This window comes from Xanthomonas sp. 3498 (genome assembly GCF_014199795.1).
GTDB lineage: Bacteria > Pseudomonadota > Gammaproteobacteria > Xanthomonadales > Xanthomonadaceae > Xanthomonas_A > Xanthomonas_A rydalmerensis.
On record NZ_JACHOH010000001.1, the window covers coordinates 1 to 57,671 of the forward strand.

Consider the following 57,671-nt stretch of genomic DNA (forward strand, 5'->3'; position numbering starts at 1 on the left):
CGATCTACGATGCAAGCTCTAAGCTTCAGGAGCGACTGGACTTCCCACACCTCCTCCGATGATCAGTCGGAAGACATGACGCCTGTTTAAGGGCGACAGGTCCAGATACAAGGAGCGGCTTCAGCCGCGACGAGGCGTTATCGGTAACGCCTCGTCGCGGCTGAAGCCGCTCCTACGAGGACAACGCCACGTCCCGGTGAGCCGCGGCAAGCGTGATGTTGGAGAGACTCCCTTCAGCCACCGACGCCGAGCTTGCGCAGCGCCTCGCCCCAGATCGCGTAGCCCGCTTCGCTGGGATGGGTGCCGTCAGGCATCAGCGCCGCCGGCAGCGTGCCGTCCGGCTGCAGGAAGCGCGCGCCGATGTCGAGCCAGCGCACCTGCGGGTCGTGACCGAAGCGCGCGGCCAGCAGGCGGTTGGTCTCCAGGATCGGCGCACGCTGCGGCGCATCGGCGGCGAAGCCGCGCGGGAAGATCGCCATCAGCACGATCCGGCTGCGCGGCAGGCGCCGCCGGATGTCGGCGACCACCGCCGCCACGCCGTCGGCGGTCTCCTGCGGCGTATTGGTGCGCGCACGTCCGGTGCCGGCGAGATTGTTGGTGCCGAGGTTGATCACCACCCAGCGCGGCGCCAGACCGTCGACCTCACCCTGGCGCAGCCGCCACAGCACGTTCTGGGTGCGGTCCCAGCCGAAGCCCAGATTCAGCACCCGCGCATCGCCGAAGGTGCGCTGCCAGGCCTGCGGCCCGCTCACCCGGATCGCCTGCGGCGCGCCAGCCCAGAAATGGGTGATCGAATCGCCGAGCATCACCACCTGCGGCCGCAGCTGTCGCGCCGCGTCCAGCGCGGCACGGTGGCGGCCGTACCAGTCGTAGGAATCCTGCTCCAGCCAGGGCACCGGGATGCGTGCGGTATCGACGTCGGTCATCGCGTCCAGCGGCACCCGCGGCGCTTCGTCGAGCAGCCGTGCCAGGGTCGGCTCGATGGCTTCGGCCATGCGCCGCTGCCCGCGCGTGTCCGGATGCAGCGCGCCGCTGCCGGGACGCTGCCGCGGATCGTAGAACAGGCCCTTGTCCAGCGTGCTGTCGGCGCGCTGGAACACCGTGCCGATGTCCAGATAGGCCACGCGCGGATGGTCGCCGTAGCGCACCGCCAGCGCGCGGTTGACCTCGGCATCGCGCGCGCTCTTCTGCGCCGACAGCGCGCTGGGCAGCAGGCCCAGCAACAGGATACGCGTGCGTGGCAGGCGCTGCTCCAGCGTGGCCACCAACGCATCGATGCCGCGCACCGTGTCCGCGGCGCTGTGCCCGTCGCGGCCGGTGTTGTTGGTGCCGATCAGCAGAACCGCGACCTTGGGCCGCAGGCCGTCGACTTCGCCGTGCTGCAGGCGCCACAGCACGTGTTCGGTGGCGTCGCCACTGAAGCCGAGGTTGAGTGCGCCACGGCTGCCGTAGAAGGTCTGCCAGGTCGACTGGAAGTCCTGGTCCGGCGCCTGCGCCTTCTCGTAGTTCTGGGTGATCGAATCGCCGATCAGCAGCAGCGGCGCATCCGGATGCGCGCGCACCTGCGCCAGCACTTGCTGGTGGCGCTCGGCCCACCAGGCTTCCCGCAGGCGATCGGCCGGGGTCACCGGAACCGACGAGGGCACGGGCGGCAGCGCGGCCTGGACGCTGCCCGGATGCACAGCGAGACAGAGCAGCGAGAGGACGGCCGCACGCGGGAGCGATGCGGCGAAGCGGGCGCCGAGGGCGCGGAGAAAGCGCTGCATGTGCGGGGCTGCCGAAGCCTGCGAAGAGCCGCATTCTGGTGTGCGGGCCGCAGCAGCGGCAAGTGCCCCGCGCCGGAGCGCGACGCCGGGCACGCATGCCGTGCCGGCAGCGTTGGCACGGCATGCCGGGCGCTACGCCCGCGTGCAATGGGACGCACGCGACGCGATCGCATCACCGGCGCGGACTGTCTGCAGCCCGCGCCGGCCGAACCCCGGACTCAGTGGCCGCCGGCCGCCGCCGCGCCACCACCGCCGCCGAACGGCGGCTTGGCCAGCCACAGGAAGAAGATGATCCCGAGGAAGGTCCAGCCCAGCAGGTAGAAGATGTCGTTGAAGCCCATCTGCGAGGCCTGGTGGTTGATGGTGTTGTTGAGAAAGGCCGCGCCGCTCTGCAGGCTGCCGTTGCCCATCATCTGCACCTGTTCCTGCATGCCCGGCGTGTAGGTGGAGATGTGCTCGGTCAGGTGCGCATGGTGCAGCTGCGTGCGCTTGGCCCACAGGTAGGTGGTCAGCGAGGCGGCGAAGCTGCCGCCCAACGTACGCAGGAACGTGGCCAGGCCGGAACCGGCGGCGATCTCGCGCCCGTCCAGGTCCGACAGCAGGATCTGCAGCACCGGCATGAAGAACAGCGCCACGCCCACGCCCATCAGCAACTGCACCCCGGCCACGTGCGGGAAATCCACCTGCAGGTTGAAGTCCGAGCGCATGAAGCTGGTGGCGGCCATGAAGATGAAGGCGATACTGGCCAGCATCCGCAGGTCGAAGCGCGAGGCGTACTTGCCGACGAACGGGGTCATGATCACCGGCAGGATGCCGATCGGCGCGGTGGCCAGGCCGGCCCAGATCGCGGTATAGCCCATGTCGCGCTGCAGCCACTGCGGGATCAGCAGCGACACGCTGAAGAACGCGGCGTAGGCCACGATCAGCGCCATGGTGCCGGCGCGGAAGTTGCGGTGGCGGAACAGGCGCAGGTCGACGATCGGATCCTTGTCGGTCAGTTCCCAGATCAGGAACACCGCCAGCGCCACCGCCGAGATCGCGGCCAGCACGATGATCTTGGTCGAATTGAACCAGTCTTCGTCGTTACCCAGGTCCAGCACCACCTGCAGGCAGCCGACGCCGATGATCAGGGTGATCAGGCCGACGTAGTCCATGCGCGGGCGTTCGGTCGGCTCGGGGCGATCGCGCAACTGCGAGCCGACCACGGTCGCGGCGATGATGCCCAGCGGCACGTTGATCAGGAAGATCCATTCCCAGCTGTAGTTGTCGGTGATCCAGCCGCCGAGGATCGGCCCGGCGATGGGCGCGACCACGGTGATCATCGCCAGCAGGGCCAGCGCCTGGCCGCGTTTCTCGCGCGGGTAGATCGACACCAGCAGGCTCTGGGTGATCGGGTACATCGGTCCGCAGACGAAGCCCTGCAGCGCGCGCGACACCACCAGCATGCCCATGCTCTGGGCCAGGCCGCACAGCAGCGAGGCCGCGGTGAAGGCCAGCGTGGCCCACACGAACAGCTTGGTCTCGCCGAAGCGGCGGCTGAGGAAGCCGGTCAGCGGCAGCGCGATGGCGTTGCTGACCGCGAACGAGGTGATGACCCAGGTCGCCTGCTGCGAACTGGCGCCGAGGTTGCCGGCGATGGTGGGCAGCGAGACGTTGGCGATGGTGGTGTCGAGCACCTGCATGAACGAGGCCATCGCCAGGCCCACCGTGCACAACGCCACACTGGGCGGACGAAACGCGGCGGCCGGTGCGCCCGGAACCCCGGGCGCGGCGGGAGCGGCTGCTTGGTTGGACATGGCCGGGCTCAGTTCGCCTTGGCGGCGTCGGGCAGGTTGGCGTGGATGATCTGCTTCACGGCCGCATCGGCCTGCTGCAGTTGCTGGGCATAGACGTCGGTATCCAGCAGCACGCCGCTGGCCGGCTTGCTCGGCAGCACCGAGCCGTTCTGGTCATGCAGGTTGACGTTGACCTTCATCGACAGGCCGATGCGCAGCGGGTGCTGCTCCAACTGCTTGGCGTCGATGGCGATGCGCACCGGCACGCGCTGCACGATCTTGATCCAGTTGCCGCTGGCGTTCTGCGCCGGCAGCAGCGAGAACGCGCTGCCGGTGCCGATGCCCAGGCTCTGCACGGTGCCGCGGTAGCTCACCGCGCCGCCGTACAGATCCGACTCCAGCTCCACCGGCTGGCCCAGGCGCATGTGCTTGAGCTGGGTTTCCTTGAAGTTGGCGTCCACCCACACCTGGTTCAGCGGCACCACCGCCATCAGCGCGGTGCCGGGCTGCACGCGCTGGCCGACCTGCACCGAGCGCCGCGCCACATAGCCGGACACCGGCGCGACGATGGCGCTGCGGGCGTTGTTGAGGAAGGCCTGGCGCACCTGCGCGGCGGCACCCTGCACGTCGGGCTGGTCGGCCACGCCGTTTTCGTCGATCAGCGCGCGGTTGCGCGCCAGGCTCTCGCGCGACCCGCTGACCGCGGCCTCGGCAGCGGCCAACTGATCGCGGGCATGCGCCAGCTCTTCGGCGGAGATCGCACCGGTGGCGACCAGGCTGGCGCGGCGAGCCACGTCGGCGCGGGCGCGCTGCAGGGTCACCTGCTGCGCGGACAGTTCGGCCTGGGCGCCCTCGACCGAGCGGTACAGACCGCGCACCTGGCGCACGGTGCGCGCCAGATTGGCCTCGGCCTGCTGCAGCGCGACCTCGGTGTCGGCCGGGTCGAGCTTGACCAGCGGCTGGCCGCGCTCCACGCGCATGCCGTCGTCGGCGTCGATGCGCACCACGGTGCCGGCCACCATCGGGGTGATCTGCACCAGGTTGCCCTGCACGTAGGCGTCGTCGGTGTCCTCGTGCCAGCGGCCGACCAGGAAGTACCAGATCGCCAGCGCGATCAGCACCAGCACCACTACCACGGCCAGGCCGCGCAGCAGCTTGCCGCGCCGGCTGGTGGCGGGAGCGGGGGAAGCGGGGGTCGTTGTCTGATTCATTGCAGCGATCTCAGGAATGCGAAGGTGCGGAAGAAGAAGAGCTCGGCGCGTCGGCGGCGGAGGTGGCGTCGTAGCCGCCGCCCAGCGCCTGATTCAGGCGCACCGAGACCAGGATCTGATTGGATTGCAGCGAGGCCAGGCGCTGCTGCGCGTCCAGCAACTGCTGCTGCGCGCTGAGCACGTCCAGGTAGTTGCCGATGCCGGCGCGATAGCGCTGCTGCGACAGGTCGAAGGCGGCCTGCGCGGTCTCCAGCGCCTGCGTCTGCTGCTGCACCTGTTCGGCCAGCGAACGCGCTGCGTTGACCTGATCGGCCACCTCGCGCAACGCCGCCACCAACGTCTGGTTGTAGTTGGCCACCGCCAGGTCGTACTGCGCATCGCGCTCGGCCAACTGGCTGCGCAGCCGCCCGCTGTCGAACAGCGGCAGGCTCACGCCCGGGCTGAGCAGGCCCAGCACCGAAGAACTCTTGAACAGGTCGCCCGGATTGGTGGCGGCAACGCCGCCCAGCAGGGTCAGATTGATGCTGGGATAGAACTGCGCCTTGGCTGCATGGATGCCCTGCGAGGCGGCTTCCACCCGCCAGCGCGCGGCGACCACGTCGGGCCGGCGGCCGAGCAGGTCGCTGGGCAGCACCGAGGGCACCCGCGCGGCCTGCGGATCGAGCAGGCGCGGCCGCTCGATCTGCAGCCCGCGGTCCGGGCCGCGGCCGAGCAAGGCGGCCAGCGCGGTGCGCGCTTCGTCGATCTGCTGCTGCGCCGCCGCCTGCTGCTGCCGCGCCGCCGGCACCCGCGCTTCGGCCTGGCGCAGTTGCAGGTTGTTGTCGATGCCGGCATCGCGGCGCTGCCGCACCAGCTTCAGGCTGTTCTCCGAGCGCGCCAGTTCGGCGCCGGCCAGGTCGTACAGATGCCAGGCATACCCCAGCTGTGCGTAGGCGCGGGCGACGCCGGCCGACAGGTCCAGGCGCGCGGCCTGCGCGTCGACCTCGGCCGCATGCGCCTGGTCCACCGCCACTTCCCAGGCCGCGCGCTTGCCGCCCCACAGGTCGAAGCCATAGCTGAAATCCAGCAGCGCCTGTTCGTTATGGAGGTACTTGCCGCCGATCTCGTCGCCGGCCAGGCCCTTGGGCAGTTGCAGGCCGGTGTAGCCGGCCGACAGCGACAGCTTGGCACCGCGGTCGGCATCGGCGGCGCCGGCCTGCGCCTGCGCCAGGCGCAGCCGCGCATCGGCCGCGTCCAGGTTGGGCGTGCCCTGCAGGGCCTCGGCGATCAGGGCGTCGAGCTGCGGGTCGCCCAGCGCCTTCCACCAGTCCTGCTGCGGCCACGGCGCCGGCGCCAGGGCGTCGGCGGCCAGGGTCTTGCCGATGTGCAGTTGGCGATCGGCATCGAGCCGGCGCCCCTGCGGTTCCAGGCCGCGGCTGCTGGCGCAGGCGGCTAGTGCCAGGGTGAGAGCCGCGACCGCGAACGGGCGCAGGCGGGAGAGAGAAGGAGACAGAGTCATGTGGGCGGGTTCAGGGCGAATTGAGGGAATCGCGGACGCGGGCCAACAACGAAAACAGGTGCTCGCGCTCTTCGGCGGACAGATCGCGCAAAGCGTCGGCGATGGCGTCGTCGCCGCGGCGCTTGAGCTGCTGCCACAACGCCTGGCCTTCGTCGGTGAGTACCAGGCGCAGCGCGCGGCGGTCCTGCGCGTGCGCCTCGCGGCGTACCCAGCCCAGGTCTTCCAGCTTGTCCAGCAGGCGCGTCACCGCGCTGGGATTCTGGTCGATGGCCTGGGCCAGTTCGTTGGCGGTGCACGGCGCCATGTGGGCCAGGGCTTTCATGCCGATGTAGTGGCTGAAGCCCAGGTCCGGCTCCAGCCCGGCCATGGCCTGGTCGAGACGACGCATCAGGCCGTCACGCACCTGGCGCAGCAGCAGGCCGAACGACGGCGGGCCAGGCAGGGAGGGAGCGCAGTTCATGGGCGCCTATTATTTTCATTTAGAAATATATGTCAAGAAAATATCCCTAAGGAAAGTAGATGCTGCGTTGCAACAGGAGAACGCTGGCGGCGAACGCACTGTAGCGGCGCACGGCCATGGCTCGGTATTACAATCCGGACAATGGATATCGAAATCGAGCCATCCCACTCCACCCCCACCCCCGTTACTGCCGGCTCCGAAAGCGCCCTGGACCCGCGCGCCATGCAGTGGTTCGAACGCGCCGATGGCCCGCCCGCGCTGGCGTTCATGGCGCATTCGCCGGTGTCGCTGCGGCGCGAGGTGGACTGGCATCGTCACGTGCGCGGGCAGCTGATCTACGTGGAAGACGGCGTGCTGGGCACCCGCACCGCGCACGGCCAGTGGTCGTTGCCGCCGGGCTGCGCCGGCTGGATGCCGCCGCAGGAACTGCACACCGTGCAGGTGTCCGGGCGGGTGCGCAGCTACCTGGTGCTGATCCGCCCCGACGTCTGCGCCGACCTGCCGCCGCGGACCTGCGTGATCGGCATGAACGGCCTGTTCCGGGAGCTGCTGCGGCGGATGACCCAGTGGGGCGTGCCGCTGGAACTGGAAGCCGAGCAGCAGCGCCTGTGCGCGGTGCTGCTGGACGAGGTCCGCAATGCCCCGGTCGAGCACCTGCACCTGCCGATGCCGCGCGACCGGCGCCTGCTGCGCATCGCCACCCAGTTGCTGGAAACCCCCGCCGACGACCGCTCGCTGGCGCAATGGGCGCACTGGGCCGGGCTGTCGCCGCGCAGCCTGAGCCGGCACTTCCGCGACGAGACCGGCTTCGGCTTCGCCGGCTGGCGCCAGCAGGCGCGGCTGGCCGAGGCGCTGCGCCGGCTCAGCGACGGCGCCAGCGTCGCCGACACCGCCTTCCGCCTGGGCTACAGCAGCCCCAGCGCCTTCGTCACCGCCTTCCGCGGCCGTTTCGGCCATCCTCCGGCCCGTTACCTGGCCAGCGCCGGCGGCACGCGCGGCTTGGCATCGCCGGCCGCATCCGGATAATCGACCGGCTGACCTGCGGCGCCTGGCGCCGCGTCCCCCTATAGGTACTTCCTGCGCATGACCGATCTCGCCCGCCCCGCCTTCCATGGCTTCGAACAGCTGCCGCTGCGCGAATACGCCGAACGCGCCTACCTCGACTACTCCATGTACGTGGTGCTGGACCGCGCCCTGCCCTTCCTCGGCGACGGGCTCAAGCCGGTGCAGCGGCGCATCATCTATGCGATGAGCGAGCTGGGCCTGAACGCGACGGCCAAGCCGAAGAAGTCCGCGCGCACCGTCGGCGACGTGATCGGCAAGTACCACCCGCACGGCGACAGCGCCTGCTACGAAGCGCTGGTGCTGATGGCGCAGCCGTTCTCCTACCGTTACCCGCTGATCGAAGGCCAGGGCAACTTCGGCTCCACCGACGACCCGAAGTCGTTCGCGGCGATGCGCTACACCGAATCCAAGCTGACCCCGATCGCCGAAGTGCTGCTGGGCGAACTGGGCCAGGGCACGGTGGACTGGTCGCCGAACTTCGACGGCACCATGGACGAGCCGACCTGGATGCCGGCGCGGCTGCCGCACCTGCTGCTCAACGGCACCACCGGCATCGCCGTGGGTATGGCCACCGACGTGCCGCCGCACAACCTCAACGAGATCGTCAGCGCGCTGATCCGCCTGCTCGACGACCCCGACGCCAGCGTCGCCGACCTGTGCGAACACGTGCGCGGCCCGGACTACCCGACCACCGCCGAGATCATCACCCCGGCCGCCGACCTGCGCACCCTCTACGAGACCGGCCATGGCAGCGTGCGCGCCCGCGCCACCTACCAGAAGGAAAACGCCAACATCGTGGTCACGGCGCTGCCCTACCAGGTGTCGCCGTCCAAGGTGATCGAGCAGATCGCCCAGCAGATGCGCGCCAAGAAGCTGCCGTGGCTGGAAGACATCCGCGACGAGTCCGACCACGCCAACCCGGTGCGGGTGGTGCTGGTGCCGCGCTCCAACCGGGTCGATGCCGACCAGTTGATGGGCCACCTGTTCGCCACCACCGACCTGGAGCGCAGCTACCGGGTCAACCTCAACGTGATCGGCCTGGACGGCCGTCCGCAGGTCAAGAACCTCAAGACCCTGCTGGAGGAATGGCTGCGCTTCCGCAGCGACACGGTGGTGCGCCGCCTCAACCATCGGCTGGAGAAGGTCGAGCGCCGCCTGCACCTGTTGGAAGGCCTGCTGGTCGCGTTCCTCAACCTGGACGAAGTGATCCGCATCATCCGCAGCGAGGACGAGCCCAAGCCGGCGCTGATCGCGCGCTTCGCGCTCAGCGAGGAACAGGCCGACTACATCCTGGAGACGCGCCTGCGCCAGCTGGCGCGGCTGGAAGAGATGAAGATCCGCGGCGAGCAGGACGCGCTGGCCAAGGAACGCGAGCAGTTGCAGGCGGTGCTGGCCAGCAAGACCAAGCTGAAGAAGCTGATCAAGGACGAACTGATGGCCGACGCCAAGAAGTTCGGCGATGCGCGGCGTTCGCCGCTGGTGCAGCGCGGCGCGGCCCAGGCCATCGACGAGACCGAGCTGGTGCCGAGCGAGCCGATGACGGTGGTGATGTCGGAGAAGGGCTGGATCCGCGCGGCCAAGGGCCACGACGTGGACCCGGCGGCGCTGTCCTACCGCGACGGCGACGGTCTGCTGGCCGCGGTGCGCGGACGCAGCACGCAACAGGTCGCATTCCTGGATTCGGAAGGCCGCGCCTATTCGACCCTGGTGCATACCCTGCCCTCGGCGCGTGGCAATGGCGAACCGCTGACCGGACGCTTCTCGCCCGCGGCCGGCGCGTCGTTCCAGGCGCTGGCGAGCGGCGAGAGCGATTCCCGCCTGGTGCTGGCGTCCTCGCACGGCTACGGCTTCGTCACCCGCTTCGAGAACCTGACCAGCCGCAACAAGGCCGGCAAGGCCATGCTCAACCTGACCCCGAACGCCAAGGTGCTGCCGCCGGCACCGGTGAGCGGCGCCGGCACCGACCGCATCGTCGCGGTCACCAGCGCCGGCCACCTGCTGGCCTTTCCGGTCGCCGACCTGCCCGAGCTGGACAAGGGCAAGGGCAACAAGATCATCGACATCCCCAAGGCCAAGCTCAGCACCGAACGGGTGGTGGCGATCGCCGCGGTGGCGCCGGGCAACACGCTGCTGGTGAAGAGCGGCCAGCGCACCATGTCGCTGTCGTTCAAGGACCTGGACGCCTACCTCGGCGCCCGCGCCAGCCGCGGCGGGCTGCTGCCGCGCGGCTGGCAGAAGGTCGACGATCTGGCGGTGGAGTAAGCGCGGCTTCGCTGGACGAACGTCCAGAGCCGGCATGGCAATCATCTCAACGAAGGACCGCAACGATGAACGAGAACGTGATCAATGCCGACAATGACGCTTCCTTGATGGCCAGGGTGGAGCGGCTGGAGCAACAACTCCAGGCCAAGGATCAACGCCTGCGCCGTGCCGTGACCGTCAACCGGGTGCTGCTGTTCGGCGTCGCCGCCCTGGTAGTCGCCAGTGCCGGTGCCATCACCAGCGTCGGCGAACAACTGAGCCAGTACATGGATTTCTCCAGCACGCCGGTGTCCACGCCGGCGCTGGACACCTCGGTGCGCTGGGGCCGGCGCGATGCGTCCAATGTCGGCCCGGGCTACACCAACGAGATCCTGTCGCTGATCTCCGAGTCCGACCAACAGAACTCCTATAGTTGGCCGCTCTACATCCAGCTCAATGCGACCACCCATCCCAGCGCGACCCAGGACAGTTCGCAGAGCGTGGGCGCCACGGTCCGCGCGTTCCAGCGCAGCACCGGTTCGCCGTGGCTGGCGGGTTTCCACAGCGAACTGTTCCACGGCTACGACGGGATCGCGGGACAAAACGTCGCAACGCACGGCACCAGCATCCTGTTCAACGGCGAACTGACCTCCTACACCAACGGCGGTTCCACGATCGGCCTCAATCTGTTGAACACGCCTGGCTCGAGCGTTGCCGGCACGCATGCGATCCAGATCCAGCCAGGCACGCACGGCTGGCAGAACGGCATTCACTTCGACAGCGGCGCGCTAGGCAATGTCGGCATCAACTTCGACCAGTCCACCTACAACATGGGCATCGACCTTGGCGACAACAGTCTGAGAATGAATGCCAATCAGCGCATCATCCTCGAGAAGTACGGCAGCGTGTATCTGCGCTACAACAGTGCGAACGAAAAGGTGGAACTGGTCAAGAAGGGCAGCGTCGTCGCTTCCTGGTGAGGCATTGAGCGGGTCGACACTGTCCGCGTCGGCCAGCAGGTCCGTTTTTATCGTAGGAGCAACTTCAGCCGCGATGGCTCAGCGTGTCGCGGCTGAAGCCGCGTTTCACTGATTCACACCGATGTAAGCGCCGCGTCCGTCCGCGTCGCCTGGGCTGCACCATACGCGGTCGCCAGTGCGCGAATGCGCACGGCCACATCGGCATCGACCGGCGTGTAGACGATCATGCCCAGGTCCGGCCGGCCCTCCACGGCGAAGGCCGAGTACTCCAGCGCGATCTCGCCGAGCAGCGGATGCCTGAGACGCTTTTCGCCATCGCCCTCGCCGTGGCTCAGCACCTCGTGGTCGTGCCACAAGGCCGCGAACTCGGCGCTGAGCGCGCACAGTTCGGTCACCAGGGCTGCCGCGTCCGACGCGACGCCAGCACGCACCACGTCGGCACGAAACGCACCCACCACGAAGCGTGCCACCCTGCCCCAATCGTGCTGCTTGGCACGGGTGGCGGGATGACAGAACAGGAAGCGCAGGATGTTGCGCTCGCCGACCGGTAGTTGGCCGTAGTCGGTTAGCACCACGGCCGCCGCGCGATTCCAGGCCACCACGTCCCAGGTCGGCGTCTTGACGATGGCCGGACTCGTTTCCAGCGCATCGAGCACGCGCTGCAGCCGCGGGGCGACGCCCGTCACCGCGCGGTAGCGCACCTCAGGCTGGCGCCCCAGCGCGACCATGAACAGGTGGTCGCGTTCGGCCTCGGTCAGCAGCAGCGCGCCGGCGATGCGCTCCAGCACCTGCGCCGACGGCGCGCCCCCGCGCCCCTGTTCGAGCCAGGTGTACCAGGTCGGGCTGATGTTGGCGCGCTGCGCGACTTCCTCGCGGCGCAGGCCCGGCGTGCGCCGACGACCGGAGAAGCCGAAGCTCGCGGGGTCGAGCCGGGTCCGCCGGCTGCGCAGGAAGTCGCCCAGGGAATTGGCTGGATCGGAATGCATGGAAAGCCTGTTAATCGTTTTACTACGATGATGTCCCTACTTTAACGGGATAAGCGAATACCGGAGAGTCGCTCGCACTGACCCAATGGAGTTCACGATGCGTATCTTTCTGACAGGCGCGACTGGTTTCATCGGCTCGGCCCTGGTTCCCGAACTGCTCCAGGCCGGCCATCGCGTGCTCGGCATGACCCGATCGGAGGCCGGCGCGCAGGCGCTGCGCGCGGCCGGCGCCGAGGTCCACCACGGCACGCTCGAGGATCCGGACAGCCTGGAGCGTGGTGCCGCCCAGGTCGATGCCGTGATCCATGCGGCGTTCGACCATGATTTCAGCAACTTCGCCGCCAACTGCGAGAAGGACAAACGCGCGATCGCGGCGCTCGGCGCGGCGCTGAAGGGCTCCGATCGCCCGCTGTTGATCACCTCGGGAACGGGCGTGGGCAGCGGCGAACACGGTGCGCCGGCCAGCGAGGACGTGTTCAACGCCACGCACCCGAATCCGCGCATCGCCTCCGAGCAGGCCGGCAACGCCTTGCTCGAGGCCGGCGTCAATGTCTCGGTGATGCGGCTGCCGCAGGTCCATACCCCGTACCGGCAAGGGCTGATCACGCCGCTGGTGGCGATCGCGCGCGACAAGGGCGTGGTCGCCTATGTCGGCGACGGCAGCAACCGCTGGCCAGCCGGCCATCTGTCCGACGCGGTGCAGCTGTATCGTCTTGCGATCGAGAAGGCGCAGCCCGGCGCGCGCTATCACGCGGTCGGCGAGGAAGGCGTGCGCATGCGCGAGATCGCCGAGGCGCTCGGGCGCGGCCTGAAGCTGCCGGTGGTGTCGATCGCGCCGGGCGAGGCGGCCGCGCATTTCGGCTGGATGGCGATGTTCGTGCAACTCGACATGCCGGCCTCGAGCGCGCTGACGCAGGCCAGGCTCGGCTGGACGCCGACCGGCCCCACGCTGATCGCGGATCTCGACGAAGGCACGTTCGCCGCCGCGCCCTGATCGCGGCCGCAGCGGCATGCGTACCAAGTTGCAGGCGCCGCGCCTTGTGCGCTGACGCCTCGCCTGCTGGCGGCCGTGTGGCGACGCGTGGTTCGCGACGTCGGCTGCCGCGCCTTGCGGTTCGGTTCCCTGGCCGCGTGCGCCAAGCAGGAGCCCACATCAGGAACCGCAGCCGAGGCTCACCCAGCCGATGCTCCATCGCGCAGCTGCTCGATATGGCTGGCGATCATCGCCGCCACGGTGTCGGCCACCGCGCGGGCGCTCAGGCGGGTGTCGAACAACAGTTCCACGGTGGCGTAGATCAGGTCGACCACGATGCGGCTGACCAGTCGCAACTGGCGCGGATCGGCGTCGGGAAAGGCCTCGCTGAGGAAGCGCACCTGGCCCTTGGTCACCTGCGCATGCGAATCCAGGCGCACCTGCTGCAACGCCGGCACCGCGCGCAGGGCGCGCAGCACCCACACTCCGCCCTCGGTCGCCTTGGTGACGCGGTAGGTATCCAGCACCAATCCGGCCAGCGCACGCTGCAGGTCCTCGCGCGTGCCGCTCATCGCCGACAGGGTGATCCACTTGGGGATGAGCTGGTTCTGCCGCTCCATCAGCCGCCGGCCCAGTTCCGACAGCAGCGCGTACTTGTTGGGGAAATAGCGGTACAACGCCGGCGGCGTCAGCCCGGCACGCGCGCACACCAGGTTGGTGGACAGCCGCTCCACGCCAACGTCGCCGAGCAGTTGCGCGGTGACCGAAAGGATCTGTTCGTAGGTCTCGGTGGCGCGATGCTGGGCCGGCACCTTGTTCCCGGTCAGGCGCGGGCGGTGCGGTGCGGGAGGACGCGGCGTGTCGGCGGGCATGGGATCTCGATGGTGGTGAAGCGGCAGGCGCCGCGGTGGCGGCACTACGCCAGCCTCACGGCACGCATCGCCGCGGCAAGGGGTGCGCGGACTGCGCCGCGAGGTCGCTGCACGCGCCGACATCGCATCTTACCGCGCCCGCACCTGGCACACCGGTAACGCCGCTCAGCGCCGCGCCAGCCAAGCGCTGAGGCCGGCCGCCAGCCGCTGCTGCAACGCGCTGTACGGAGGAAAGAATGCCTTGACGATGGGCAGGCGGCCGCCCTGCAGCAGTGCGCGCTCGTGCGAGAAGGTGCGGAAACCGTGCACGCCGTGCGCGCTGCCGAACCCCGAAGCGCCAACGCCGCCAAACGGCAAACCGCTGTGCACGAACTGCTGCAGGCAATGGTTCACGACCGCGCTGCCGGAACTGGTACGCGACAGCACCCGGGCGATGCCGGCGCGGTCGCGGCTCCACAGATACAGCGCCAGCGGCTTGGGCGCGGCGTCGAGGCGGTCGAGCACGTCGTCGAGACGTTCGAACTCGATCACCGGCAACACCGGACCGAAGATCTCTTCCTGCGCGATCCGTGCCTGCGCTGGCACCTGCGCCAGCAGCGTCGGCGCCACGTAGCGCCGCCCCGCGTCGTGCTCGCCACCGGCCAGCAGCTGCGCGCCGCCGGCGCGCGCCTCGTCGATCAGCGCGGCCACGCGCGCCGCATGCGCCGGGTGGATCATGCGCGCCAGGTGCGGACTGGCGGCGACCGCCTGCGCATCGGCGCCGTAGCGCTGCGCCAGCAGGGCGCGACAGTGGTCGAGCAGACGCGCGCTGACGTCGCGATGCACGAACAAGGTATCCGGCGCGATGCAGGTCTGCCCGGCGTTGACCAGCTTGGCCCAGACGATCACCTCGGCGGCACGGCGCAGGTCGGCGCTGCGGTCGACGATCACCGGCGACTTGCCGCCCAGCTCCAGCGTCACCGGCGTCAACTGCCGCGCTGCCGCGGCCATCACCTGCCGGCCGACCGATGCCGAGCCGGTGAAGAACACATGGTCGAACGGACACGCCAGCAAGGCCTGCGCGGTCGCCGCGCCGCCCTGCACCAGGGCCACCTCCTCCGGCGCGAACGCTTCCTCCAGCACCGCCTGCAGCACCGCATTGACCTGCGGGGTGAACTCGGAGGGCTTGATCAACGCCGTGTTGCCGGCGGCCAGCGCCGACACCAGCGGCCCCAGCACGGTGGCCACCGGGTAGTTCCAGGGCCCGATGATCAGGCAGCGGCCCTTGGGCTGGAACGCGATGCGCGCACGCGTGCCCAGGGCCAGCAGGGTCGGCGCGACCTTGCGCGGACGCATCCAGCGCGGCAAGTGCGCGATGGCGGTGGCGATCTCGTCGACCACCGGCAATACCTCGGTCAGTTCCACTTCCAACGCGGGCTTGGCGAAATCGGCGGCGAAGGCCGCGATCAGCGCCTGCCGCCGCGCCAGCAGCGCATCGCGCAGCGCACGCAGATGTGCGCGCCGTGCGTTCGCCGAAGAGTCGCGCCAGGCCAGCGCGGTGGCCTGCTGCGCGGCGAACAGCGCCACGATCGTCTCCGGCGCGGTGTCCTGCACGGGCTCAGGCGACATCGCCACGCTCCTGCTTGTCGGACATCGGCCATCGCCCTGTGCGTGGCAGCACCCTGCCCTGCACCACGCGCGGCCTGCCGGCGCGCGTCGCGATGGCGACCAGCGCGCTCACAGGGCCACCATCACCGCGCATGCGATCCAGCCTCCACGACCGCCAGGCGATGTTGGCGCCGGCCGATCCACAGCGCCAGCAGCGCCGCGGCCAGCGCAAATCCCAGGCCGACCAGCGGCACCGGCGCCGGATCGTCGGCGTGCAGCAGCAGCGAGGCCAGCAACGGCCCGCAGGCCGATCCGATCAACTGCGCGGCCGGCACCAGCACCGCCACCCGCCCCTGCGCATCGGCGCGCAGCGCCAGTCCGACATGGAACGGCATCAGGAACATCCAGGCGAAGCCGAACGCCACGCACACCGCGGCAAAGCCCAGCGCCGCATTGCCGGGAACCCGGTACATCGCCGCGGCGACCAGGCACAGCGCCACGCTGCCCAGGGTCAGGGTCGCCGTCACCGACAACCGGCGCACCCAGTAGATCGCCGCCAGCCCGCCGACGATCTGCATGCCCAGCACCCACGAGGTCTGCAGCTGCGCCGCGTGCGCATCCAGCCCCGCGCGCAGCGCCAGCGGCTCCAGATAGGCCCACAGCGCGCCGATCGCCGACATCTGCAGGAAGGCGACCAACAACGGCGCCAGCGTCGCCGGCGACCAGCGCAGCCTGGCGGTGGCGGTCGCCGCGCAGTGGGCAGCGGCTGCGGGGGCCAGGCGCGCCGGCGCCGGCAGCGCCGCCGCCAGCGGCAGCACCAGCAGGCAGGTCGCGGCCATCGCGACGAAACCGCCCTTCCAGCCGGCCGCCGGCAACACCCACAGCGCCAGCGCCGACGCCAGCGCGATCTGCGCCAGCGCCTGCAGCACCATGAACACCGCGGTGATCCGGTCCGGCGTGGCCGCGCGCACGATGCTCACCGTGGCCACCCAGACCAGCAGACCCTCGGCCAGGCCGGCAATGGCGCGCAGCGCGACGAAGGCCGCATCGCCCTGCGCCTGCACTGTGGCCAGGTTCAGCAGCGCCGCCAGCAGCGCCGCCACGATCGCCGTGTTGCGCTGCCAGGACACCGGCAGTAACGCATCGCCCAGCGCCACCCCGATGCCCAGCGCGATGATCTCGCCCATCGCCACCACGCCCACCCCGGGCAGGGTGATCAGGTGCTGCTCGACCAGCGCGCCGAGCACGATCGGCTGCACACCGAGGATCAGCAGGGCGATGGCGCCGATCGACAAGGCCGCAGCGAGCGGACGCGCCGCCTGCGCGGCGGCGGGCGGAATGGACGATGGCGAGGGCATGGCAGTCATCGCGCTGATTCCTCAATACCCGATGGTTTCGGCCGGCAGTTCGCCTGCGGCAAAGGCCGCGGCGGCACGCGTCTGGTCCTTGCGCAAGCGCCCGTTGGCGATGCGCCGCACCCACCATGGCAGTTCCCGCACCTGCCCGCCGGTGGCCGCGGCAAGCACATAGGCCTTGGCGCACTTTTCGAACAGTTCCACGTTCAGCCCCAGCCGTTGCGCACTGGTCCCCAGGCACAGCGGGCGCCCGCCCAGCAGCAGGGCGTTGCCGATCTGCGGCGGCGCACCGGCCAAGGCGTCCGCGGCCGCCAGCGGCGCCGGCATCGGCCCGATGTGCCGGGCCTGCTCGTCGAACACCTGCGGCAGCACGCCGCCGACGTCGGCCAGGCGGTTGCCGAACGCGCCGGCCGACCAGGCGCTGGCGCCGACGTCGGGACGCCGCAGGTAGACCTGCGCGTGCACCTGCGCCGACGCCGGCAGCGCCGGGTCGCGCCAGTCCAGCCATTGCGGCCGCTCCGCGTCGAGCGTGCCGCAGCACATCGCCGTGGTGCCTGGGCAGCGCAGCGAAAGCGCTGCCGCATCGTCGCCGAGCAGGCGCTTGGCCACGAGCCGCTCGCGTGTGTGCAGCCACAGCGCTTCGATTTGCGGGACGGTGGGCATGCGCTACACCAGCTTGAACACGTCGTCGAAGCGATTCAGCGCCTCGTCGATCACCGCGTCGGTATCGGCGCGACTGGTGTAGATGCGGCTGCCGGCCAGGGTGATCAGCCCGTGTGCCGAGTACGCCGCGCCCATCTCCTCCATCATGTGCTTGCGCTCCTTGGCCTCGTTGCGCACGCGCCACAGCTTGTACAGGTTGCCGGTGTCCAGCAGCAGCACGCCGGAGGTCTGCAGGTGCACGATCGAGCCCATGTTGTAGACCACGTACGGCAGGCCGAGACGGCGGATGATCGCCTCCAAGCCCTGCCGCAGGCGATCGCCGGCCCGGCCGGCCTGGCCGGCGGCGTCGCTGCGCTGCGCCTCCAGCAAGGCGTGGTAGCCGGCCACGCAGGACAGCGGATTGGCCGACAGCGTGCCGCCGACGAAGGCGCGTCGCGCGGTGGTGCCGATGCCACCGACCAGGCTCATCATCACCTCGCGGCGGCCGCCGATCGCCCCGGCCATCGGATAGCCACCGGCCAGGCATTTGCCGAGCACGGTGATGTCCGGCAGGACCCCGAAGTAGCCCTGCGCACCGCCCGGGCCGAGCCGGAAGCCGGTGACCACTTCGTCGAAGATCAGCAGCGCGCCGAACTCGTCGCACAGCTTGCGCACCTGCCGGTTGTAGTCGTGGTGCACCGGCCGCGTGCCGCTCTCCGGCCCCAGCGGCTCCAGCAGCACCGCCGCGGTGCCGCCGCGCAGGCGATTGAACTGCAGCTTGCGGCGCAATGCCTCCAGATCGTTGGGATGGCATTCCTGGGTGTAGGCGGTGGCGCCGCGCGGGATGCCGATCGCCTCCATGCGCCCGGTGCCCGGCAGGCGCATGCCGTACACCAGCTGATCGCTCCAGCCGTGGTAGGCGCCGCCGATCTTGATGATCCATTTCTTGCGGGTGTGGGTGCGGGCCAGGCGCACCGCGCCCATCACCGCCTCGGTGCCGGAGCCGAGCAGGCGCAGCATCTCCACGGCCGGCATGCTGGCGCAGACCAGTTCGGCCAGCTTGACCTCGTACTCGTGCAGCAGGCCGGTCACCGGGCCGCACTGGTCCAGCACCGCCTGCACGTGCTCGCGCAGTTCCGGCGGATTGGAGCCGAGCAGGGTCGGGCCACCGGCCTGCAGGAAGTCGATGTAGCGGTTGCCGTCCACGTCGGTCAGGTACGCGCCCTCGGCGCTGTGCATCGCCAGCGGGAACGGATGGTTGAACGCCAGGTTGTGCTGCACGCCGCCGGGGATCACCTGCTTGGCCGCCTCGCCCAGGCGCCTGGAGCCCTGGCAGCGCTCGTCGAAATAGCGCATCACCTTGGCCATGCCGACGGCGCCGATCGGGCGCATCGGCTGGTTCACCAGTGCATGGAAACGCGCGTACAGCTGGTCCACATCGGGCCATTGCGAAATGGCGGGAGTCTGGCTCATGGTCGGTGCCGGGTTCGGGGGAACGGAAACGGAAAGGGCGTGCATGGATTCAGGCCTCCAGTGCGGTGAGGACGGCGCGCAACGGCGCAGCCATTCCGGCGTCGTGCAGCGCGCGGCGTTCGATGCGGCGTGCCAGGTGATCGCGCGCCACCTGCTCCAGCGCATCGACCGCCGCCACCGCCTGTTCCAGGCTGCGGCCGCAGCACAGCACGCCGTGGTTGCGCATCAGATAAGCGTTGCGCGACGGGCGCAGTTGCCGCGCCAGCAGCCAGGCCAGCAGCCCGGTGCCGGACGGGAAGTAGCCGACCATCGGCACGCGCGCGCCGATTACCGCCTGCAACGCGGTGTCCTCCACCGGCAGCGCCGCGCCGAGCAGCGCGCAGGCGCTGGCCACCGGCTGATGGGTGTGGATGCTGCAGGCCACGTCGGGCCGGCGGCGCAGCACCTGCGCATGCAGCCCGGTCTCCACCGACGGCGTGGCGGCACCGTCCAGTTGCCGCAGGTCGGCCAGGCGCACCACGCAGATGTCCTCGGCGCGCATCGCCAGGTAGTCGGTGGCCGACGGCGTCACCGCGAAGCGCTCGGCGTCCAGGCGCAGCGCGACGTTGCCGCCGGTGCCGGCCAGGTAGCCGCGCCGCGACAGCTCCACGCACAGCGCGACCACGCGCGCGCGTTGTTCATGGGCAAACATGCTGAGGAACCTCCGGCACGCACTCGGGAGCGGGATTCATGCGCCGGTAGATCGGCGCCAGGGTGCGCTGCAATTCGCGGAACGTCGCATAGCGGTCGTCGTACAGCGCGCGGTTGCGCGGCGACGGCTCGTATACCCGGCGCGCGCGTTGCAGCGCCGGCAGGTCGGCGAAGCGCAGCCGGCCCAGGCCCACGCCGGCGATGAAGGTGGCACCGATCGCATTGGCCTGGATCGGGTTGTGCAGTTGCCGGATCGGCTGGCCGCCGACGTCGGCGATGATCTGGCACCACAGGTCCGACTGCGCACCGCCGCCGACCGCGGCGATCACGCCGGGATCGCGGCCGAGCAGGCGCGCGAACGGCTCCATCATCCAGCGCGTGTTCAACGCCACCCCTTCCATGAAGGCGCGGATGATGTCCTCGCGGGTATGCATCAGCGACAGGTTGACCAGCCCGGCGCGCAGGCTGTGGTCCTCCACCGGGGTGCGCTCGCCGAACAGCCACGGCATGTACACCAGGCCGTTGGCCCCGGGCGGCACGCGCGCGGCGATGACGTTGAGCACTTCGTACACGTCCGGACGATCCTCGTCGCGAAGCAACTCATCGGGATGGAACAGGATGCGGTCGCGCAGGAACGACAGGTTGGCGCCGGCGGTGGACTGCAGCGCCGTGGCCAGGTAGCGCCCGCTCACCGCGCACGGCACCGCGGCGATGTTGCTGAACACATCGGTCTTCATCCGCGGCACGTGCGCGCCCAGCCACGACGAGGTGCCCAGATACAGATGCGCGGCATAGTCGTCGACAGCCGCGGCCACCGCCACCGCCGAGTTGTCGATGGCGCCGGCGATCACCCGGGTCTGCGGCGACAGCCCCAACTGCGCGGCCACCTGCGGCAGCAGCGGCCCCAGCACCTCGGTGGAGGCCACCAGGTCCGGCAGCTTGTCGCGCTCGATGCCCAGCAGCCGCAGCAAGCCATCGTCGTAGCGGATGCGCATCGGGTCGCGGTTGTCGGTGACCCAGGTGGTGAGCACCGAATCGGCGGTGGCGCAGAAGCGCCCGGTCAGGCGCAGGTTGAGATAGTCCAGCGCGTTGAGGAACTTGTGCGTGCGCTGGTAGCGCTGCGGTTCGTGGTCGCGCAGGTAGGCGATGTGGCCGGCGCAATCCTTGCCGCTGCCGGCCGGCGCGCCGCCGCTCAGGCGCAGCCAGCGCAACAGTTTCACCGGCGCATAGCCGCGCACGTTGAGCCAACGCCCGCGCAGGCGCCGCGCGATCGCCGCCTGCCCGCGCATGTCCAGCCACAGCATGGCGTTGCCCAGCGCCTGGCCGTCGTGGTCCACGCACACGGTGCACTCGCCCTGGGTCGAGCAGCACACCGCGGTCACCCGCCGGCGCAGCGCCTCGCCCCCTTGCAGCACCGCCGCGGCGGTGACCAGCAGCGCGTTCCACCAGTCGCGCGGATCCTGCTCGGCACAGACCCCGTGCACGTGCAGCGGCACCGGTTCGAACGCCCAGGCGATCACCTGGCCGTCCAGCGTGACCAGCGCGCACTTGCAGCCGGAGGTTCCCAGATCCACCGCCAGCACCAGCGGCTGGTCGCCGCCACGGTCGGCATCGAGCAGTTCGCTGCGCATGGGTCAGAACGTGTAGCCGATCGAGGCCACCAGGGTGTCGCCGTCGGTCTTGCGGATGCGTCCGCCGTCCTGCACCCAGTACAGCTCGTGCGCGTTGACCCGGGTGCTGACCCAGTCCAGGTTCCAGTCCAGGCCCCAGCGCTTGTGGGTGACGCCGATCTGGTAGTCGGCGAAGCTGCCCTCGCTGAAATTGCGCAGCTTCTGGTAGCCGGCGTGCAGGCGCAGCGTGGTCGACGGCAGCACCGACGGCAGCAGCGGGGTCTGGTAGTTGAGATCGCCCAGCAGGGTGCCGCGCGAGTCGTGCTCGCCACGGGCAAAGCAGCGCAGCGCCACCGTCGGATCGGCGGCGAACTGCAGGATCTGCGCGCACACGCCGCCGGTGTCGGCGCCGCGGTAGGTCTTGGAGAACACGTACAGCACGCGGCCTTCGATCGCGCCGTAGCCGAGTTCGAGCACGCCGAAATTGCTGTCGTAGTCGGTGCGGCGGAAGTCCTCCGGCGTGCCGGTCTCCAGGTCGATCCGATGCGGGGCCAGGAAGCTGGCGTTGGGGAAGCGCTCGGTGGCCAGGCCGACGCCGGCATGCCAGGCATCGGGATTGCCGAAGCGGTAGCCGGCCGCCGCGGTGATGCCCAGGCCGTCGCCGTCGAGGAACTGCTTCTTGCTGACCTTGGCCACCTCCAATAGCGCAACGAAGCCGCTGGCATGCACGAACTGGGTGGTCCACTTCAGCGACGGACGCATCAGCGAGTCGGACACGCCGCGCGTGCGCTGCTCGCTCATCAGCTTGATCTGGTTCTGGAACTCGTAGTTGACCATGCCATCGGTCTCGGCCTGCTGGGCGTGGGCCTGGGCGCAGCACGCGCCGTGCAGGGCCAGTGCGCCCGCGAGGGTCGCCATGAAGCGGACTGCCGTCATCTCAATCTCCCCTGGTTCGCTGAGGAAGGTGGGACGCGCGGTGGCCGTCGTCGGCCCCGCACGTCGATGGCGCCGGCGCGTTGCGCGCGCGGCGAGTCGACTCGACTACTTGGCGCAGACCGGCGTGCTGGGCAGCGCCTGCACGCGGGTGAAGCGCTCGGTCTCGCCGAGCACTTCCACGCCGACGAAGGCGCGCAGGTCCAGCGACTTGCCGCTGGCGCGCAGCGTGGCCTTGTAGCGCTTGCCGCTGCGCGGATCGAAGGCCCAGCCGTCGCGCCAGGTGTCGCCGTCCTCGCGGCCCAGGCGCGCGATCTGCACGCCGCAGGTATCGGTGGCGGTGCCGGCGTCCTTGTCCCAGACGATGCGCCCGCACAAGGCGCTGGCCGCATCCGCGCAGGGCGCGAACTCCACCACCGCGTCCTTGGCCGCGGTCAGCCACAGCCCCTGCGCCGCGGCCGGTGCGGCGCCCGCCGCGGCCGGCGCCAGCAGCCATCCCGCGACGAACGCACCGATCGCGCCGTACCGCCTCATTCCCAGATTCGCCTGCATCGAACGCCCCCTCGCCATCGCGCAATTCAGTAGTGAAAACTACCGTATAGCGATCACTACTGTTTTGCAAGCATTGCCGGCACGGCACTTGGCGCGGACCTGACTAGGCGCGCAAATGCCTGGATTTCAAGGGATTCCGTGCGTAGCGCCATGCCGGCGCCGGCCGTTTTTTGCGGCATTGCAACAGCAGCCAGCGGTGGCTTCGAAGTGGCTCGGTGCGCTTTGTGGCCGTGTCCCAACCCCTCAGGCCGACTGAATCCGTCGATCGCACGTCCTCGGACAACGCAGCCACGCGTGCGCAGTCGAACACGGTCGGCAACGGCACGAAACGACCAGGGAAGCGAGGTTGGTCCGCGTTCGCTGCAGTCTGACTGCAGCGAACAACGCGACGACATCGATGACACGCATCGCCCGCGAGTGCGGCAGTGCCGATGCGAACCAACGAGAGAGATGGCGACGGGCACGATCGACCGGTCGCAAGCGGCCGGCGATGGCGCGGCCGCGGTGGCGGGAAGCTCCCGCTCAACGCATCGGCGCCTCCCGCAAGCGGGAGGCGCGCGCTTGGATCAAGCGTCCTTGCCGGACACGTGCCCGTCGATCTTCGAGGTCTGGTACAGCGCCATGCCGATGCGCTTGATCAGGCCAAGCTGCTGCTCCAGCCACCACGCATGGTCTTCCTCGGTGTCGCGCAACTGGGCCAGCAGCACGTCGCGGCTGACGTAGTCGCCGTGCTGCTCGCACAGCTTCATGCCCGCAGCCAGGTTGGCGCGCACTTCGTACTCGACCTTCAGGTCCTTCTCCAGCATCTCCTCGACCGTGCGACCGGGTTCGAACGCATGCGGACGCATGTCCGGGTCGCCCTCCAGGAACAGGATGCGCCGCAGCAGCGCATCGGCGTGCTCGGTTTCCTCTTCCATTTCATGGTTGATGCGTTCGTAAAGCGCCAGCAGGCCCTGGTCCTCGTAACGCCGCGAGTGGATGAAATACTGGTCGCGCGCGGCCAGTTCGCCGCGCAGCAGCTCCTTGAGGCATTGCACAACGTCGGGGTGTCCCTTCATGGGGCGGGCTCCGTGGGGTCGACTGAGGGCGCCATAGTGCCCGATGCCGCCACGCCGCGTTCCAATCGGAATCATTCACATCCCGACTCGCACGTCCGCGATGCGTGACCCCGCGCACAGCGCGCCGCACCTACGCGGGAACGACACGCACTCGTGTCTAGAATCGGAGACTTGCCTATCCGGAGAGAGACGATGCGTGGTCGATGGAAACGCCTGCTGCTGGGGACGCTGCTGCTGGCGGCGGCCGTGGCGCTGGGCGTCTGGCTGCTGCTGCGCGGCAGCCTGGCCACGCTCGACGGCACCGCGCCGCTGCAAGGCCTGCGGGCGCCGGCGAGCATCCAGCGCGACGCGCTGGGCGTGGTCACCATCGATGCCGCCGACGAAGCCGATGCGATGCGCGCGCTCGGCTACGTGCACGCGCAGGAACGTTTCTTCGAGATGGACCTGCTGCGCCGCGCCGCCGCCGGCGAACTGTCCGAGCTGGTCGGCCCACATGCGCTGGGCGTGGACAAGGCGCGGCGCGCGCAGCGCCTGCGCGCCCGTAGCAGCGCGCAACTGGCCACGTTCGCCGGCACGCACGCGGCGGCGCTGCAGGCCTACAGCGCCGGCGTCAACCAGGGCCTGCACGCATTGCGGGTGCGGCCGTGGCCGTACCTGGTGCTGTTCGCCACGCCGCGCGACTGGCAGCCGGTGGATTCGGCGCTGGCTGGCCAGGCGATGTACTTCGATCTGCAGGGCAAGCAACTCGAGCGCAAGCTGGACCTGTACCGCCTGCAGCAGCGCTTGCCGGCGCCGCTGTATGCCTTGCTGCGCCACGAAGGCAGCAGTTGGGATGCGACACTGGACGGCAGCGTGCGCGGCGACGCGGTGCTGCCCGATGCCGGCCAGGTCGATCTGCGCCGCCTGGCCGACGCGCCCGCGCCGGCCGCGACGGAAGCGGTCGCCACCAGCGCGCCCGGCAGCAACAACTGGGCCATCGCCGGCAGCCGCACCGCCGACGGCCGTGCCATCGTCGCCAACGATATGCACCTGGCCCTGCGCGCCCCCAGTCTGTGGTTCCGCGTGCGCCTGCGCTATGCCGATGCGCAGGCGCCGGGCGGCCGCGTGGACGTGTCGGGGTTCTCGCTGCCGGGCCTGCCGGCAGTGATCGTTGGCAGCAACGGCCACATCGCCTGGGGCTTCACCAACAGCTATGCCGATACCGCCGATTGGTACCGGCTGACCCCATGCGCCGCCGTGGCCCAGCCCGGCTGCACGCCGGTCACCGTGCATCGCGAACTGATCCGCGTCTCCGGCGCCCCCGACACCACGCTGCAGGTGGAGGACACCGCCTACGGCCCGATCCTGCAGCACGAGCCGGACGGCAGCGCGCTGGCGCTGCGCTGGGCCGCGCAGTTGCCGGGCGCGCTGAACCTGGGCCTGGCCGACTTCGCCCGCACCGAAACGCTGGGCAGCGCCTTCGCCCACGCGCAAGCCATCGCCACGCCGGCGCAGAACCTGGTGCTGGCCGACCGCGACGGCCACATCGGCTGGCGCGTACTCGGCCCGCTGCCGCTGCGCGGCCCGCACTGCGCGGCCGATGCGGTGATGCACGACGTGCGCGCGACGGTGCCGGCGCAGGCCCGCTGCGCGCCATGGCCGCTGTCCACCACCCAGTCGCCGCAGCGCATCGATCCCGCCGACGGGCAACTGTGGACCGCCAACGCCCGCGTGGTCGGCGGCGCCGAACTGGCCCCGATCGGCGACGGCGGCTACGCGCTGGGCGCGCGCGCGCAGCAGATCCGCGACGACCTGCGCCTGCACCCGCATCTCGACGAACAGCAGTTGCTGGCGATCCAGCTCGACGACCGCGCGTTGTTCCTGCAGCGCTGGTGGGCCCTGCTACGGCAACGCGATGCCGGCGCGGCCACGCCGGCGCTGCACGCCGTTTCGCAGGCGGCCGCGCACTGGGAAGGCCGCGCCAGCACCGGCTCGGTCAGCTACACCCTGGTGCGCGCATGGCGCCTGGCGGTGCTGACCCGGATCCGCGACGGCCTGATCGCGCCGGCCCGGACAGGATCGGACGCCGATGCCGCGCCACCGCCGCTGCCGCAACTGGAAGGCGTGGCCTGGCCGCTGCTGCAGCAACAGCCCCTGCACCTGTTGCCGCGCCGCTACGGCAGTTGGCAGGCGCTGCTGGAGGACGCCGCCGCCGAGGTGCGCACGACGCTGCAGGCCGACGGCCCGCTGGACACGCGCCGCTGGGGCCAGCAGAACCGTGCGGCGATCTGCCACCCGCTGGCGCAGGGCCTGCCGGCGCCGCTGCGTGGCTGGCTGTGCATGCCGGACACGCCGCTGGCGGGCGACGACGACATGCCGCGGGTGCAGCGCCCGGCCTTCGGCGCCTCCGAGCGCATGGTGGTGGCGCCCGGCCACGAGGCCGATGGCATCGTGCACATGCCGGGCGGCCAGAGCGGCCATCCGCTGTCGCCGTTCTGGGGCGCCGGCCACGCCGACTGGGTGCAGGGCCGCGCCACAAAGTTCCTGCCCGGTCAAACCCGGCACACGCTGACATTAAGCCCGTCCACGCCACAATGACCCGATGTTTCCGCGCCGGCGTTCGTCCCATGCGCCGGTCCGCCGCCTCCCCTCCCCCCACTGCCGAGTCTGCCTACCGATGAAGCGCCCTCCCCTGCTCGCCCTGTTGCTGCCGCTCGCCGCGGCCGTATCGTTCTCCGCCTGTGCCACGCCGGCCGCCGACGCGCCCGGTGCCAACTCCGACTGCAGCGTGCGCGCCGAACCCGGCGACGATCTGCAAGCCGCCATCGACCGCGTCCCCAACGACGGCAAGCCCGCCACCGTGTGCCTGAGCGCCGGCGAATTCCCGGTCGGCAAGCTGATCTCGATCCAGCGCGACGGCCTGCGCCTGCGCGGCCAGGGCGACAGCACCGTGCTGCGCATGCGCGACCACGTGCAGCAACCGACCATCGTGATCGGCGATTACCAGAACGAGCGCCCGCTGAAGCCGATCCGCGACGTCCGCGTGGAGCAGTTGCAGATCGTCGGCGGCACCATCGACAAGGAGTTCATGCCCGAGCGCCCGTACCTGAGCAACAGCCTGGTGGTGGTGCGCAACGGCCAGGACATCCAGCTGACCCACCTGCGGGTGAGCAAGTGCCGCAGCGCCTGCCTGCTCAGCGAGTTCGACAGCCGCGACCTGCTGATCGCGCACAACGACGTGTCCGGCGCAACCTGGGATGGGGTGTCGTTCAACCGCACCGCCAAGGTCAAGCTGATCGACAACGTGATCCACGACAACGTCGCCGCCGGCATCACCACCGAGCACCTGGAAGACAGCGAGATCCGCGACAACCGCCTGGAGCGCAACGGCAGCCAGGGCGTGTACCTGGCCGACGCGCGGCGCAACCTGTTCGCCGGCAACCAGTTCATCGACAACAAGGGCGCCGGGCTTTACCTGACCTGCTCGATCCGCCAGCGCACGCCGCAGATCCTGTGCTGGGACAACAGCATGAGCCAGGACAACACCTTCGAGAACAACACCTTCCGCGGCAATCCCTACACCTACACCATCGGCGTGGACAGCGCCGCCAACTGCACCGGTCCGGACTTCCGCCCCAACCTGTGGCGCAAGAACAACCAGGCCGACGCCTCGGGCATCGACATCCAGCCCGAACGCTACGGCCACTGCGTGCGCTTCGAGTAAGGCCGGGACCCGGGACGCGGCCCCCGGAAAGGCGGTGCCGCGATCCGAAGCACCGCCGACTCCCGTTGCTTGGATCCCGAGTCCGGCACGTCCCGCCGGCGCATCGCCGGCGGGACGTGCGAGTTCAGGCTCCCAGCGCCTGCGCGTGCACACCCGCCACCGCACGGCCGGAGGGATCGGCCATGGCCGCGAAGCTGGCGTCCCAGGCGATCGCCGCCGGCGAGGAGCAGGCGATCGACTTGCCGCCGGGCACGGTCTCGGCCGCTGCCGGCGTCGGGAACACGCGCTCGAACAGGCTGCGGTAGTAATAGGCTTCCTTGGTCTGCGGCGGGTTCACCGGGAAGCGCTTGTCGGCCGCGGCCAGTTCGCGGTCGCTGACCTGGGCTTCGGCATGCGCCTTGAGCCCATCGATCCAGCCATAGCCGACGCCGTCGCTGAACTGCTCCTTCTGCCGCCACAGGATCGACTCGGGCAGATAACCTTCGAAGGCGTCGCGCAGCACCCCTTTCTCCATGCGCGCCGCGCCGCCACTGGCCTTGTCGATCATCTTGTACTGGGCATCCATGCGCATGGCCACGTCCAGGAACTCCACGTCCAGGAACGGCACACGCGGCTCCACGCCCCAGGCCATCATCGACTTGTTGGCGCGCAGGCAATCGTAGTTGTACAGCGCGTCGAGCTTGCGGATCAGTTCCTCGTGGAATTCGCGCGCGTTCGGCGCCTTGTGGAAGTAGAGGTAGCCGCCGAAGATCTCGTCGCTGCCTTCGCCGGACAGCACCATCTTCACGCCCATCGCCTTGATCCGCCGCGCCAGCAGGAACATCGGCGTGGAGGCGCGGATGGTGGTGACGTCGTAGGTTTCGATGTGCCGGATGACTTCCGGCAATGCGTCCAGGCCTTCCTCGAAGGTGTATTCGAAGCCGTGGTGCACGGTCCCCAGGGCCTCGGCCGCGATCGCCGCGGCGGCCAGATCCGGCGAGCCCTTCAGGCCGATCGCGAACGAGTGCAGACGTGGCCACCAGGCCTCGGCCTCGTCGTTCTCTTCGATGCGCTTGCGCGCGAAACGTGCCGCCACCGCTGCCACCAGCGAGGAATCCAGCCCGCCGGAGAGCAGCACGCCGTACGGCACGTCGGTCATCAGCTGCCGATGCACGGCACGCTCGAAGGCCTCGCGCAGTTCCTGCTTGCCGACCTCCACGCCCTGCACCGCCGCATAGTCGCGCCAGGGCTTGCGGTAGTACTGCACGAGCTCGGCGCTGGCGCTGTCGTAATAGTGGCCCGGCGGGAACTGGGCGACGTCGGCGCAGCTGTCGGCCAGCGATTTCATCTCCGAGGCCACCCGCAGCCGGCCCTGCGCGTCGTGGCCCCAGTACAGCGGGCACACGCCCATCGGATCGCGCGCGATCAGCACGCGGCCGGCGGCCTTGTCCCACAGTGCGAACGCGAAGATGCCGTTGAGGCGGTTCAGCAGCGCGTCCGGCGTGGTTTCGCGGTACAGCGCGTTGATCACCTCGCAGTCCGAACCGGTCTGGAAGGCGTAGGGCTGGACGAGTTCTTTCTTCAGCTCGCGATGGTTGTAGATCTCGCCGTTGACCGCCAGCGCCAGGCGTCCGTCGTCGGAGAGCAGCGGCTGCGAACCGCCGGCCGGGTCGACGATGGCCAGGCGCTCATGGACCAGGATCGCGCCGTCGTCGACATACACGCCGCTCCAGTCCGGGCCGCGATGGCGCTGCCGCTGCGAGCAGTCCAGCGCCTGCCGCCGCAGCGCCTGCAGGTCGTCGCCCGGTTGCAGGCCGAAGATGCCGAAGATCGAACACATGGGAAAGCTCCTGATCGTGGGGTAAGGGTTGCGAGGGAATCCACACGCCCAGGCACAAAAAAACCCGCATCGGCCGATGCGGGTTTTCTGGTGGCTGGGCGTGGTGTTTCTGGTAGCGCCTAGTCGCAGACCCGCATCGGCCGCGCACGATTATTCGCCAGCGCATTGTTGCGGCCGTTGGCGGTGGTCGAGCGGAGGATGGACAGCGAGGTCATGCGGCGACCGTAACCCGGCGCGCGGGCCGGCGCAACTGTTACCGCAGCAACCGTTCGATCAGGCGCAGGTACAGATCCGGCAGCGCCTCCAGGTCGGCCACGCGCACGTGCTCGTCGACCTGGTGGATGCTGGCGTTGACCGGGCCGACCTCGATGCATTGCGCGCCCAGTGGCGCGATGAAGCGCGCATCGGAAGTGCCGCCGCCGGTGCTCTCCTCCGGCGGCGCGCCGGCGACCTCGCCCAGCACCTCGCGCGCTACCCGGCGCAGCGTGCCTTCCGGTGTGTAGAACGGCTCGCCGCTGCGGTGCCAGCGCAGGTCGTAGTCCAGGCCATGGCGATCGAACAGCGCGGCGATCTCCGCTTCCAGCCGCGGCGCATCCCAGTGCGGGGTGTAGCGCAGGTTGAAGGCGACCTGCAGTTCGCCGGGGATCACGTTGTTGGCGCCGGTGCCGGCATGCACGTTGGAGATCTGCAGGCTGGTCGGCGGGAAGCTTTCGTAGCCGTCGTCCCAGTGCCGCGCGACCAGTTCGGCCAGCGCCGGCGCGGCCAAGTGGATCGGGTTGCGCGCCTTGTGCGGATAGGCCACATGCCCCTGCACGCCGCGCACGCGCAGCGCGCCGGAGAGGCTGCCGCGGCGGCCGACCCGCAGCAGGTCGCCGAGACGTTCGGTGGACGAGGGTTCGCCGGTGACGCACCAGTCGATGCGTTCGCCGCGCTCGGCGAACAATCGCGCCACGTGGCGCACGCCGTCGATCGCATCGCCTTCCTCGTCGCTGGTCAGCAGCACCGCCAGCGTGCCCGGGTGCTGCGGCTGCGCGGCCACGAACCGTTCGGCGGCGACCACGAACGCGGCCACGCTGCCTTTCATGTCCGCGGCACCGCGCCCGTACAGCACGCCGTCGCGGATCTGCGGCGCGAACGGATCGCTGGCCCAGGCCTCGCGCGGCCCCGGCGGCACCACGTCGGTATGGCCGAGCAGTGCCAGCACCGGGCCATCGCCACCGCGATGGGTCGCCCACAGGTTGTCGACCTGGCCGCAGCGCAAATGCTCGATGGCGAAACCAGCGCGTTCCAGCCGCTGCGCGATCAGTGCTTGGCACCCGGCATCGTCGGGAGTGACCGACGGGCGGGCGATCAGGTCGCGGGCGAGTTCAAGGACATCGGACATGCAAGGGACACCGTTTGGGAAAGCGCTAGGGCGCGATGATGATGATCGGGGCCGGTAACGTCGCGGGCGGGCGACGCAGCAAGTGCAGTGTACGAGCGGGACTGGCGGATTCGAAGTCTCTGCCAGGGTCTCCCTGGCGGATGCACGTTCGCGATCCTGGCCTTCGCTACGGCGCGACACCCGGCCAGCGCATGCAGCGCACGCGTACCGCGAAGGCCTCGTTGCCGGGCATGCGCCCATGCTGCACGCCGGTTTCGACGAAGCCGCAGGCACGGTAGAACGCGAGTGCCGCGACATTGCCATCCAGCAATTCCAGCGTCAGGCCAGCCGGGCTGGCGTCCTGCACCGCGGTCACCAGCGCCTGGCCGACGCCGCGCCGGCGCGCGGCCGGATCCACGTACAGCCAGGCCAGTTCCTCGCCATCGTCGGCGACGAAGCCAAGCACTTGGCCCTGCCACTCGGCGACCTGCACGCGGTAGTCGAACAGCCCTTCGCGCTCAGCGGCGATCGGCAGCGGCAGGAACGCATCGGCCAACACCGCCGCCTGCAGTTCCTCCAGGCGCGCGGCGTCATGGATGGCGCACAGGCGTGCCCAGTCGTCTGCCCGGTACGGGCGGATGTTCACGCGATACCGAATCGCTGCTTGAAGCCGTTGTCGGAGAAGCCCTGGCTGAGCCGGCCATCGTCGGTCACCACCACCGGCCGCCGGATCAGTTGCGGATACTCGCGCAGCAGCAGCTTCCACTCGGCATCGGAGCCAGGCGCTTTCTTGTTGTCGGGCAGTTGCCGCCAGGTGGTGGAGGACTTGTTGACCAGCGCGTCGAAGCCACCGGCCTGGCCGGCCCATTCCAGCAGCGTTTCCGGGGTCGGCTTGTGCTCGCGGTAGTCGACGAAGGTGTAGGCCACACCGAAGCGGTCCAGCCACTTGGTCGCCTTCTTGCAGGTGTCGCAGTTCTTCAATCCGTACAACGTCGTCATCGAAATGTCCCATCAAGCGAATAAAGCCCCTCTCCCGCCGGGAGAGGGGTTGGGGTGAGGGTTGGCGCGCCGTGGCGACATGGCACGCGCAGATATCGTGTTTGATCTTACCCGGCGCACGCGCCGTCGGCTCTCCCGCGCAGCGAGAAAACGCACTTGGCCACACCGCGCCTTACTGCGCTGGCACGTCCTTGAGCCGGGCCGAGTCGATGCGCCAGCGCAGTTGCGCGGCCGAGGCGCCGTCGACACCGTTGACCCGACGCAGGACGTAGTCGCCACGGAAGCGTTGCCGCGTGCCGTCGGCCAGCGTCGCCTCCACGGTGACCGGCACTGGCTGATACACCGAGCCGGCGGCACCGTCGCTGGCACCGAGCGCGCCGATCGTCACCTTCACCGCGCGCGTCTGGGCGAAGCCGGCCTTGAACATGTCGTAGGACTGCCCCGGGCGCCCGTCCTCGCCCCACTGCTGCCAGGCCACCGCGTAATCGCGCGCGTTGATCGCCGCGTAATAACGCCGCACCACGTCGGCCGCGGCCTGCGGGCTGTCGGCCGCCGGGCCGCAACCGGCGGTGGCCGGTCCGTTGTGACCGAGCAGCGCGCAGCTGCGCGCGATCTCGTCGTCGATCATGGCGCAACTGTTCGCGGCATTGCAGGGCGGATGCGTGGCCGGCGACACCGAACGGCAGGTCGCCACGCGCGCCGCCGCGGCATCGGCGCCGATTTCGGCGGCGCAGGACAGTGGTTCGCTTGCCACGCTGGCGCTCTCCGTCGTCGCAGGCGCTTTTGCAGGCGCAGCGGTCGCAGCAGGCACGGGGCTTGGCGCAGCGCCCGTCTCGGTGAGCGTATGACCGTCCGCAGGTGCCGCTGGCGTCGGCGCGCCCTCGCGACCGCACCCGGACAGCGCGAACGCCACCGTCATCCAGCAAGCCCATTTCATCTTCCGCATTGGTGTCTCCCTGTCAGGGCAGTGCAGCACCCGGCAACAGTCTGCACCGGGCATCGTCGGTCCGATGCACACTGCCGCGGCAGCGCTCGAACCCGCGTGTGGCAGCGTATCCGGCCACCGATGTACGCCGGGTGTGCGTCCTATCCTGGCCGCGAGATCGCGAGTCCTGCGAAACAACCGCGTCGCACCATGCGACGACCACATGATGTGCTTAGCCTACCCGCAGACGGCGCACTGGCGTTGGATCGCCGGCGGTTCGGCATGCCCAGCATGCCGATGACGACGGAAGCCAAAGCGTGCTTTACCGCCTTTGCGTTTGCTTTTGATCTACCGAGTTCCCTTCCGCAGCGGCGGATGGACCGGGGAAAAACCCGAAGGGCGGCAGGGGCAGGGCTCGCCGGAAAAAGGCGAAGCACTGCTTCGCCCCGGCGGGCGGGCTGGCGCCGTGAGGCGCCTGCCCCGGACTTGGCTGCAAAGCAGCCAAGCCCCTTCCGCGAATCCCCGGTGCATCCGCGGACCCGGAGCGCGCAGCGCGGAGGGCGCAAGGCAGGGCGCGCTTGACCAGCCTTCGGCTGTGGTAAAGCGCTTCTTTTGGTTACCTTTTCTTTGCGCGAGCAAAGAAGCGCTTCTCAGCAGCCAAAGGCTGATCAAAGTAACTCGCCCGCAAGGGCGAAAGCTTTTGTCGTTGCCTCGCAGCGCGCCTTTGCGAATGCCAATGCCCTAGACACTCAGACACCGACGCGCGCAATAGCTACGCAACGCGCAAAGAAGTACCGCGCCTGACCACAAAGTCGACAGGAAGCAGCACACCAGAGCGAAACCGGGCTTAGCCCGGTCTCACCATCCTCAGTCAGCCAACCCACGCAGCAGATCGTTGACGCTCGTCTTGCTGCGGGTCTTGGCGTCGACCTGCTTGACGATCACCGCACAGTACAGCGAGTGCGAGCCGTCCTTGGCCGGCAGTTGCCCGGACACCACCACGCTGTACGGCGGCACGTAGCCGTAGAAGATCTCGCCAGTGGCGCGGTTGTAGATGCGCGTGCTCTGGCCCAGGAACACGCCCATGCCGATCACGCTGTGGTGGCCGACCACCACGCCCTCCACCACTTCCGAGCGCGCGCCGATGAAGCAGTGGTCCTCGATGATGGTGGGGCTGGCCTGCAGCGGCTCGAGCACGCCGCCGATGCCGGCGCCGCCGGACAGGTGGCAATGCTTGCCGATCTGCGCGCAGGACCCGACCGTGGCCCAGGTATCGACCATGGTGCCCTCACCGACGTGCGCGCCGATGTTGGTGAAGCTCGGCATCAGCACCACGTCCTTGCCGAAGTAGCTGCCGCGGCGCGCCACCGCGCCCGGCACCACGCGCACGCCGGCCTTGCGGAACTCGGCCTCGTGGTAGCCGGCGAAGCGCGACTCCACCTTGTCCCAGAACGGCGCCGGCTGCGCTTCCACCACCGCCATCTCGTTGACCCGGAAGTACAGCAGCACCGCCTTCTTCAGCCACTCGTTGACCTTCCAGCCGCCGTGACCGTCCGGCTCGGCGACGCGGAACTCGCCGCTTTCCAGGCCGTCGATGACCCGGTTGACCACCGGCCGGGTCGATCCCTCGATCTCGTCCAGGGTCAGCGTGGCGCGGCGCTCGAACGCGCTGTCGATGGTGAACTTGAGTTCGTCGGCGCTGGGCATGGCGACCGGCTTGGCGCGCAGCGGCTTCGGCGCGGGCTTGGCCGCCGCGGTCGGTGCCGCAGGCTTCGCGGCGACCGGCTTGGCGGACTTGGCCGGCTTGGCGGTCTTCTTGGTGGCCGGCTTCTTCGCAGCGGGCGTCTTGGCGGCAGGCTTCTTGGTGGCCATCAGCGGGGGTCTCCAGGCGGGGTATCGGGGTCCAGGCAGGCCTGCAGCGCGGCCTGCAGCGCCTGGCGGCAGGCGTCGGGCAACGGCAGGTTGTGCTCGTCGGTGATGTGGAACAGATCCTCGGCGCGCTCGCCGAAGGTGGCGATGCGCGCGTCGTGCACGCGCAGCTGGTGCCGGCGCAGCACCTGGGCCACGTCCGACAGCAGCCCGGGGCGGTCTGGCGCGACCAGGCTGAGCCGGGTCAGGCGGCCGTCGAGGCTCTCGCGGAATTCGATGCGCGGGGCGAAGCGGAAATGCCGCAGCTGGCGCGGCACCACGCGCCGCGCCGGACGCAGCCGCGCCAGGTCGCCGGCCAGCGCCTCGCGCAGTCCGGCCTGCAACTGCGCGATGTCGCCGCTGGCGAAGGCATCGGCCGGCATCACCTCGAAGGTGTCGAAGATCGCCTCATGCGGCGCATCGAGCACCCGCGCGCGATGGATGCCGTAGCCGAGCCGGTCCAGGGTCATCACGATCGCGGCGAACAGGCCGTCGCGGTCCGGCGAGTACACGAACACTTCCAGCGCCGCGTCGTCGGGGGTGACCGGACGCACCTTGACCAGGGTGCCGCCCAGTTCCACCTCCATCAGCGAGGTCGCCTGCCAGGCCAGTTGCTCGGGACGGAAGCGCAGGAAACTCTCGTCCGGCATGCCGGCGAATTGGCGGTCGATGGTGACGTCGTCGTGGCCCTGCAGGTGCATCAGCGCACGCGTGGCCTCGCGTGCCTCCTGCAGGCGCTCGGCCACCGGCAGCGGGTGTTCCAGGCCCTCGCGCAGCGCGCGGCGGGCGGCGAAGTACAGGTCGGCCAGCAGCCGGTCCTTCCACGCGTTCCACAGCTTGGGGCTGGTGCCGGCGATGTCGGCACAGGTCAGCAGATACAGATGATCCAGCCGCTCGCGGTCGCCGACCAGGCTGGCGAAGCGATGGATCACGTCCGGATCGGCGATGTCCTGCTTCTGCGCGGTCACCGACATGCGCAGGTGCTGCTCGACCAGCCAGGCGACCAGATCGGTGTCGGCGGCGCTGAGCGCATGCGCGGCGCAGAACGCGCGCGCATCCACCGCGCCCAGCTCCGAATGGTCGCCGCCGCGGCCCTTGGCGATGTCGTGGAACAAACCGGCCAGCAGCAGCAGTTCCGGCTTGCGCAGCCGCGGCCAGACCTCATGCGCGATCGAGAAGCGGTCGTCGGCGCGCGCGCTGGCGAACACCGCCATGTTCTTCAACACCATCAGCGTGTGCTGGTCGACCGTGTACACATGGAACAGGTCGAACTGCATGCGCCCGGACACCTGCGCGAATGCCGGGATCCACTGCCCGAGCACGCCCAGCCGCGCCATCCGGGTCAGCGTCTGCACCGCGCGCGGGCCGCGCAACAGCGCCAAAAAGCGCTCGCGCGCGGCCGTGCTGGCGCTGGCGTAGGCCGGCAGGTGCGGCAGCGCCTCGGCCAGCGCGCGCGCGGTCAGCGAATGCAGGCCGCGGATCTCGCCGTGTGCGGCCCAGGTGGCGAACAGCGCGAACACCTGCACCGGGTCGGCCTGCGGCCAGTGCTCGTCGTCGGCGGCCAGGTAGCCGCGGCGCAGCGAGAAGCCGCCGGCCAGCGGCTGCGGCTGCGCCTCGCCATCGAACTGTTCCTCGAAGCGCTGCAGCAGCCGATCGCTGAGCCGACGCACGATCGCCGCGCTGCGGTAGAAGCGCTGCATCATCTTCTCGACGCCCAGGCTCTCGACGTCGTCGGAGAAGCCCAGGCGCTGCGCCAGGGTCTTCTGGTAATCGAAGCGCAAGCGCTCTTCGGGGCGGTTGGCGACCAGGTGCAGGCCGTAGCGCAAGCGCGCCAGTTCGCGGCGCTCGCGGCGCAGCGCGGCGGCTTCGTCGCCGCCGACATGGCCCAGCCCGATCAACGGCTCCAGGTCGCGCACGCCGAACGCGCGCAACGCCATCCAGCCCAGGGTGTGCAGGTCGCGCAGGCCGCCGGGGCCGTCCTTGATGTCCGGCTCCAGGTTGTCGGCGGTATCGCCGAAACGCTGGTGGCGGGCCTGCAGCTCCTCGCGCTTGGCCATGAAGAATTCGCGTGGCGGCCACACCCGCTGCGGCGCGATGGATGCGGCCAGCGCCGCCTTGGCGGCGGCGTCGGCCTGCAGCGGGCGCGCCTCGATCAACGCGGTCAGCACGGTCTGGTCGGCGCAGGCCGCGGTACACTGCGCGGCCGAGCGCACCGCGTGGCTCACCGGCACGCCGGCGTCCCACAGCAGCGGAAACAGCCGCGCCAGCGCCGGTTCGTAGATGGGGTCGAGCTCGCCGAACACCAGCAGGTCGATGTCCGAGCGCGGGAACAGTTCGCCGCGACCGTAGCCGCCCACCGCGAACAGGGCCAGCCCGGCCTCGCGCGGCACGCAGCGGCTCCAGGCGTGACGGATCAGTTGGTCCAGCGCGCGCGCGCGCAGCGCCAGCAGGCGGTCGATGTCGTCGCCCTGGTCGAAGCGCTTGCTCAGCCGCGCATCGGTCTGCACCAGCAGTTGCCGCACCGCGGCCGCCCAGCCGGCATCGTCGACACCGGCGTCGGGCATGCCGGCATCGGCACCGGCCGGCAGCAGGCTCACGGCTCGCCGAGGCCGCCCGGCGACAGGGTCAGTACCTCCACCCCATCCTCGGTGACGGCGACCATGTGCTCCCATTGCGCCGAGAGCTTGCGGTCCTTGGTCACCACGGTCCAGCCGTCCGGCAGCACGCGGGTATAGCGCGTGCCCTCGTTGATCATCGGCTCGATGGTGAAGGTCATGCCCGGCTTCAGCACCAGGCCATCGCCCGGCCGGCCGTAGTGCAGCACCTGCGGCTCGTCGTGGTAGACCTTGCCGATGCCGTGGCCGCAGTACTCGCGCACCACGCTGAAGCGCTCGCTCTCGGCGTACTGCTGGATGGCATGGCCGATGTCACCGAGCGTGGCGCCCGGCTTCACCGCGCGGATGCCGCGCCACATCGCCTCGTAGGTGGCCTCGATCAGGCGCCGCGCCATCACCGAGGGCGTGCCCGCGCAGTACATGCGGCTGGTGTCGCCGTGCCAGCCGTCCTTGATCACGGTGACGTCGATGTTGACGATGTCGCCGTCCTTCAGGACCTTGCTCTCGCTGGGGATGCCGTGGCAGATCACGTTGTTCACCGACGTGCACACGGTCTTCGGAAAGCCGCGGTAGCCGACGTTGGCCGGCACCGCCTGCTGCACCTTGACGATATGGTCGTGGCAGATGCGGTCCAGCTCGGCGGTGGTGACGCCGGGCTTCACGTACGGGCCGATCAGGTCCAGTACCTCGGCGGCCAGGCGGCCGGCCACGCGCATCTTCTCGATGTCCTGCGGAGTTTTCAGATTGACGGTCATGGTCGTCATTATCGCTCATCCCGGCGCTGGCTGAACGCGCCGGGCGCGTTGGCGGTTTTCCGGCGCGTTGCCCTGACCACCCTCGCCTTCATCGCACTGAACGCGCTGTCCCGTGGTCGCCATCTCATGTGAAATCTTGATGACGATCCATAAAAATGTGAACTGGCCCGCAGTTTGCATTGGGGACGACACCGGCGGTTGTCCGCCCTCACCGAAGAACCCTGCCATGTACCTCTTCCATCGCGTTCTCGCCTTCCTCGTGCTGTTCGTCGCCGGGACCGGCCTGGCCTGGGCCCAGTCCGACTCGCGTACCTTCAACGTCAAGATCCAGATCACCAGCGTCTGCGACATCCAGACGGCCCCCACCGACGTGGATTTCGGCAGCGTCAACTCCAACCAGACGGCGATCAACAGCACCGGCACCTTGAACGTGCGTTGCACCTCCGGCACGCCGTACAACATCGCGCTCAACGCCGGTTCCGGCTCCGGCGCCACGGTCACCACCCGCACCATGGGCAGCGCCGTCGCCGGCAACACCACGCGCGTGCCTTACTCGCTGTACCGCAATGCCGCGCGCACGCAGAACTGGGGCTCGACCATCGGCACCGACACCCAGGCCGGCACCGGCAATGGTGCAGTGCAGCCGATCACCGTCTACGGCCAGGTCGCCAACACCAACTACCCTGCCGGTTCATACAGCGACATCGTCACCGCCACCGTCAGTTGGTAACCGGAGCCGCCTGCATGCATGTGCGACTGCATTCCTTCCTGCGCCTGCCGGCGCTCGCCGCGTTGTGGCTGGCGGCAGCCGGCGCGGCTGTCGCAGCGAGCCTGCAGGTGGCGCCGACCTCGGTGTCGCTGCGCGCCGAGGAGACCGCCCAGGGCGTGTGGCTGAGCAACAGCGGCGACGTGCCGCTGCGTGCGCAGGTCCGCGTGTTCCATTGGCAGCAGCGCGACGGCGAGGATGTGCTCGACCCCAGCGACCGCATCGCGCTCAGCCCACCGATGCTGGAGCTGGCGCCGCATTCGCGGCAGTTGGTCCGCGTGATCCGCCTGGATCCCGCGCCTGGCGCCGGCGAGGACGCCTACCGCATCCTGGTCGACGAGTTGCCCAGTCAGGACGCTAGCGGCAACGCCAGCGCCGGGCTGCAGTTCGTGCTGCGCTATTCGGTGCCGGTGTTCCTCAAGCCGGCCGTGGCCACTGCGCCGGCACTGCGCGCGCGGCTGGTCCGCGACGGCGCGGGCACGGCGCTGGAAGTGCTCAACCAGGGCAACGGCCACGCGCAATTGGTGGACCTTCAGTTCGTCGCCGGCGATGGCCAGCGCAGCGCCATCGCCCAAGGCCTGGCCGGCTATGTGCTGCCGGGCCAGCGCAAGCGCTGGCCGCTGCCGGCGGCGCTGGCGCAGCCACAAGGAACGTTCGAGGCAAGGATCAATGGCGAGCCGCGCGCGCAGTCGCTGGTCGTGGACACGGCGGCGCCCTGAGCTGTTGCTGGCCCTGTGGGCCGGCACTGCCGCGCTCGCCGTCGCCCAGCCTCAGCCCTCCACCCCGCCCCAGGCCGCTGCGCCGGCGCAGGAGACCCTGTACCTGGAGGTCACCCTGAACCAGACCCGGCAGCCGGGCCTGTTCCAGTTCCAGCGCGACGGCGAGCAACTGCGCGCCAGTGCCGCAACCTTGCGCCAGCTCGGTCTGCGCGTGGACGGCAGCGACGCCACCGCGGCGATCGCCCTGGGCGATCTGGACGGCGTGCGCTTCCGCTACGACGCCAGCCTGCAGCAGCTGGCCATCGACGCGCCGGTGGCGCTGCTCGACGTCGCCACCACCCGGATCGACGCCCGCGGCGGCGTGCCGTCGCTACCGGCGACCAGCTCGCCCGGCGCCCTGCTCGACTACGACCTCTATGCCAGCCGCCAGGGCAGCGCCAGCAATCTCACCGCCAGCGGCGAACTGCGCGTGTTCGGCCTGGGCGATGGCCTGCTGCGGCAGTCCTTCGTCGGCAGGCTGTACCGCGAGCCGCAGCAGGACTGGCATGCCGAGGCGATCCGCCTGGACACGCAGTGGCAATGGTCGTTGCCCGAGCGCATGACCAGCGTGGTGCTGGGCGACACCTTCAGCAGCAGCACCAGTTGGAGCCGCACGCTGCGCCTGGGCGGGGTACGGGTTGGCAGCGATTTCGGCCTGCAGCCGTACCGCGCGCTCACCCCGTTGCCGGAATTCCTCGGCGAAGTGGCGGTGCCGTCCAGCGTGGACCTGTACGTCAACGGCATCCGCCAGTACGGCGCGCAGTTGCCGGCCGGGCCGTTCCAACTGTCCGCCGCGCCGGGCGTGGACGGCGCCGGCAATGCCCAGGTGGTGATCACCGACGCCTACGGTCGCACCCGCTCGCTGGCCTTTCCTTTCTATGCGACCCAGGATCTGCTGGCCAGCGGCCTGACCGACTGGTCGCTGGCGCTGGGCCGGGTGCGCGAGGACTACGGCGTCGCCGACTTCGCCTATGCCGGCGACACGGTCGGCAGCGCCAGCTGGCGACGCGGTGTCAGCCCGCGCTTCACCGCCGAGGCGCACGCCGAGGCCGGGGCCGGCGTGCGCAACGCCGGCGTCGGCGGCCTGTGGCTGCTGCCGCGCGCCGGCGTGTTCGGCGCCTCGCTGGCGCACGGCGGCGATGCCGGCCAGCAAGGCCTGCAGTACGCGCTCAGCTACCGCTGGAACAACGGCCGCTTCAACCTGGCGTTGGATACCCAGCGCGCGCAATCGGGCTACCGCGACGTGGCCGCGCGTTACGGCGCCGCGCCGCCGCGGGTCAGCGAGCGCGCCCTGTTCGGCAGCACCTGGGACGGCCTGGGCAGCATCGCCCTGAGCTATGTGCGCCTGGCCTATCCGGACAGCGGCGACCAGCGCTACGCCAGCCTGTTCTGGACCCGGGCCCTGCCGCGGCAGTCGTCGTTGAACCTGAGCATCAACCAGAACCTGGACCAGGCCAGCGACCGCAGCGTGTATCTGGGCTGGTCGATCGCGCTGGAGGGGCGCCGCCAGGCCGGCGTCGCCCTGCAGCGTTTCGGCGAACGCACCAGTGCGACGGCCGATCTCAGTCAGGCGGCGGCCGCCGACGGCGGCAGCGGCTGGCGGCTGCAGGCGCGTGGCGGGCAGGACGGCGGCGGCGGCCTGGCCGAAGCCAGCTGGCGCGGCGCCAGCGCCCGCTACGCCGGCGGCATCGCCAGCGCCGGCGGCCAGAGCTACGGCTATGCCGAAGCCTCGGGCGGCGTGGCCTGGATCGGCGGCGGCTGGTTCCCTGGCCGCGATCTCGACCAGGCCTTCGCCCTGGTCTCCACCGGCGGCGTCGCCGACGTGCCGGTGTTGCTGGAGAACCGGCCGATCGGCCGTACCGATGCGCGTGGCTTCCTGCTGGTCACGCCGCTGCTGGCCTGGCAGCACAACCAGCTGTCGATCGATCCGATGCGCCTGCCGGCGGAGTTGCGGCCGGAGCAGGTCGACCAGATCGTGGTGCCGCGCGACCGCACCGGGGTGGTGGTGGCGTTCCCGATCCGCCGCAGCGACGGCGTGCTGGTGCAACTGCGCGATGCCGACGGCGTGCCGCTGCCGGTCGGCAGCCGGATACGTGGACCGGGGGTCGACACGGTGGTCGGCTACGATGGCCAGGCCTATGTGGAAGGACTCGGGCCCGGCCGCAACGATCTGGAGGTGGACATGCACGGCAGCCGTTGTCGATTCCGGATCGACCGCGCGACGCAGGCGCGGCCCACCGGGCTGGAGCCGCTACGCTGCCTGCCGGAGACCACGCCATGAGCGCGCGCGCCTGGCGAATGCTGCTGCCGGCCCTGCTGTTGGCGGTCACACTGCTGCTGCCCTCGCGCGCCGCGGCCACCACCACCTGCACCGCGCAGGCCACGGCGCTGAGCTTCGGCACCCTCTCCGACACTGCCGCCACCGACGCCACCGCGCAGATCGTGGTCACCTGCCAGACCGGCGCGCTGAGCATCCTGGGCACCATCTATGTGCGCATGTGCCTGAACATCGGCGAGGGTGCCCAGGGCGGCGGCCTGGGCATCGCGCCGCGGCGCATGCTCAACCCGCTCAACGACAGCCTCGGCTTCCAGCTCTACCGCGACAGCGCACGCAGCCTGATCTGGGGCAGCACGCTGGCCGGCTCCACCCCGCTCCAGGTCGACCTGACCTACTCCTCGCTGGCGACCGGCGGCAGCGGCAGCGCCAGCTACACCCTGTATGGACGCATCCCGCTGCAGAGCGGCATCGCCACCGGGCTCTACCAGAACAACTTCAGCGGGGTGTTCACCAACCTGCAGTACCGCTATGACGAGCCGTTGATCGGGACCCCGGCGAGCATGCCCGCCTCCTGCACCACCGGCGGCGCCGGCGGCGGCACCTCGGTGCAGTTCCCGTTCGTGGCCAGCGTCACCGCCGCACCGACCTGCACCATCGCCAGCATCGCCGACCTGGATTTCGGTACGCAGTCGGGCCTGATCGACAATCCGCTGAACTACACCACCGTGCTCAGCATGAATTGCCGTTACCGCACCGCCTGGCAGGTCAGCCTGGACAACGGCCAGAACGCCAGCGGCAACGTGCGCCGCATGCGCAACGCCAGCGGCCAGTTCCTCACCTACGAGCTGTACCGCGACGCCGCCCGCACCCAACGCTGGGGCAGTACCCTGAACACCGATACCCAGACCGGCACCGGGACCGGCAGCGCGCAATCGCTCACCCTGTATGGCCGGGTGCCGGCCCAGCAGACCCCGGCGCCGGGGAGCTATAGCGACGTGGTGAAGGTCACCGTCACCTACTGAGGGCTGAACAGCGCGGCCGCGCCGGTCAAGTTGCCAGGATGGGAGCCGTTATCAGTTGTGTCTACCGCGGAGTCCCGATCGATGCGCCTGCCGTTCCTACGACCGCTGTTGTTGGCGAGCCTGTGCGTGGCCGGCGTGGATGCGGCGGCACAACCGACCGCCGGCAGCGGCAGCGCTACATTGCGGATCGGCATCCGCATCGAGCGCAGTTGCGAGGTCGGCACCGAGGTCCGCGCGCAGCCCGGAGCGCTGCCGACGATCGCCTGCAACCGCCCGATGGCCTACCAGGTCAGTGTTGACGGCGCGCCCGCGCCCAGTGCCGGCACCGCGCTGGCGTTGAGCCTGTCCACGACCGGTGCCGCGCCGCGCGACCCGGCGCGCTACGCCACGGTCGCGTTCTAGTGGGCGGCGCGCGCCGAGTGCATGCGCGCCTGCTGCTGGCGCTGCTGCTGGCGCTTGCCGGCAGCGCCGAGGCGGCCGGGGTGCGGATCAGCCCGACCCTGGTGCAGCTGGCGCCGGAAGAGACCACCACCGAGATCTGGCTGAACAACACCCAGGACCGCGCCTGGCAGGCGCAAGTCCACGTGTACCGCTGGCAGCAGACCGACGGCATGGACGCACTGGACAGCACCGACGAGGTGCGTACCAGCCCGCAATCGATCGACATCCCCGCGCAGGGGCGGCAACTGCTGCGGCTGGTGCGCACCGGCCCCGCCGCGACCACCGAGCACGCCTACCGCCTGGTGCTGGAAGAACGCGCCACACCACCCGACGCCACCGCACCCGCGCCCGCCGCGGCAGGCGCACCCCTGCTGCTGCGCTATTCCACGCCGGTGTTTCTTAGCCCATCGGACCCGGCGGCCGCGCCGCGCCTCAGCGCCCACCTGAACGCAGGCGCGCGTGGACCGGAGCTGGTGGTGCACAACCGCGGCAGCGCCCACGCCCGGCTCAGCGATCTGAGCTTCGTCGGCGCCGACGGCCGCACCGTGACCCTGTTCCCCAGCCTCGCCGGCTACGTGCTGGCCGGGGAACTGAAGCGCTGGCCGCTGCCGGCCGCCGCGACCGCACCGGGCGGCCACTTCGCGGCACGGCTCGACGAGCAGTCGCCGCTGCAGCCGCTGCCGGCCGAGTGAGCCGCCCGGCGCATTGCGCCGCCGCCCTCCGCCAGGTATAGTGCGCGGCTTCCTCGTGCCTGTCATGGCCCGATGGACCGTCCACGCCGGACGCACCGGCGAATTCACACCTGCTGCCATCGCCCGTGCCGGGGTGCTCCGCAAGGAGTTCGGCCACGGAGACAGCAGGGAGGCCCAACCCCGGAATCGTCGTGCGGACCCTCAAGGCCGCACCGTCATGCGCGCGCTTCACCCATTCCTGCCCGCGCACGGCCGGTTCCCCATCAGGAGTCACTGCAATGCCCCAGGTCACCATGCGTCAGATGCTGGAAGCCGGCGTCCACTTCGGCCACCAGACCCGCTACTGGAACCCCAAGATGGCGCCGTACATCTTCGGCGCGCGCGGCAAGATCCACATCATCAACCTCGAGAAGACGGTTCCGCTGTTCAACGACGCGATGAACTTCATCTCCAGCGTCGCGCAGAAGCGCGGCACCATCCTGTTCCTGGGCACCAAGCGCAGCGCCCGCGACGCGGTGAAGGAAGAAGCCGAGCGTTGCGGCCAGCCGTTCATGACCCAGCGCTGGCTGGGCGGCACGCTGACCAACTTCCGCACCGTCAAGCAGTCGGTGGCGCGCCTGAAGGAACTGGAAGCGGCCGAGACCGACGGCACCTTCGACAAGCTGGTCAAGCACGAAGTGCTGACCCTGCGCCGCGAGCGCGACAAGCTGGAAGCCTCGCTGGGCGGCATCAAGGAAATGAACCGCCTGCCCGACGCCCTGTTCGTCATCGACATCGGCCATGAAGACATCGCCATCAAGGAAGCCAAGAAGCTCGGCATCCCGGTGATCGCGGTGGTCGACACCAACTACAACCCGGACCTGGTGGACTACGCCATCCCGGGCAACGACGACGCCATCCGCGCCGTGCAGCTGTACGCCCGTGCCGCCGCCGACGCCGTGCTGGAAGGCAAGGCCGCTGCGCCGAACGCCGCCAGCGTGCGCGAGGAAGAGTTCGCCGAGGGCGGCGACGACAAGGGCCGCGGCCCGCGCAAGAACGGCAAGAAGGCCGAAGAGACCGCTCCCGCCGCCGAGTAACCGGCGCGCCATGCGACTGCGCGATCATGCGCAGCCGCCGCCCGGCGCGTTCGGCGCGCCCGGCTTCGCGAGCGCCGCCTGCGGCGCCCGCTTCCAGATCTTCCGGCCGGCCGCAAGCCGGCCTTTTCCCACCTTTCGTGAGGACATCCCGTGGAAATCACTGCTTCCCTGGTCAAGGAACTGCGCGAGCGCACCGGCGCCGGCATGATGGAGTGCAAGAAGGCACTCACCGAGAACGCCGGCAACATCGACAACGCCGCCGAGTGGCTGCGCAAGTCGGGCCTGGCCAAGGCCGACAAGAAGGCCGACCGCGTCGCCGCCGAAGGCCGCATCGCGATGGCCCAGGACGGCGGCAAGGCGGTCCTGGTCGAAATCAACTCCGAGACCGACTTCGTCGCCAAGGACAACAACTTCCTGGCCTTCACCGACGCCGTGGTCCAGGCCGCCCTGACCTCCGGCGCCGCTGACGTCGAAGCACTGAAGAGCGCCAAGCTGCCCGGCGGCGAGACCGTCGAGGAAGCCCGCGCCGCGGTGATCGCCAAGGTCGGCGAGAACGTGCAGGTGCGCCGCCTGGTGCGCATCGACAGCGCCAACAACGTCGCCGCCTACGTGCACGGCGGCCGCATCGGCGTGCTGGTCGAGGTCAAGGGCGGCGACGCCGACCTGGCCCGTGGCATCGCCATGCACATCGCGGCGATGAACCCGCCGCACATCAAGGCGTCCGACGTCCCGGCCGAGTTCGTGGCCAAGGAAAAGGAAATCGAACTGGCCAAGATGTCGGAGAAGGACAAGGCCAAGCCGGCCGACATCCTGGAGAAGATCATCAGCGGCAAGATCGCCAAGATCGTCAACGAAGTCACCCTGTACGGCCAGCCCTACGTGCTGAACACCGACCAGACCGTGGAGCAGGCGGTGAAGGCCGCCGGCGCCGATGTGGTCGGCTTCCAGCGCCTGGCCGTGGGCGAAGGCATCGAGAAGGTGGTGGAAGACTACGCCGCCGAAGTGATGAAGCAGGCCGGCCTGGCCTGATCCCGCCCCCGGGAAGAAAAGAGCCGCGCATTGTCGCGGCTTTTTTTTTGCGGGTGTACGCTGCGCGGGCTGGGACAGGCCGCTGCCCCACCTCTTATTCCATGCCGTATCGGAAGTGCATGCATCCTGAACTCGAAGCGATCCTGAGCCACTCCCGCGACCTGCCCTCGCCCCCGGGCATCGCCCTGCGCATCATCGAACTCGCGCAGGATGCGGACGTGGATCTCGCTGCCACCGCCGATGCCATCGCCATGGACATGGCGCTGAGCGCGCGGATGCTGCGCATCGCCAATTCCCCGCTGTACGCCAGCCGGCGACGCATCGACAACCTCGGCCAGGCGCTGACCATGCTCGGCCTGAACGCCGCGCTGAGCCTGGCACTGGGCTTTTCGATGGTGCAGAGCCTGCGTGGCGACGCCAGCGCACCGCAGGAACGGCTGTGGCGGCGCAGCGTGCTGGCAGCCCTGGCCAGCCGCCTGCTCGGCCAGGCCGTCGGCCTGCGCAAGCACGAGGAACTGATGCTGGCCGGCCTGCTGCAGGACATGGGCGCACTGGCCCTGCTGCACGTCTGCCACGACCAGTACGCCGCACTGCTGCACGAAGCCGCCGGCGATCCGCAGCGGCTGAGCGCCCTGGAGCGCGAGCACCTGGGCGCCGACCACGCCGAGGTCGGCGCCTGGCTGGCGAAGAAATGGAAGCTGCCCGCCTACCTGCAGCGCAGCATCGCCAACGGCAACGATGCCGCGGCGAGCGAGCCCTTCGACATCTGCGTGCGCCTGTCCGGGCCGATTGCCGATATCTGGCTCAGCGAGGACACCGAAGCCGCGCGCACCTACGCCATGCAGCGCGCCTATCGCGACCTGCAGCTGGACAGCCGCCGCTTCGACGAAGTGATCGGCCACATCGCCGAGGCGCTGCCGGCGGTCAGCCCGATCTTCGACGTGCGCATCGCGCAGCCGGAGCGGGTCGACGCGATCATCAGCCACGCCCGCGAACTGATGGTGCTGCGCAACCTGCGCGACGTGCAGGAAGCCAACCGCGTGCGCCAGCGCGCCGACGAATACGAGCAGCACGCCCGGCGCCTGGCCGAGCAGGCCAGCCGCGACGCCCTCACCGGCGTGTTCAACCGGCACCAACTGGACACCCTGCTGCAGCAGCAGTTCGAGCTGGCCAACCGCCACGACTGGCCGCTGTCGGTGGCCTTCATCGACCTGGACGATTTCAAGAAGATCAACGACGCCCACGGCCACCTGGTCGGCGACCAGGTGCTGCGCGCGTTCGCCCAGGCCCTGCAGCCGCTGGTGCGCAGCAGCGACATCGTGGCGCGCTTCGGTGGCGAGGAATTCCTGGTGCTGTTGCCCAATACCGGCGAAGACGCCGCGCTCGGGGTCATGCGGCGCATCCTGTCCGAGATCGCGCAGCGGCCGATGACCGAGACCAAGCACGGGCCACTGCACATCAGCTTCTCCGCGGGCGTGGCCACCCAGGGCGGCCGCGAGCGCTTCAACAGCGCGCAGGAACTGCTGCAGGCGGCCGACGACATGCTGTACAGCGCCAAGCACGGCGGCCGCAACCGCGTCACCGCGCGCTCGTGCGGCGAGGCGCAACGCTGAAGCATCGCCGACGGCACAGACGCGCTGGCGCGCATCGGCTAAAATCGTGTGGTTTGCCCGTCATCCCCCAACGAGGTCGCCATGTCCCAGCTCGCCTATCGCCGTATCCTGTTGAAACTTTCCGGCGAAGCGCTGATGGGGGACGGGGACTACGGCATCGATCCCAAGATCATCAATCGCCTGGCCCATGAGGTGATCGAGGCGCAGCAGGCCGGCGCGGAAGTGGCGCTGGTGATCGGCGGCGGCAACATCTTCCGCGGCGCCGGCCTGGCCGCCGGCGGCATGGACCGGGTCACCGGCGACCACATGGGCATGCTCGCCACCGTCATCAACGCGCTGGCGATGCAGGACGCGCTGGAGAAGCTCGGCGCCAAGGTGCGGGTGATGAGCGCGATCAAGATCAACGACGTGTGCGAGGACTTCATCCGCCGCCGCGCGATCCGCCACCTGGAAAAGGGCCGCATCGCGATCTTCGCCGCCGGCACCGGCAACCCCTTCTTCACCACCGACTCCGGCGCGGCGCTGCGCGCGATCGAGATCGGCGCCGACCTGCTGCTGAAGGCGACCAAGGTCGACGGCGTGTACGACAAGGACCCGAAGAAGCACGCCGACGCAGTGCGCTTCGACAGCCTGACCTACGACGAGGTCATCGCCCGCAACCTCGAGGTGATGGACACCGCCGCCTTCGCCCTGGCCCGCGACAGCGACCTGCCGCTGCGCATCTTCAACATGGGCCAGCCCGGCGAACTGCTGAAGATCCTGCGCGGTGCCGAGATCGGCACGTTGGTGAAGGGTCGGGGCTGATGCCCCGACCCGGGATTGGGGATTCGGGATTGGGGATTCGCAAGAGCATTGCGCGCTGCAGCATCGCGCCTGCGGTAAAAGCCACCGCGGTGCATGCGCCTGAAGCGCGGCTTTTACGAATCCCCAATCCCGAATCCCCAATCCCGGCCCCACGCCTTTCCCGGCTATAATCGTCCGATTCAGATTCAGCACGGACACCGGCGATGCTCAACGAAATCAAGCAAGACGCACAGACCCGCATGGCCAAGAGCATCGACGCGCTGCGTCATACGCTCGTCAAGGTGCGCACCGGGCGCGCGTCGACCGCGCTGGTCGAGCACCTGAAGGTCAACTACTACGGCTCGGACATGCCGCTGAGCCAGGTCGCCAGCGTGGCCGTCGCCGACGCCCGCTCGCTGACCATCACCCCGTGGGAAAAGCAGATGGTCAGCGCGGTCGAGAAGGCGATCCTGGCCTCGGACCTGGGCCTGACCCCGAACACCGCCGGCACCACCATCCGCCTCAACCTCCCCGCCCTCACCGAGGAACGCCGCCGCGAGCTGTCCAAGGTCGTGCACGGCGAAGGCGAGGACACCAAGGTCGCGATCCGCAACATCCGCCGCGACGCCAACCAGCAGGTCAAGGATCTGCTGAAGGACAAGAAGGTCACCGAGGACGAAGCCCGCGCCAGCGAGGACGACATCCAGAAGCTGACCGACAAGGCGATCAAGGACGTGGACGAGGTGGTCAAGGGCAAGGAACAGGAACTGATGGCGGTCTGAGCCTGCGCCTGCCGGCCATGCCTTCCGACCCCGTCCCCATGTCCCTGCCCCGCCATCTGGCCATCATCATGGATGGCAACGGCCGCTGGGCGCAGCGCCGCCGTCGGCCGCGCGTGATCGGCCATCGCGCCGGCGCCCGCGCGGTCAACCGCACCATCGATTTCTGCCTGGAGCGCGGCATCGGCGCGCTGACCCTGTTCGCCTTTTCCAGCGAGAACTGGGGGCGCCCGCAGGAGGAAGTGGACGCGCTGATGAAGCTGTTCCTGCACGCACTCGACCGCGAGGTCGAGGAGCTGCAGCGGCGCGGGGTGCGCGTGCGCTTCATCGGCGACCGTTCGCGCTTCGCGCCGTCGCTGTGCGAGCGCATGGCCCAGGCCGAGGCGCGCACCCGCGACAACCAGGCCCTGCACCTGTCGATCGCCGCCAGCTACGGCGGCCGCCAGGACATCGCCCTGGCCGCACGCGCGCTGGCCGAGGACGTCGCCGCCGGGCGCCTGCGCCCGGAGCAGATCGACGAGGACGCCCTGTCGGCGCGCATGGCGCTGGCCGACCTGCCGCCGCCGGACCTGTTCATCCGCACCGGCGGCGACCTGCGCATCAGCAACTTCCTGCTGTGGCAGCTGGCCTATACCGAACTGTGGTTCACCGAGACCCTCTGGCCCGAGTTCGGACCGGAGGTGCTGCAACAAGCCCTGGACGACTACGCCCGCCGCGAGCGGCGTTTCGGCCTCACCAGCGCGCAGGTCGCCGAAGCGGCGACGGAGAACGTTTCCGCATGACCCGTACCCGCGTCATCGCCGCGCTGATCATGGCCCCGCTGGCCATCTGCGCCATTCTGCTGCTGCCGACCCAGTGGCTGGTCGCGCTGGCCGCGTTGATCTTCCTGATCGGCCTGTGGGAATGGCTGAAGCTGGCCGAGGTCGACGACACCCTGCCGCGCACCATCCTGCTGATGCTCAACCTGCTGCTGATGGTGCTGCTGGTGTGGGCCTCGGCCGGCTCGCTGGTGCTGTTCCAGCTGACCACCCTGATCGGCGTCGGCTGGTGGTGCGCGGCGCTGCTGTGGCTGGGCTTCTACCGCTTCGGCTCCGACCACGCCACCTATGCGCGGGTGTTCAAGCTCGCCGCCGGCACCCTGGCGATCGTCCCGGCCTGGGCCGCGCTGGGCCTGATCCACGCCAGCGAGCCTAATGGCCACCGCTGGCTGCTGACCGCGCTGGCCACGGTGTGGGCCGCCGATTCCGGCGCCTATTTCGCCGGCCGCCAGTTCGGCAAGCACAAGCTGGCGCCGCGGATCAGCCCCAACAAGACCGTGGAAGGCCTGATCGGCGGCTTGCTGGCCGGCCTGATCGTGGCCGCCGGCTTCGGCTGGCTGGCCGGCGTGACCCTGCCGCACCTGCCCGGGCTGCTGATCGTGGCCGCGGTCAGCGTGCTGGCCTCGGTGGTCGGCGACCTGTTCGAGAGCCTGCTCAAGCGCCACGTCGGCGCCAAGGACTCGGGCAACGTGATTCCCGGCCACGGCGGCGTGCTGGACCGGATCGACGGCGTGCTGGCGGCGCTGCCGATCTTCGCGCTGGGCAAGGACATCTTCGGGTTCTGAGGCCAGTGAACACGCAACGCAGCAAAGCCGACACGGTGCGCACCATCGCCGTGCTCGGCGCCACCGGCTCGATCGGCGCCTCGGCGCTGGACGTGATCGCGCGTCATCCGCAGCGCCTGCGCGCCGGCGTGCTGGCGGCCGGGCGCAATGTCGACGCGCTGCTGGCGCTGTGCGCCACGCATCGCCCCGCCCATGCGGTGATCGCCGATCCGGACCTGTACCCGGCGCTGCGCGACGGTCTGCGCGCGGCCGGGCTGGCGACCCAGGCGCATGCCGGCGACGCCGCGCTGGACCAGCTGGTGGCCAGCGACGCCTGCGACAGCGTGGTCGCCGCCATCGTCGGCGCCGCCGGCCTCGCCTCGACCCTGGCCGCGGCCCGCGCCGGCAAGCGCCTGCTGCTGGCCAACAAGGAAGCGCTGGTGCTGGCCGGCGAGCTGGTCACGGCTGCCGCCGCGGCGGCCGGCGCCGAGATCATCCCGATCGACAGCGAGCACAACGCCATCTTCCAGTGCCTGCGTTCGCGCCAGACCGGTGCCGAAGTAAGGCGTGTGCTGCTGACCGCCTCCGGCGGCCCGTTCCGCGGCTGGGACCGCGCGCGCCTGCAGGCGGTGACCCCGGCGCAGGCCGTTGCGCACCCGAAGTGGTCGATGGGGCCGAAGATCTCCGTCGATTCGGCGACGTTGATGAACAAGGGCCTGGAAGTGATCGAGGCCCACCACCTGTTCGCGCTGGCGCCCGAGCGCATCGAGGTGCTGGTGCACCCGCAGAGCCTGGTGCATTCGCTGGTCGAGTTCATCGACGGCTCGACCCTGGCGCAGATGGGCCTGCCGGACATGCGCACCACCCTGGCGGTGGGCCTGGGCTGGCCGGACCGGATCGCCTCCGGGGTCGCCGGGCTGGACCTGCTGGCGCAGGGCCGGCTGGATTTCGAGGCGCCTGATCTGGACGCCTTCCCCTGCCTGGGCCTGGCCTGGCGCGCGATGCAGGCCGGCGGCAGCGCCCCGGCGATCCTGAACGCGGCCAACGAAGTGGCTGTTTCAGCCTTTCTTCAGGGCCGGATCGGTTTCCTATCGATTCCTGCGCTGGTCGAGAACGCCCTGACCGAGCTGCCTGCGGTCGCGGCCGATTCCCTGGACGCATTGCTGGCGGCGGATGCGCAATCGCGCAAGATCACCGAACTCGCCATTGCCCGCCAACTCGCCCATGCTTGATTCCCACGCCGCCATGAGCCACGCGCATGGGTAACTTCTTTGGCTCCATCTGGTGGATGCTGGTCAGCCTGGGCATCCTGGTGACCTTCCACGAGTTCGGCCATTTCTGGGTCGCCCGCCGCTGCGGGGTCAAGGTGCTGCGCTTCTCGGTGGGCTTCGGCAAGCCGCTGTGGTCGCGCTACGACCGCCACGGCACCGAGTTCGCGATCGCCGCGATCCCGCTCGGCGGCTACGTGAAGATGCTCGACGAGCGCGAGGGCGAGGTGGCCCCGGCCGAGCGATCGCAGGCCTTCAACAACAAGAGCGTGTGGCAGCGCATCGCCATCGTCGCCGCCGGCCCCATTGCCAACCTGATCCTGTGCGTGGCGCTGCTGTGGGCCATGTTCGTGATCGGCAAGCAGGACTACGCGCCCATCGTCGGCCGCGCCGAGGGCCTGGCCCAGCAGGCCGGGTTCCAGCCTGGCGAGCGCATCGTCCGCGTCGGCGACCGCGACGTCGCGACCTGGAGCGAGGCGGCCATGCAGCTGACCGTCGCCGCCATGGACCGCGAGGACGTGCCGGTGCAGACCGAGGACGCGCAGGACGGCGCCAGCCGCACCCATACCCTGCGCCTGTCGCAGCTGCCGGTCGGCTTCGACGAGCAGCAGGTGCCGGCCCTGGCCGGCCTGACCTGGCGCTTCACCCTGCAGCCGGCGGTCATCGCCAACGTCGCCGCCGGCTCGGCCGCAGACGGCGTGCTGCGCCCCGGCGACCGCGTGCTGGCGGTGGACGGCGCCCCGATCACCAGCGCCGACCAGGTTGCGCCACGAGTGCAGGCGCTGGGCCGCGACGGCGGCAACGGCCTGATCGAGGTCGAGCGCAACGGCGAGCGGCTGGCGCTGGAAGTCCATCTCAAGCCGACCGCCGGCCCCGGCGCGCCGAGCTGGAAGCTGGGCGTCGGCATCGGCGAGCAGCGCCGGCCGGCCTACGACGCCACCCTGCGCTACGGCCCGTTGGCGGCGATCCCGGTCGCCTTCCGCGAGACCGGCCGGCTGGCCAGCGACACCCTCGGCATCCTGCGCCGCATGCTGACCGGCGAGGCCTCGCTGAAGAACGTGTCCGGCCCGATCACCATCGCCAAGGTCGCCAACGTCTCGGCCAAGCAGGGCCCGGACTGGTTCCTGAATTTCCTGGCCCTGCTGTCGCTGAGCCTGGCGATCATGAACCTGCTGCCGATCCCGATCTTGGACGGCGGGCACTTGCTGTATTACCTTATCGAGTTGGTCAAGGGCAGCCCGCTGAGCGAGCGCGCCATGGCGGCAGGGCAGTTCGTGGGCCTGACGTTGCTGGCAGGACTGATGGGGTTGGCGTTCTACAACGACCTCTTCGGCCAGGCACTGCGATGACCCGCGCCGATCCACTCGACCCGCTGTCGTCTTGCGCCGGCGCCCATGCAACAACGATATCGACCTCTACCGGACGTGACATGACGAGATTTCCCACTCGCCGCCTGCTTGCCCTCGCCCTCGCCGCCAGCCTCAGCCTGCCGGCCATGGCCCAGGTAGCGGAGCCCTTCACCGCCAGCGACATCCGCGTCGACGGGCTGCAACGCATTTCGTCCGGCACCGTGTTCACCTACCTGCCGGTGGAACGCGGCGACAGCGTGGACGAGGCCAAGGTCGCCGAGGCGATCCGTGCGCTGTACCGCACCGGCTTCTTCGAGGACGTGCGCGTCGACCGCCAGGGCAACATCCTGGTGGTCACGGTCAAGGAGCGTCCGGCGATCAACAAGCTGACCGTCACCGGCAACAAGGACATCAAGAGCGAGGAACTGCTCAAGGGCCTGTCCGACATCGGCCTCAGCGAGGGCGGCACCTTCGACCGGCTGAGCCTGGACCGGGTGACCCAGGAACTGACCCGCCAGTACAACAACCGCGGCAAGTACAACGTCGAGATCACCCCGACGGTGAGCCCGCTGGACCGCAACCGCGTCGACGTGGCCATCGCGATCAAGGAAGGCAAGGCGGCCAAGATCCGCCACGTCAACCTGATCGGTACCGAGAAGTTCCTCAACCAGGACATCATGGAGAACTGGGAGTCGCGCGAGCACAACTGGCTGTCCTGGTACCGCCGCGACGACCAATACTCCAAGGAAAAGCTGTCCGGCGACCTGGAGAAGCTCAACTCCTGGTACCTGGACCGCGGCTACGTCGACTTCAGCGTCGACTCCACCCAGGTCGCGATCAGCCCCGACAAGCGCGACATGTACCTGACCGCCGGCATCACCGAAGGCGAGCAGTACAAGATCTCCGACATCAAGGTCACCGGCGACACCATCCTGCCGCAGGAAGAGATCGAGAAGCTGGTGATCCCCAAGCCGGGCGACACCTTCTCGCGCGCGCTGCTGGAATACAGCTCCGACGCGATCACCAACACCCTGAGCAACATCGGCTACGCCTTCGCCAAGGTCACCCCGATCCCGACCACCGACCGCGAGAAGCGCACGGTGGCGGTGAACCTGCAGGTGACCCCGGGTCCGCGCGTGTCGGTGCGGCGCATCGTGTTCCGCGGCAACACCCGCACCTCCGACGAAGTGCTGCGCCGCGAAATGCGCCAGTTCGAGGACACCTGGTACTCGCAGGCGGCGATCGACCGCTCCAAGATCCGCCTGCAGCGCCTGGGCTACTTCGAGTCGGTGGACGTGGAAACCCCGCCGGTGCCGGGCAGCAACGACAAGGTCGACGTGGTCTACAACGTCAAGGAGACCACCTCGGGCAGCTTCACCTTCGGCCTGGGCTACTCGCAGACCTACGGCGTCACCACCTCGGTGCAGCTGTCGCAGAACAACTTCCTCGGCGGCGGCAACCGCGTCTCGGTGGACGCCTCGCGCAGCAGCTACCAGGAGCGCTACGCGTTCTCCTACACCAATCCGTTCTTCACCGACGACGGCGTGTCGCTGGGCTACAACCTGTCGTGGCGCAAGCTGGACTACTCCGACTTCGGCACCGCGCAGTACAACAGCACCAACGGCGCGGCGCAGGTGATCTTCGGCGTGCCGATCACCGAGACCGACAGCGTCTCGCTGATGTTCGGCGTGGACAGCAACCAGATCACCACCTATCCCGGCTTCACCCCGCAGGCGATCATCAACTACATCGACGCGATGGGGACCAAGACCTTCCACGCCTGGCGCAGCGAACTGGGCTGGGCGCGCGACACCCGCGACCAGTACTTCATGCCGACCCGCGGCATGTACCAGCGCGTGGGCCTGGAAGCCACCCTGCCCGGCTCGACCGTGGAGTACTGGAAACTCAACTACCAGATCTCCAAGTACTGGCCGCTGTCGTCGTCGCTGGTGCTGAACACCCGTGCCGAATTCGGCTACGGCGACAGCTACGGCAGCGACGTGTCGCGCGATATCTGCGGCGTCACCACGACCGATGCGCAGGGCACGCCGACCTATACATCGCAGGCCTGCGACGGCACCAACCTGGTCCGCCGCGTCACCGCTTCGGGCCTGCCGTTCTACGAGAACTTCTACGCCGGTGGCACCAACTCGGTCCGCGGCTTCGAGGACAACACGCTCGGCCCGCGCTCGGAGGCCACCGCCTCGTACAGCCGCGGCCAGCCGCTGGGCGGCTCGTTCAAGACGGTCGGCTCCTTCGAAATGTACTTCCCGAAGCTGTTCGACAGCCCGTCGGCGCGCATTTCGGCGTTCGTCGATTTCGGCAACGTGTTCAACGGCGTGGACAACTTCAAGTCCAACGAACTGCGTGCGTCCACCGGCATCGCCTTGCTGTGGCGCGCGCCGGTCGGCCCGATCTCGATCAGCTATGCGATTCCGCTGAAGAAGGAAGACAACGATGAAATTGAACGCCTCCAATTCACGTTCGGCGGGCAATTCTGATCGAGGCGTGACACCGTCTTCACATCGCATCGCGGTTGTGCCAACGTAGTGCCGCCGTCAATCGTGGCGGCACTACAATCAGGACGCAATCAGATGAAGAAGACCAATCGCGGTTCCGTAGCCGGCTGGTGTTTCGCTTCTTTATTGACGCTTTCCACGTTCTCAGGCGTGGCGATGGCCGACTGTTACGATAATTACTCGGCTTGCCTGGCGCATCCGGACGGCATGAACTGCGACGCAAACTTGAGATACTGCCTTGCAAATACCAAGTCACCGGGACATGGACAGATCGTCCTCGGCGAGCAGCATCAGAGTAGTGTCGCCAAACACGATCTGGCCAAAGTAGCCGCAACCGATCCGAAATCCACCAGCCACCGCGGCAGCTGATTTCGGCAACGCGTTTCCCTGATGTATCCCCACGAGGCCCGGTCAACCCGGGCCTCGTCGTGACTAGCACACGAGCAGAGAATAGACTTCGTACCCGTGATGAATTCCTATACCGCTGACGAGATCGCCGAGCGTTTCGGCCTGCAGGTGCATGGCGACGGCAGCGTCGCGGTGCACGGCGTGGCCACGCTGGCGCAGGCCGGCCCGGGACAGCTCAGCTTCCTGGCCAATCCCCGCTATCGCGCACAACTGGCCGACAGCACCGCGGCGATCGTGGTGCTGCGTGCCGACGACGCCGAGGCCGCGCCGGGCACGGCGCTGATCGCGCGCGATCCGTATGTCGCCTTCGCCAAGATCGCCGCGCTGTTCGATGTGGCGCCGGCGCGTCCACCGGGCGTCCATCCCAGCGCCAGCATCGATCCCAGCGCACAGGTGGCGCCCACCGCGCACATCGGCGCCTTCGTCAGCATCGGCGCGCGCAGCGTGGTCGGCGATGGCTGCGTGATCGGCCCCGGCTGCGTGATCGGCGAGGACTGCCAGGTCGGCGCCGGCAGCGAACTGATCGCCCGCGTCACCCTGGTCACCCGGGTGCGCCTGGGCCAGCGCGTGCGCGTGCATCCCGGCGCGGTGCTCGGTGCCGACGGCTTTGGCCTGGCGATGGACACCGGCCGCTGGATCAAGGTGCCGCAACTCGGCGGGGTCAGCATCGGCGACGATTGCGAGATCGGCGCCAACACCTGCGTGGACCGCGGCGCGCTGGAAGACACCACCCTCGAAGAAGACGTGCGCCTGGACAACCTGGTGCAGGTCGCGCACAACGTGCACATCGGTGCGCACAGCGCCATCGCCGGCTGCACCGGCATTGCCGGCAGCGCCAAGATCGGCCGCTACGTGATGCTCGGCGGCGCGGTCGGCGTGGTCGGCCACCTGGAGATCTGCGACAAGGTCGTGGTCACCGGCAAGTCGGTCGTGCGCAACTCCATCCACGAGCCGGGCGAGTACTCGTCCGGCACCCCATTGACCGACAACCGCACGTGGCGCAAGAACGCCGCGCGCTTCAAGCAGCTCGATGCCCTGGCCCGTCGCATCCTGTCTGTCAGCAAGGAGAAGGAATGAGCCACGATCAGCCCCTGCCGGACATCGCCCAGATCCGCGCACTGCTCCCGCACCGCTACCCGTTCCTGCTGGTGGACAAGGTGGTCTCGCTGGATTTCGAGAACCGCCGGATCGTCGCGCACAAGAATGTGAGCATCAACGAGCCGTACTTCCAGGGCCATTTCCCGGGCCAGCCGATCATGCCGGGCGTGCTGATCATCGAGGCGCTGGCGCAGGCCGGCGGCATCCTGACCCAGCTGGCGATGGGCCGCGACGCGCAGTCCAAGCTGTTCTACATGGTCAAGGTCGACAACGCCCGCTTCAGCGCCCAGGTGGTGCCCGGCGACGTGCTGGAGCTGCACGTGGAGATCAAGCGGGTGATCCGCAACATGGCGGTGTACTACGGCGAAGCCAAGGTCGACGGCAAGGTCGTGGCCT

The 57,671-nt window shown here is 69.5% G+C and carries 51 protein-coding genes (1 of these 51 running past the window's edge); 26 read left to right on the plus strand and 25 right to left on the minus strand.

Features of this window, described 5'->3' with window-relative positions; genetic code table 11:
- Positions 1–233: 233 nt before the first annotated feature.
- The 5 genes from GGR66_RS00005 to GGR66_RS00025 form a co-directional block, all read right to left on the minus strand.
- The gene (locus tag GGR66_RS00005) at positions 234–1,766 is read right to left on the minus strand and encodes a GDSL-type esterase/lipase family protein (RefSeq protein WP_184446768.1); all 1,533 of its coding nucleotides are present in this window, start codon (positions 1,764–1,766) and stop codon (positions 234–236) included.
- Between the two features lie 218 nt (positions 1,767–1,984).
- On the minus strand, positions 1,985–3,562 hold the full coding sequence (locus GGR66_RS00010; protein WP_160965710.1) for a DHA2 family efflux MFS transporter permease subunit: 1,578 nt from the start codon (positions 3,560–3,562) through the stop codon (positions 1,985–1,987).
- A gap of 8 nt (positions 3,563–3,570) precedes the next feature.
- A complete protein-coding gene (locus tag GGR66_RS00015) occupies positions 3,571–4,752 on the minus strand; it encodes an efflux RND transporter periplasmic adaptor subunit (protein WP_160965708.1) in 1,182 nt (393 codons plus the stop codon).
- A 10-nt stretch (positions 4,753–4,762) separates the two neighbouring features.
- Positions 4,763–6,250 carry an efflux transporter outer membrane subunit gene (locus GGR66_RS00020; RefSeq protein ID WP_184446770.1) on the minus strand — a complete coding sequence of 496 codons (1,488 nt, stop codon included), beginning with the start codon at positions 6,248–6,250 and terminating at the stop codon, positions 4,763–4,765.
- Between the two features lie 10 nt (positions 6,251–6,260).
- Complete coding sequence (locus GGR66_RS00025; RefSeq protein ID WP_160965704.1) at positions 6,261–6,710, minus strand: MarR family transcriptional regulator; 450 nt, start codon at positions 6,708–6,710, stop codon at positions 6,261–6,263.
- A 222-nt stretch (positions 6,711–6,932) separates the two neighbouring features.
- On the opposite strand from GGR66_RS00025, the gene GGR66_RS00030 reads away from it, so the two are divergent.
- From GGR66_RS00030 to GGR66_RS00040, 3 genes are all read left to right on the plus strand, one after another.
- A complete protein-coding gene (locus GGR66_RS00030; RefSeq protein ID WP_184447413.1) occupies positions 6,933–7,736 on the plus strand; it encodes a helix-turn-helix transcriptional regulator in 804 nt (267 codons plus the stop codon).
- Between the two features lie 57 nt (positions 7,737–7,793).
- Entirely contained in the window at positions 7,794–10,037 is a 2,244-nt protein-coding gene (gene parC / locus GGR66_RS00035; RefSeq protein ID WP_184446772.1) for a DNA topoisomerase IV subunit A, read from the plus strand.
- A gap of 65 nt (positions 10,038–10,102) precedes the next feature.
- A complete protein-coding gene (locus GGR66_RS00040; RefSeq protein WP_184446774.1) occupies positions 10,103–10,996 on the plus strand; it encodes a hypothetical protein in 894 nt (297 codons plus the stop codon).
- A 113-nt stretch (positions 10,997–11,109) separates the two neighbouring features.
- Here GGR66_RS00040 and GGR66_RS00045 read toward each other — a convergent pair whose 3' ends face one another.
- Complete coding sequence (locus GGR66_RS00045; RefSeq protein ID WP_184446775.1) at positions 11,110–11,982, minus strand: helix-turn-helix transcriptional regulator; 873 nt, start codon at positions 11,980–11,982, stop codon at positions 11,110–11,112.
- 97 nt (positions 11,983–12,079) lie between these two features.
- Between GGR66_RS00045 and GGR66_RS00050 the strand changes: the two genes are divergently transcribed.
- Positions 12,080–12,976, plus strand: coding sequence for an SDR family oxidoreductase (locus GGR66_RS00050; protein WP_184446776.1), 897 nt, complete (start codon positions 12,080–12,082; stop codon positions 12,974–12,976).
- A 179-nt stretch (positions 12,977–13,155) separates the two neighbouring features.
- Here the strand turns inward: GGR66_RS00050 and GGR66_RS00055 are convergent, their stop codons facing one another.
- The 10 genes from GGR66_RS00055 to bfr all read right to left on the minus strand — a co-directional run bounded on the left by GGR66_RS00055 (position 13,156) and on the right by bfr (position 23,727).
- Entirely contained in the window at positions 13,156–13,827 is a 672-nt protein-coding gene (locus GGR66_RS00055) for a TetR/AcrR family transcriptional regulator (RefSeq protein WP_184446777.1), read from the minus strand.
- Between the two features lie 165 nt (positions 13,828–13,992).
- Positions 13,993–15,435, minus strand: coding sequence for an aldehyde dehydrogenase family protein (locus tag GGR66_RS00060; RefSeq protein WP_184446778.1), 1,443 nt, complete (start codon positions 15,433–15,435; stop codon positions 13,993–13,995).
- A gap of 122 nt (positions 15,436–15,557) precedes the next feature.
- Positions 15,558–16,709, minus strand: coding sequence for an MFS transporter (locus tag GGR66_RS00065; RefSeq protein ID WP_184447414.1), 1,152 nt, complete (start codon positions 16,707–16,709; stop codon positions 15,558–15,560).
- Positions 16,710–16,793: 84 nt separating this feature from the next.
- Entirely contained in the window at positions 16,794–17,432 is a 639-nt protein-coding gene (locus GGR66_RS00070) for a hypothetical protein (protein ID WP_184446779.1), read from the minus strand.
- A gap of 3 nt (positions 17,433–17,435) precedes the next feature.
- The gene (locus tag GGR66_RS00075) at positions 17,436–18,884 is read right to left on the minus strand and encodes an aminotransferase class III-fold pyridoxal phosphate-dependent enzyme (protein ID WP_184446780.1); all 1,449 of its coding nucleotides are present in this window, start codon (positions 18,882–18,884) and stop codon (positions 17,436–17,438) included.
- A 49-nt stretch (positions 18,885–18,933) separates the two neighbouring features.
- Positions 18,934–19,575: a class II aldolase/adducin family protein gene (locus GGR66_RS00080; RefSeq protein WP_184446781.1), complete on the minus strand. Its 642-nt coding sequence runs from the start codon at positions 19,573–19,575 to the stop codon at positions 18,934–18,936.
- Complete coding sequence (locus GGR66_RS00085; protein ID WP_160965690.1) at positions 19,562–21,205, minus strand: FGGY-family carbohydrate kinase; 1,644 nt, start codon at positions 21,203–21,205, stop codon at positions 19,562–19,564. Before GGR66_RS00085 ends, GGR66_RS00080 begins: the two co-directional genes overlap by 14 nt.
- Positions 21,206–21,208: 3 nt before the next feature.
- Complete coding sequence (locus tag GGR66_RS00090; RefSeq protein ID WP_184446782.1) at positions 21,209–22,102, minus strand: TorF family putative porin; 894 nt, start codon at positions 22,100–22,102, stop codon at positions 21,209–21,211.
- A 123-nt stretch (positions 22,103–22,225) separates the two neighbouring features.
- Positions 22,226–22,651, minus strand: coding sequence for a DUF2147 domain-containing protein (locus tag GGR66_RS00095; protein ID WP_184446783.1), 426 nt, complete (start codon positions 22,649–22,651; stop codon positions 22,226–22,228).
- 584 nt (positions 22,652–23,235) lie between these two features.
- A complete protein-coding gene (gene bfr / locus GGR66_RS00100; RefSeq protein WP_026143459.1) occupies positions 23,236–23,727 on the minus strand; it encodes a bacterioferritin in 492 nt (163 codons plus the stop codon).
- Between the two features lie 192 nt (positions 23,728–23,919).
- On the opposite strand from bfr, the gene GGR66_RS00105 reads away from it, so the two are divergent.
- Together GGR66_RS00105 and GGR66_RS00110 are read left to right on the plus strand one after the other, a co-directional pair.
- Positions 23,920–26,304 (plus strand): penicillin acylase family protein, encoded by a 2,385-nt coding sequence (locus GGR66_RS00105; RefSeq protein WP_184446784.1) that lies wholly within the window; start codon positions 23,920–23,922, stop codon positions 26,302–26,304.
- 79 nt (positions 26,305–26,383) lie between these two features.
- Positions 26,384–27,430 (plus strand): right-handed parallel beta-helix repeat-containing protein, encoded by a 1,047-nt coding sequence (locus GGR66_RS00110; protein ID WP_184446785.1) that lies wholly within the window; start codon positions 26,384–26,386, stop codon positions 27,428–27,430.
- Between the two features lie 124 nt (positions 27,431–27,554).
- Here the strand turns inward: GGR66_RS00110 and asnB are convergent, their stop codons facing one another.
- The 5 genes from asnB to GGR66_RS21015 form a co-directional block, all read right to left on the minus strand.
- Positions 27,555–29,249, minus strand: coding sequence for an asparagine synthase B (asnB, locus tag GGR66_RS00115; protein ID WP_184446786.1), 1,695 nt, complete (start codon positions 29,247–29,249; stop codon positions 27,555–27,557).
- A 253-nt stretch (positions 29,250–29,502) separates the two neighbouring features.
- Positions 29,503–30,633: a succinyl-diaminopimelate desuccinylase gene (dapE, locus tag GGR66_RS00120; RefSeq protein ID WP_184446787.1), complete on the minus strand. Its 1,131-nt coding sequence runs from the start codon at positions 30,631–30,633 to the stop codon at positions 29,503–29,505.
- A 166-nt stretch (positions 30,634–30,799) separates the two neighbouring features.
- The gene (locus GGR66_RS00125; RefSeq protein WP_184446788.1) at positions 30,800–31,258 is read right to left on the minus strand and encodes a GNAT family N-acetyltransferase; all 459 of its coding nucleotides are present in this window, start codon (positions 31,256–31,258) and stop codon (positions 30,800–30,802) included.
- Positions 31,255–31,611, minus strand: a complete 357-nt coding sequence (locus tag GGR66_RS00130) for an arsenate reductase (RefSeq protein ID WP_184446789.1) — start codon at positions 31,609–31,611, stop codon at positions 31,255–31,257. Before GGR66_RS00130 ends, GGR66_RS00125 begins: the two co-directional genes overlap by 4 nt.
- A 172-nt stretch (positions 31,612–31,783) precedes the next feature.
- A complete protein-coding gene (locus GGR66_RS21015) occupies positions 31,784–32,239 on the minus strand; it encodes a hypothetical protein (RefSeq protein ID WP_221236312.1) in 456 nt (151 codons plus the stop codon).
- Here GGR66_RS21015 and GGR66_RS21020 point away from each other — a divergent pair.
- A complete protein-coding gene (locus tag GGR66_RS21020; RefSeq protein WP_221236313.1) occupies positions 32,238–32,459 on the plus strand; it encodes a hypothetical protein in 222 nt (73 codons plus the stop codon). The two genes, GGR66_RS21015 and GGR66_RS21020, sit on opposite strands and share 2 nt — an antisense overlap.
- Before the next feature lie 944 nt (positions 32,460–33,403).
- Here GGR66_RS21020 and dapD read toward each other — a convergent pair.
- Genes dapD through GGR66_RS00155 form a run of 4 tightly spaced genes read right to left on the minus strand, consistent with a single transcriptional unit; the run spans position 33,404 to position 38,042 of the window.
- Entirely contained in the window at positions 33,404–34,408 is a 1,005-nt protein-coding gene (dapD, locus tag GGR66_RS00140) for a 2,3,4,5-tetrahydropyridine-2,6-dicarboxylate N-succinyltransferase (protein WP_184446790.1), read from the minus strand.
- Positions 34,408–37,008, minus strand: coding sequence for a [protein-PII] uridylyltransferase (locus GGR66_RS00145; RefSeq protein ID WP_184447416.1), 2,601 nt, complete (start codon positions 37,006–37,008; stop codon positions 34,408–34,410). The genes dapD and GGR66_RS00145 overlap by 1 nt, the downstream gene beginning before the upstream one ends.
- A 29-nt stretch (positions 37,009–37,037) precedes the next feature.
- The gene (gene map, locus GGR66_RS00150) at positions 37,038–37,823 is read right to left on the minus strand and encodes a type I methionyl aminopeptidase (protein ID WP_160957186.1); all 786 of its coding nucleotides are present in this window, start codon (positions 37,821–37,823) and stop codon (positions 37,038–37,040) included.
- Positions 37,824–37,829: 6 nt separating this feature from the next.
- On the minus strand, positions 37,830–38,042 hold the full coding sequence (locus GGR66_RS00155; protein ID WP_184446791.1) for a hypothetical protein: 213 nt from the start codon (positions 38,040–38,042) through the stop codon (positions 37,830–37,832).
- Between GGR66_RS00155 and GGR66_RS00160 the strand changes: the two genes are divergently transcribed.
- The 19 genes from GGR66_RS00160 to fabZ form a co-directional block, all read left to right on the plus strand.
- A complete protein-coding gene (locus GGR66_RS00160; protein ID WP_160965670.1) occupies positions 38,041–38,544 on the plus strand; it encodes a spore coat U domain-containing protein in 504 nt (167 codons plus the stop codon). The two genes, GGR66_RS00155 and GGR66_RS00160, sit on opposite strands and share 2 nt — an antisense overlap.
- Positions 38,545–38,558: 14 nt before the next feature.
- Positions 38,559–39,299, plus strand: a complete 741-nt coding sequence (locus GGR66_RS00165) for a molecular chaperone (protein WP_184446792.1) — start codon at positions 38,559–38,561, stop codon at positions 39,297–39,299.
- Between the two features lie 4 nt (positions 39,300–39,303).
- Complete coding sequence (locus tag GGR66_RS00170) at positions 39,304–41,619, plus strand: fimbria/pilus outer membrane usher protein (RefSeq protein WP_184446793.1); 2,316 nt, start codon at positions 39,304–39,306, stop codon at positions 41,617–41,619.
- Positions 41,616–42,638 carry a spore coat U domain-containing protein gene (locus GGR66_RS00175; RefSeq protein ID WP_184446794.1) on the plus strand — a complete coding sequence of 341 codons (1,023 nt, stop codon included), beginning with the start codon at positions 41,616–41,618 and terminating at the stop codon, positions 42,636–42,638. Before GGR66_RS00170 ends, GGR66_RS00175 begins: the two co-directional genes overlap by 4 nt.
- 81 nt (positions 42,639–42,719) lie before the next feature.
- Entirely contained in the window at positions 42,720–43,040 is a 321-nt protein-coding gene (locus tag GGR66_RS00180) for a hypothetical protein (protein ID WP_184446795.1), read from the plus strand.
- Positions 43,041–43,057: 17 nt separating this feature from the next.
- Entirely contained in the window at positions 43,058–43,771 is a 714-nt protein-coding gene (locus GGR66_RS00185) for a fimbria/pilus periplasmic chaperone (RefSeq protein WP_326520895.1), read from the plus strand.
- A gap of 278 nt (positions 43,772–44,049) precedes the next feature.
- Positions 44,050–44,847 (plus strand): 30S ribosomal protein S2, encoded by a 798-nt coding sequence (gene rpsB / locus GGR66_RS00190; RefSeq protein WP_017908839.1) that lies wholly within the window; start codon positions 44,050–44,052, stop codon positions 44,845–44,847.
- A 150-nt stretch (positions 44,848–44,997) separates the two neighbouring features.
- Positions 44,998–45,876, plus strand: coding sequence for a translation elongation factor Ts (gene tsf / locus GGR66_RS00195; protein ID WP_160970852.1), 879 nt, complete (start codon positions 44,998–45,000; stop codon positions 45,874–45,876).
- Positions 45,877–45,995: 119 nt separating this feature from the next.
- Positions 45,996–47,489 (plus strand): GGDEF domain-containing protein, encoded by a 1,494-nt coding sequence (locus GGR66_RS00200; RefSeq protein WP_184446797.1) that lies wholly within the window; start codon positions 45,996–45,998, stop codon positions 47,487–47,489.
- An 81-nt stretch (positions 47,490–47,570) separates the two neighbouring features.
- Entirely contained in the window at positions 47,571–48,293 is a 723-nt protein-coding gene (gene pyrH / locus GGR66_RS00205) for a UMP kinase (RefSeq protein WP_160970848.1), read from the plus strand.
- A 203-nt stretch (positions 48,294–48,496) separates the two neighbouring features.
- Entirely contained in the window at positions 48,497–49,054 is a 558-nt protein-coding gene (gene frr / locus GGR66_RS00210) for a ribosome recycling factor (protein WP_160970846.1), read from the plus strand.
- A gap of 38 nt (positions 49,055–49,092) precedes the next feature.
- On the plus strand, positions 49,093–49,833 hold the full coding sequence (gene uppS / locus GGR66_RS00215; RefSeq protein ID WP_160970844.1) for a polyprenyl diphosphate synthase: 741 nt from the start codon (positions 49,093–49,095) through the stop codon (positions 49,831–49,833).
- Positions 49,830–50,654, plus strand: a complete 825-nt coding sequence (locus tag GGR66_RS00220; RefSeq protein WP_160970842.1) for a phosphatidate cytidylyltransferase — start codon at positions 49,830–49,832, stop codon at positions 50,652–50,654. The genes uppS and GGR66_RS00220 overlap by 4 nt, the downstream gene beginning before the upstream one ends.
- Positions 50,655–50,659: 5 nt before the next feature.
- The gene (locus tag GGR66_RS00225) at positions 50,660–51,865 is read left to right on the plus strand and encodes a 1-deoxy-D-xylulose-5-phosphate reductoisomerase (RefSeq protein ID WP_184446798.1); all 1,206 of its coding nucleotides are present in this window, start codon (positions 50,660–50,662) and stop codon (positions 51,863–51,865) included.
- Between the two features lie 26 nt (positions 51,866–51,891).
- The gene (gene rseP / locus GGR66_RS00230) at positions 51,892–53,250 is read left to right on the plus strand and encodes an RIP metalloprotease RseP (RefSeq protein WP_184446799.1); all 1,359 of its coding nucleotides are present in this window, start codon (positions 51,892–51,894) and stop codon (positions 53,248–53,250) included.
- 80 nt (positions 53,251–53,330) lie between these two features.
- Complete coding sequence (bamA, locus tag GGR66_RS00235) at positions 53,331–55,751, plus strand: outer membrane protein assembly factor BamA (protein WP_184446800.1); 2,421 nt, start codon at positions 53,331–53,333, stop codon at positions 55,749–55,751.
- 93 nt (positions 55,752–55,844) lie between these two features.
- Positions 55,845–56,138, plus strand: a complete 294-nt coding sequence (locus GGR66_RS00240; RefSeq protein ID WP_184446801.1) for a hypothetical protein — start codon at positions 55,845–55,847, stop codon at positions 56,136–56,138.
- A 99-nt stretch (positions 56,139–56,237) separates the two neighbouring features.
- Entirely contained in the window at positions 56,238–57,254 is a 1,017-nt protein-coding gene (gene lpxD, locus GGR66_RS00245) for a UDP-3-O-(3-hydroxymyristoyl)glucosamine N-acyltransferase (RefSeq protein WP_184446802.1), read from the plus strand.
- Positions 57,251–57,671 carry the 5' portion of a 3-hydroxyacyl-ACP dehydratase FabZ gene (gene fabZ / locus GGR66_RS00250; protein ID WP_160970832.1) on the plus strand. It continues 35 nt past the right edge of the window, so the window shows 421 of its 456 coding nt (coding positions 1–421); it begins with the start codon at positions 57,251–57,253; its stop codon lies off the right edge, out of view. Before lpxD ends, fabZ begins: the two co-directional genes overlap by 4 nt.

Coding starts and splice junctions, on each gene's coding strand:
- GGR66_RS00085 (WP_160965690.1), bottom strand. CDS start 21,205: ATGCGCAGCGAACTGCTCGATGCCGACCGTGGCGGCGACCAGCCGCTG.
- GGR66_RS00130 (WP_184446789.1), bottom strand. CDS start 31,611: ATGACGACGTTGTACGGATTGAAGAACTGCGACACCTGCAAGAAGGCG.
- GGR66_RS00105 (WP_184446784.1), top strand. CDS start 23,920: ATGCGTGGTCGATGGAAACGCCTGCTGCTGGGGACGCTGCTGCTGGCG.
- GGR66_RS21015 (WP_221236312.1), bottom strand. CDS start 32,239: ATGATCGACGACGAGATCGCGCGCAGCTGCGCGCTGCTCGGTCACAAC.
- map (WP_160957186.1), bottom strand. CDS start 37,823: ATGACGACCATGACCGTCAATCTGAAAACTCCGCAGGACATCGAGAAG.
- GGR66_RS00155 (WP_184446791.1), bottom strand. CDS start 38,042: ATGGCAGGGTTCTTCGGTGAGGGCGGACAACCGCCGGTGTCGTCCCCA.
- GGR66_RS00005 (WP_184446768.1), bottom strand. CDS start 1,766: ATGCAGCGCTTTCTCCGCGCCCTCGGCGCCCGCTTCGCCGCATCGCTC.
- GGR66_RS00090 (WP_184446782.1), bottom strand. CDS start 22,102: ATGGCGACCCTCGCGGGCGCACTGGCCCTGCACGGCGCGTGCTGCGCC.
- GGR66_RS00060 (WP_184446778.1), bottom strand. CDS start 15,435: ATGTCGCCTGAGCCCGTGCAGGACACCGCGCCGGAGACGATCGTGGCG.
- GGR66_RS00070 (WP_184446779.1), bottom strand. CDS start 17,432: ATGCCCACCGTCCCGCAAATCGAAGCGCTGTGGCTGCACACACGCGAG.
- rseP (WP_184446799.1), top strand. CDS start 51,892: ATGGGTAACTTCTTTGGCTCCATCTGGTGGATGCTGGTCAGCCTGGGC.
- GGR66_RS00075 (WP_184446780.1), bottom strand. CDS start 18,884: ATGAGCCAGACTCCCGCCATTTCGCAATGGCCCGATGTGGACCAGCTG.
- GGR66_RS00080 (WP_184446781.1), bottom strand. CDS start 19,575: ATGTTTGCCCATGAACAACGCGCGCGCGTGGTCGCGCTGTGCGTGGAG.
- rpsB (WP_017908839.1), top strand. CDS start 44,050: ATGCCCCAGGTCACCATGCGTCAGATGCTGGAAGCCGGCGTCCACTTC.
- lpxD (WP_184446802.1), top strand. CDS start 56,238: ATGAATTCCTATACCGCTGACGAGATCGCCGAGCGTTTCGGCCTGCAG.
- GGR66_RS00160 (WP_160965670.1), top strand. CDS start 38,041: ATGTACCTCTTCCATCGCGTTCTCGCCTTCCTCGTGCTGTTCGTCGCC.
- GGR66_RS00145 (WP_184447416.1), bottom strand. CDS start 37,008: ATGCCCGACGCCGGTGTCGACGATGCCGGCTGGGCGGCCGCGGTGCGG.
- GGR66_RS00045 (WP_184446775.1), bottom strand. CDS start 11,982: ATGCATTCCGATCCAGCCAATTCCCTGGGCGACTTCCTGCGCAGCCGG.
- GGR66_RS21020 (WP_221236313.1), top strand. CDS start 32,238: ATGGCGCAACTGTTCGCGGCATTGCAGGGCGGATGCGTGGCCGGCGAC.
- GGR66_RS00025 (WP_160965704.1), bottom strand. CDS start 6,710: ATGAACTGCGCTCCCTCCCTGCCTGGCCCGCCGTCGTTCGGCCTGCTG.
- parC (WP_184446772.1), top strand. CDS start 7,794: ATGACCGATCTCGCCCGCCCCGCCTTCCATGGCTTCGAACAGCTGCCG.
- GGR66_RS00240 (WP_184446801.1), top strand. CDS start 55,845: ATGAAGAAGACCAATCGCGGTTCCGTAGCCGGCTGGTGTTTCGCTTCT.
- GGR66_RS00165 (WP_184446792.1), top strand. CDS start 38,559: ATGCATGTGCGACTGCATTCCTTCCTGCGCCTGCCGGCGCTCGCCGCG.
- dapE (WP_184446787.1), bottom strand. CDS start 30,633: ATGTCCGATGTCCTTGAACTCGCCCGCGACCTGATCGCCCGCCCGTCG.
- GGR66_RS00180 (WP_184446795.1), top strand. CDS start 42,720: ATGCGCCTGCCGTTCCTACGACCGCTGTTGTTGGCGAGCCTGTGCGTG.
- GGR66_RS00175 (WP_184446794.1), top strand. CDS start 41,616: ATGAGCGCGCGCGCCTGGCGAATGCTGCTGCCGGCCCTGCTGTTGGCG.
- asnB (WP_184446786.1), bottom strand. CDS start 29,249: ATGTGTTCGATCTTCGGCATCTTCGGCCTGCAACCGGGCGACGACCTG.
- bamA (WP_184446800.1), top strand. CDS start 53,331: ATGACGAGATTTCCCACTCGCCGCCTGCTTGCCCTCGCCCTCGCCGCC.
- GGR66_RS00055 (WP_184446777.1), bottom strand. CDS start 13,827: ATGCCCGCCGACACGCCGCGTCCTCCCGCACCGCACCGCCCGCGCCTG.
- frr (WP_160970846.1), top strand. CDS start 48,497: ATGCTCAACGAAATCAAGCAAGACGCACAGACCCGCATGGCCAAGAGC.
- GGR66_RS00110 (WP_184446785.1), top strand. CDS start 26,384: ATGAAGCGCCCTCCCCTGCTCGCCCTGTTGCTGCCGCTCGCCGCGGCC.
- pyrH (WP_160970848.1), top strand. CDS start 47,571: ATGTCCCAGCTCGCCTATCGCCGTATCCTGTTGAAACTTTCCGGCGAA.
- GGR66_RS00020 (WP_184446770.1), bottom strand. CDS start 6,250: ATGACTCTGTCTCCTTCTCTCTCCCGCCTGCGCCCGTTCGCGGTCGCG.
- GGR66_RS00050 (WP_184446776.1), top strand. CDS start 12,080: ATGCGTATCTTTCTGACAGGCGCGACTGGTTTCATCGGCTCGGCCCTG.
- GGR66_RS00010 (WP_160965710.1), bottom strand. CDS start 3,562: ATGTCCAACCAAGCAGCCGCTCCCGCCGCGCCCGGGGTTCCGGGCGCA.
- uppS (WP_160970844.1), top strand. CDS start 49,093: ATGTCCCTGCCCCGCCATCTGGCCATCATCATGGATGGCAACGGCCGC.
- GGR66_RS00030 (WP_184447413.1), top strand. CDS start 6,933: ATGCAGTGGTTCGAACGCGCCGATGGCCCGCCCGCGCTGGCGTTCATG.
- bfr (WP_026143459.1), bottom strand. CDS start 23,727: ATGAAGGGACACCCCGACGTTGTGCAATGCCTCAAGGAGCTGCTGCGC.
- dapD (WP_184446790.1), bottom strand. CDS start 34,408: ATGGCCACCAAGAAGCCTGCCGCCAAGACGCCCGCTGCGAAGAAGCCG.
- GGR66_RS00220 (WP_160970842.1), top strand. CDS start 49,830: ATGACCCGTACCCGCGTCATCGCCGCGCTGATCATGGCCCCGCTGGCC.
- GGR66_RS00040 (WP_184446774.1), top strand. CDS start 10,103: ATGAACGAGAACGTGATCAATGCCGACAATGACGCTTCCTTGATGGCC.
- GGR66_RS00015 (WP_160965708.1), bottom strand. CDS start 4,752: ATGAATCAGACAACGACCCCCGCTTCCCCCGCTCCCGCCACCAGCCGG.
- GGR66_RS00200 (WP_184446797.1), top strand. CDS start 45,996: ATGCATCCTGAACTCGAAGCGATCCTGAGCCACTCCCGCGACCTGCCC.
- GGR66_RS00095 (WP_184446783.1), bottom strand. CDS start 22,651: ATGAGGCGGTACGGCGCGATCGGTGCGTTCGTCGCGGGATGGCTGCTG.